The sequence below is a fragment of the Agrobacterium sp. LMR679 genome (assembly GCF_027157905.1).
In the GTDB taxonomy this organism is placed as follows: Bacteria; Pseudomonadota; Alphaproteobacteria; order Rhizobiales; family Rhizobiaceae; genus Agrobacterium; species Agrobacterium leguminum.
The window spans coordinates 1,666,545-1,724,215 of the sequence record NZ_JAPVOJ010000002.1; the positions used below are offsets into that span (position 1 = coordinate 1,666,545).

49 protein-coding genes, 1 tRNA gene and 2 pseudogenes (2 of these 52 cut by a window edge) are annotated in these 57,671 nt (G+C 60.6%); 35 read left to right on the forward strand and 17 right to left on the reverse strand.

From position 1 onward, the window contains the following. The 9 genes from flhA to O3W47_RS18810 form a co-directional block, all read left to right on the forward strand. On the forward strand, positions 1–857 hold the end of the coding sequence (gene flhA, locus O3W47_RS18770; protein ID WP_004432552.1) for a flagellar biosynthesis protein FlhA. Its footprint begins 1,231 nt before the window's first position; the window shows 857 of its 2,088 coding nt (coding positions 1,232–2,088); its start codon lies beyond the left edge, outside the window; it ends in the stop codon at positions 855–857. Then, positions 854–1,609 (forward strand): flagellar biosynthetic protein FliR, encoded by a 756-nt coding sequence (gene fliR, locus O3W47_RS18775; RefSeq protein ID WP_004432553.1) that lies wholly within the window; start codon positions 854–856, stop codon positions 1,607–1,609. Before flhA ends, fliR begins: the two co-directional genes overlap by 4 nt. A gap of 14 nt (positions 1,610–1,623) precedes the next feature. Further along, positions 1,624–2,043: a hypothetical protein gene (locus O3W47_RS18780; protein ID WP_137002902.1), complete on the forward strand. Its 420-nt coding sequence runs from the start codon at positions 1,624–1,626 to the stop codon at positions 2,041–2,043. Positions 2,044–2,158: 115 nt separating this feature from the next. Then, positions 2,159–2,716 (forward strand): rod-binding protein, encoded by a 558-nt coding sequence (locus O3W47_RS18785; RefSeq protein ID WP_065654443.1) that lies wholly within the window; start codon positions 2,159–2,161, stop codon positions 2,714–2,716. Positions 2,717–2,745: 29 nt separating this feature from the next. Beyond that, positions 2,746–3,114: a hypothetical protein gene (locus tag O3W47_RS18790; protein WP_080818818.1), complete on the forward strand. Its 369-nt coding sequence runs from the start codon at positions 2,746–2,748 to the stop codon at positions 3,112–3,114. Then, positions 3,114–3,647 (forward strand): flagellar basal body-associated FliL family protein, encoded by a 534-nt coding sequence (locus tag O3W47_RS18795; RefSeq protein WP_127756360.1) that lies wholly within the window; start codon positions 3,114–3,116, stop codon positions 3,645–3,647. The genes O3W47_RS18790 and O3W47_RS18795 overlap by 1 nt, the downstream gene beginning before the upstream one ends. A 202-nt stretch (positions 3,648–3,849) precedes the next feature. Then, positions 3,850–4,524: a WecB/TagA/CpsF family glycosyltransferase gene (locus O3W47_RS18800; RefSeq protein ID WP_269314362.1), complete on the forward strand. Its 675-nt coding sequence runs from the start codon at positions 3,850–3,852 to the stop codon at positions 4,522–4,524. 114 nt (positions 4,525–4,638) lie between these two features. Beyond that, positions 4,639–6,414 (forward strand): hypothetical protein, encoded by a 1,776-nt coding sequence (locus O3W47_RS18805; protein WP_269314363.1) that lies wholly within the window; start codon positions 4,639–4,641, stop codon positions 6,412–6,414. A 77-nt stretch (positions 6,415–6,491) separates the two neighbouring features. Next, entirely contained in the window at positions 6,492–7,391 is a 900-nt protein-coding gene (locus tag O3W47_RS18810; RefSeq protein WP_127756358.1) for a bifunctional methylenetetrahydrofolate dehydrogenase/methenyltetrahydrofolate cyclohydrolase, read from the forward strand. Positions 7,392–7,586: 195 nt separating this feature from the next. Here O3W47_RS18810 and O3W47_RS18815 read toward each other — a convergent pair whose 3' ends face one another. After that, positions 7,587–8,612 (reverse strand): LacI family DNA-binding transcriptional regulator, encoded by a 1,026-nt coding sequence (locus O3W47_RS18815; RefSeq protein ID WP_174035632.1) that lies wholly within the window; start codon positions 8,610–8,612, stop codon positions 7,587–7,589. Positions 8,613–8,885: 273 nt separating this feature from the next. On the opposite strand from O3W47_RS18815, the gene O3W47_RS18820 reads away from it, so the two are divergent. From O3W47_RS18820 to O3W47_RS18855, 8 genes are all read left to right on the forward strand, one after another. Then, the gene (locus tag O3W47_RS18820) at positions 8,886–10,247 is read left to right on the forward strand and encodes an ABC transporter substrate-binding protein (RefSeq protein ID WP_020812904.1); all 1,362 of its coding nucleotides are present in this window, start codon (positions 8,886–8,888) and stop codon (positions 10,245–10,247) included. A 105-nt stretch (positions 10,248–10,352) separates the two neighbouring features. Beyond that, positions 10,353–11,366 carry a carbohydrate ABC transporter permease gene (locus O3W47_RS18825; RefSeq protein ID WP_269314364.1) on the forward strand — a complete coding sequence of 338 codons (1,014 nt, stop codon included), beginning with the start codon at positions 10,353–10,355 and terminating at the stop codon, positions 11,364–11,366. Between the two features lies 1 nt (position 11,367). After that, positions 11,368–12,528, forward strand: a complete 1,161-nt coding sequence (locus O3W47_RS18830) for a carbohydrate ABC transporter permease (RefSeq protein WP_080817815.1) — start codon at positions 11,368–11,370, stop codon at positions 12,526–12,528. Positions 12,529–12,565: 37 nt separating this feature from the next. Next, positions 12,566–14,221, forward strand: coding sequence for a beta-galactosidase BglA (gene bglA, locus O3W47_RS18835; protein WP_262534806.1), 1,656 nt, complete (start codon positions 12,566–12,568; stop codon positions 14,219–14,221). A gap of 20 nt (positions 14,222–14,241) precedes the next feature. Continuing rightward, the gene (locus O3W47_RS18840) at positions 14,242–15,330 is read left to right on the forward strand and encodes an ABC transporter ATP-binding protein (RefSeq protein WP_174022684.1); all 1,089 of its coding nucleotides are present in this window, start codon (positions 14,242–14,244) and stop codon (positions 15,328–15,330) included. Between the two features lie 239 nt (positions 15,331–15,569). Beyond that, on the forward strand, positions 15,570–15,926 hold the full coding sequence (locus O3W47_RS18845; protein ID WP_035236048.1) for a hypothetical protein: 357 nt from the start codon (positions 15,570–15,572) through the stop codon (positions 15,924–15,926). A 127-nt stretch (positions 15,927–16,053) separates the two neighbouring features. Further along, positions 16,054–16,317: a type II toxin-antitoxin system ParD family antitoxin gene (locus O3W47_RS18850; RefSeq protein ID WP_137452361.1), complete on the forward strand. Its 264-nt coding sequence runs from the start codon at positions 16,054–16,056 to the stop codon at positions 16,315–16,317. Beyond that, on the forward strand, positions 16,314–16,613 hold the full coding sequence (locus tag O3W47_RS18855; RefSeq protein WP_137452360.1) for a type II toxin-antitoxin system RelE/ParE family toxin: 300 nt from the start codon (positions 16,314–16,316) through the stop codon (positions 16,611–16,613). Before O3W47_RS18850 ends, O3W47_RS18855 begins: the two co-directional genes overlap by 4 nt. An 88-nt stretch (positions 16,614–16,701) precedes the next feature. Here the strand turns inward: O3W47_RS18855 and O3W47_RS18860 are convergent, their stop codons facing one another. From O3W47_RS18860 to O3W47_RS18885, 6 genes are all read right to left on the reverse strand, one after another. Beyond that, entirely contained in the window at positions 16,702–18,066 is a 1,365-nt protein-coding gene (locus tag O3W47_RS18860) for a metallophosphoesterase (protein WP_269314365.1), read from the reverse strand. A 216-nt stretch (positions 18,067–18,282) separates the two neighbouring features. Further along, a complete protein-coding gene (gene edd / locus O3W47_RS18865; protein WP_269314366.1) occupies positions 18,283–20,103 on the reverse strand; it encodes a phosphogluconate dehydratase in 1,821 nt (606 codons plus the stop codon). 128 nt (positions 20,104–20,231) lie between these two features. Continuing rightward, positions 20,232–20,930: a 6-phosphogluconolactonase gene (gene pgl / locus O3W47_RS18870; protein WP_020812896.1), complete on the reverse strand. Its 699-nt coding sequence runs from the start codon at positions 20,928–20,930 to the stop codon at positions 20,232–20,234. Between the two features lie 10 nt (positions 20,931–20,940). Next, positions 20,941–22,416 (reverse strand): glucose-6-phosphate dehydrogenase, encoded by a 1,476-nt coding sequence (gene zwf / locus O3W47_RS18875; RefSeq protein ID WP_035260679.1) that lies wholly within the window; start codon positions 22,414–22,416, stop codon positions 20,941–20,943. Between the two features lie 136 nt (positions 22,417–22,552). Beyond that, positions 22,553–23,839, reverse strand: a complete 1,287-nt coding sequence (locus tag O3W47_RS18880; protein ID WP_080817811.1) for an NAD(P)/FAD-dependent oxidoreductase — start codon at positions 23,837–23,839, stop codon at positions 22,553–22,555. Between the two features lie 12 nt (positions 23,840–23,851). Continuing rightward, positions 23,852–25,288, reverse strand: a complete 1,437-nt coding sequence (locus O3W47_RS18885; RefSeq protein ID WP_269314367.1) for a glutamine synthetase family protein — start codon at positions 25,286–25,288, stop codon at positions 23,852–23,854. A gap of 123 nt (positions 25,289–25,411) precedes the next feature. Here O3W47_RS18885 and O3W47_RS18890 point away from each other — a divergent pair. After that, a pseudogene (locus tag O3W47_RS18890) lies at positions 25,412–26,595 on the forward strand (NAD(P)/FAD-dependent oxidoreductase). Positions 26,596–26,706: 111 nt separating this feature from the next. Here O3W47_RS18890 and O3W47_RS18895 read toward each other — a convergent pair. Next, a complete protein-coding gene (locus O3W47_RS18895) occupies positions 26,707–27,153 on the reverse strand; it encodes a hypothetical protein (protein WP_269314368.1) in 447 nt (148 codons plus the stop codon). Between O3W47_RS18895 and O3W47_RS18900 the strand changes: the two genes are divergently transcribed. Beyond that, positions 27,140–28,012, forward strand: a complete 873-nt coding sequence (locus O3W47_RS18900) for a LysR family transcriptional regulator (RefSeq protein WP_137452357.1) — start codon at positions 27,140–27,142, stop codon at positions 28,010–28,012. The two genes, O3W47_RS18895 and O3W47_RS18900, sit on opposite strands and share 14 nt — an antisense overlap. A gap of 111 nt (positions 28,013–28,123) precedes the next feature. Then, positions 28,124–28,477: a hypothetical protein gene (locus O3W47_RS18905; protein ID WP_269314369.1), complete on the forward strand. Its 354-nt coding sequence runs from the start codon at positions 28,124–28,126 to the stop codon at positions 28,475–28,477. 64 nt (positions 28,478–28,541) lie between these two features. Here the strand turns inward: O3W47_RS18905 and O3W47_RS18910 are convergent, their stop codons facing one another. Together O3W47_RS18910 and aceA are read right to left on the reverse strand one after the other, a co-directional pair. Continuing rightward, positions 28,542–28,799 carry an SMc00767 family acetate metabolism repressor gene (locus O3W47_RS18910; RefSeq protein ID WP_004432604.1) on the reverse strand — a complete coding sequence of 86 codons (258 nt, stop codon included), beginning with the start codon at positions 28,797–28,799 and terminating at the stop codon, positions 28,542–28,544. Between the two features lie 84 nt (positions 28,800–28,883). Beyond that, positions 28,884–30,173 carry an isocitrate lyase gene (gene aceA, locus O3W47_RS18915; RefSeq protein WP_137452356.1) on the reverse strand — a complete coding sequence of 430 codons (1,290 nt, stop codon included), beginning with the start codon at positions 30,171–30,173 and terminating at the stop codon, positions 28,884–28,886. 255 nt (positions 30,174–30,428) lie between these two features. Here aceA and O3W47_RS18920 point away from each other — a divergent pair, with 255 nt between their 5' ends. From O3W47_RS18920 to O3W47_RS18940, 5 genes are all read left to right on the forward strand, one after another. Beyond that, the gene (locus O3W47_RS18920; protein WP_269314370.1) at positions 30,429–31,844 is read left to right on the forward strand and encodes a helix-turn-helix domain-containing protein; all 1,416 of its coding nucleotides are present in this window, start codon (positions 30,429–30,431) and stop codon (positions 31,842–31,844) included. Between the two features lie 151 nt (positions 31,845–31,995). Next, positions 31,996–33,093, forward strand: a complete 1,098-nt coding sequence (locus O3W47_RS18925; protein ID WP_269314371.1) for a polyamine ABC transporter substrate-binding protein — start codon at positions 31,996–31,998, stop codon at positions 33,091–33,093. Between the two features lie 136 nt (positions 33,094–33,229). Beyond that, entirely contained in the window at positions 33,230–34,387 is a 1,158-nt protein-coding gene (locus O3W47_RS18930) for an ABC transporter ATP-binding protein (protein ID WP_269314372.1), read from the forward strand. 11 nt (positions 34,388–34,398) lie between these two features. Continuing rightward, complete coding sequence (locus O3W47_RS18935) at positions 34,399–35,307, forward strand: ABC transporter permease subunit (RefSeq protein WP_080817796.1); 909 nt, start codon at positions 34,399–34,401, stop codon at positions 35,305–35,307. 4 nt (positions 35,308–35,311) lie between these two features. After that, on the forward strand, positions 35,312–36,124 hold the full coding sequence (locus O3W47_RS18940) for an ABC transporter permease (protein WP_065654420.1): 813 nt from the start codon (positions 35,312–35,314) through the stop codon (positions 36,122–36,124). A 310-nt stretch (positions 36,125–36,434) separates the two neighbouring features. Here O3W47_RS18940 and O3W47_RS18945 read toward each other — a convergent pair whose 3' ends face one another. Both O3W47_RS18945 and O3W47_RS18950 read right to left on the reverse strand, forming a co-directional pair. Next, the gene (locus O3W47_RS18945; RefSeq protein ID WP_269314373.1) at positions 36,435–38,099 is read right to left on the reverse strand and encodes an ABC transporter permease; all 1,665 of its coding nucleotides are present in this window, start codon (positions 38,097–38,099) and stop codon (positions 36,435–36,437) included. A gap of 78 nt (positions 38,100–38,177) precedes the next feature. Continuing rightward, entirely contained in the window at positions 38,178–41,966 is a 3,789-nt protein-coding gene (locus O3W47_RS18950; RefSeq protein ID WP_269314374.1) for an ATP-binding protein, read from the reverse strand. A 316-nt stretch (positions 41,967–42,282) separates the two neighbouring features. On the opposite strand from O3W47_RS18950, the gene O3W47_RS18955 reads away from it, so the two are divergent. From O3W47_RS18955 to O3W47_RS18965, 3 genes and pseudogenes are all read left to right on the forward strand, one after another. Further along, positions 42,283–42,359: transfer RNA gene (locus O3W47_RS18955), tRNA-His, on the forward strand. A 234-nt stretch (positions 42,360–42,593) separates the two neighbouring features. Beyond that, positions 42,594–44,223 (forward strand): annotated as a pseudogene (locus O3W47_RS18960) (Ppx/GppA phosphatase family protein). Then, complete coding sequence (locus O3W47_RS18965) at positions 44,220–44,960, forward strand: RlmE family RNA methyltransferase (RefSeq protein ID WP_080817790.1); 741 nt, start codon at positions 44,220–44,222, stop codon at positions 44,958–44,960. The pseudogene O3W47_RS18960 and the gene O3W47_RS18965 overlap by 4 nt, the downstream one beginning before the upstream one ends. Here O3W47_RS18965 and O3W47_RS18970 read toward each other — a convergent pair whose 3' ends face one another. After that, entirely contained in the window at positions 44,961–46,358 is a 1,398-nt protein-coding gene (locus O3W47_RS18970; RefSeq protein WP_127756342.1) for an MDR family MFS transporter, read from the reverse strand. A 209-nt stretch (positions 46,359–46,567) separates the two neighbouring features. Here O3W47_RS18970 and O3W47_RS18975 point away from each other — a divergent pair, with 209 nt between their 5' ends. The 5 genes from O3W47_RS18975 (at position 46,568) to O3W47_RS18995 (ending at position 52,046) form a co-directional block, all read left to right on the forward strand. Beyond that, positions 46,568–47,569 carry an MBL fold metallo-hydrolase gene (locus O3W47_RS18975; RefSeq protein ID WP_035263186.1) on the forward strand — a complete coding sequence of 334 codons (1,002 nt, stop codon included), beginning with the start codon at positions 46,568–46,570 and terminating at the stop codon, positions 47,567–47,569. A gap of 284 nt (positions 47,570–47,853) precedes the next feature. Beyond that, positions 47,854–49,359 carry an IMP dehydrogenase gene (gene guaB / locus O3W47_RS18980; protein WP_065654415.1) on the forward strand — a complete coding sequence of 502 codons (1,506 nt, stop codon included), beginning with the start codon at positions 47,854–47,856 and terminating at the stop codon, positions 49,357–49,359. A 112-nt stretch (positions 49,360–49,471) separates the two neighbouring features. Next, positions 49,472–49,873, forward strand: a complete 402-nt coding sequence (locus O3W47_RS18985; RefSeq protein WP_035263190.1) for an MAPEG family protein — start codon at positions 49,472–49,474, stop codon at positions 49,871–49,873. Positions 49,874–50,023: 150 nt separating this feature from the next. After that, complete coding sequence (gene adhP / locus O3W47_RS18990; RefSeq protein ID WP_004440101.1) at positions 50,024–51,052, forward strand: alcohol dehydrogenase AdhP; 1,029 nt, start codon at positions 50,024–50,026, stop codon at positions 51,050–51,052. A gap of 118 nt (positions 51,053–51,170) precedes the next feature. Continuing rightward, a complete protein-coding gene (locus O3W47_RS18995) occupies positions 51,171–52,046 on the forward strand; it encodes a dienelactone hydrolase family protein (RefSeq protein WP_269314375.1) in 876 nt (291 codons plus the stop codon). 266 nt (positions 52,047–52,312) lie between these two features. On the opposite strand, the gene moaB is transcribed toward O3W47_RS18995, so the two are convergent. From moaB to O3W47_RS19015, 4 genes are all read right to left on the reverse strand, one after another. Further along, positions 52,313–52,858 carry a molybdenum cofactor biosynthesis protein B gene (gene moaB / locus O3W47_RS19000; RefSeq protein ID WP_059760674.1) on the reverse strand — a complete coding sequence of 182 codons (546 nt, stop codon included), beginning with the start codon at positions 52,856–52,858 and terminating at the stop codon, positions 52,313–52,315. Positions 52,859–52,884: 26 nt separating this feature from the next. Beyond that, positions 52,885–53,769 carry a 4-(cytidine 5'-diphospho)-2-C-methyl-D-erythritol kinase gene (locus tag O3W47_RS19005; RefSeq protein WP_137002923.1) on the reverse strand — a complete coding sequence of 295 codons (885 nt, stop codon included), beginning with the start codon at positions 53,767–53,769 and terminating at the stop codon, positions 52,885–52,887. Positions 53,770–53,775: 6 nt separating this feature from the next. Beyond that, positions 53,776–55,623: a tetratricopeptide repeat protein gene (locus O3W47_RS19010; protein ID WP_127756336.1), complete on the reverse strand. Its 1,848-nt coding sequence runs from the start codon at positions 55,621–55,623 to the stop codon at positions 53,776–53,778. A gap of 189 nt (positions 55,624–55,812) precedes the next feature. Then, positions 55,813–56,829: a polyprenyl synthetase family protein gene (locus O3W47_RS19015; protein ID WP_035261923.1), complete on the reverse strand. Its 1,017-nt coding sequence runs from the start codon at positions 56,827–56,829 to the stop codon at positions 55,813–55,815. Between the two features lie 111 nt (positions 56,830–56,940). On the opposite strand from O3W47_RS19015, the gene O3W47_RS19020 reads away from it, so the two are divergent. Both O3W47_RS19020 and O3W47_RS19025 read left to right on the forward strand, forming a co-directional pair. After that, positions 56,941–57,171, forward strand: a complete 231-nt coding sequence (locus tag O3W47_RS19020) for a putative signal transducing protein (protein ID WP_003503261.1) — start codon at positions 56,941–56,943, stop codon at positions 57,169–57,171. A gap of 6 nt (positions 57,172–57,177) precedes the next feature. Then, positions 57,178–57,671, forward strand: the 5' portion of a protein-coding gene (locus O3W47_RS19025; protein ID WP_137002925.1) for a tRNA1(Val) (adenine(37)-N6)-methyltransferase. The gene runs 307 nt beyond the window's last position; the window shows 494 of its 801 coding nt (coding positions 1–494); the start codon lies at positions 57,178–57,180; its stop codon lies off the right edge, out of view.

A 57,671-nucleotide genomic window follows, 5' to 3' on the forward strand; every position in this document is an offset into this window, starting at 1 on the left:
TGATCCCGGAAAAAGCCTATCAGATCCGCGTTCACGGCACGACCATCGCGTCCAGCAACCTGCGCGTCGGCGACGTTCTTGTCGTGACCGGGGCAGGGCGCAAGCCGAGCATTCCCGGCGACGAAATTCGCGAACCCGCTTTCGGCATGCCCGCCGTCTCGATTCTCGAAACCTTCACCGAGGATTTGAAGCGCGAAGGCTTCCATCCGATCGACAACGTCTCCGTGGTGCTGACGCATCTGAGCGAAGTCATCCGCAACAACCTGCCGCAGCTCCTGTCCTACAAGGACGTGAAAATCCTCATCGACAGGCTAGATCCCGAATATAAGAAGCTGGCCGACGAGATTTGCTCGTCGCACATGTCCTATTCCGGCTTGCAGGCGGTGTTGAAACTGTTGCTTGCCGAACGCGTATCGATCCGCAACCTGCATCTCATTCTCGAAGCCGTCGCCGAACTTGCGCCGCATGTGCGCAAGACGGAACAAATCGTCGAGCATGTCCGCGTTCGCATGTCGCAGCAGCTCTGCGGCGATCTGGCTGACAATGGCGTGTTGCGTGTCCTGCGTCTCGGCAACAAGTGGGACATGGTCTTCCATCAGGCGCTGAAGCGCGACCAGAAAGGCGAAATCGTCGAATTCGACATCGATCCGCGCCATCTCGAGGAGTTTTCCGAGCAGGCATCCAAAGTTATCCGTGAATTCATGGATCGCGGCCTGCCCTTTGTCCTTGTAACCTCGCCGGAAACGCGGTCCTATGTGCGCATGATTATCGAGCGACTCTTTGCGACCCTGCCGGTTCTTTCGCATGTGGAACTGGCCAAGGGTCTCGAGATCAAGATTCTGGGCGCCATTTCATGATAACCGACCCGCAGGGGACAATCATTGCATTGTTCCTTGCCATCTGCCGTATCGGCGCATGCTTCATGACCATGCCGGGCTTTTCAAGCTCGCGCATTTCGCCGCAGATTCGCATGCTTCTATGCGTCGCGGTGTCCATGGCGCTTCTGCCCGTGCTGTGGGACACGATTTATCCGAAAGTTTCCGGCGCAAGCCAGGGCACGGTCGTCGGCCTCATCTTCACCGAGGTCGTCATCGGTTCGATGTATGGCCTGATCGCGCGGTTCTACACCCTCGGTTTCCAGTTCACCGGCGCGCTCATCGGCGCTTCCATCGGTCTCAGTGCGCCGGGCGGTGCCGATGTCATCGAAGACGTGCAGGAAAACCAGATATCCAACTTCATCACCTTCGGCGGCCTGCTGGTGCTGTTCATATTCGATTTCCACCACATCGTCCTCAAGGCGCTGGTGGATTCCTACACCGCCACACCGGTCGGCGCGCTGATCAGCGGCCAGAAGATGCTGATTACGCTGACCGACACGCTCAGGGCCTCCTTTTCGATCATGCTTCGGCTTGCCAGCCCCTTCGTGATTTACGGCTTGATGTTCAACGTCGCGGTCGGCCTCATCAACAAGCTCGCGCCGCAGATTCCGGTCTTCTTTATCTCGACACCCTTCGTTCTCGCGGGTGGTCTTTTCATGCTCTATTTGTCGATTGCGGCCCTCATCCGCCAATTCGTGGATGGTTTCGGCCCGGTCTTCATCGGCTTTTGATCGGGGGAAATGCGATGGCTTCGGACAAGCGCTCGGCCAAACTCAAGCGTCTGGTAACAGTCCAGCGGCACATGGAAAAAATGGCCGAGGTGGAACTGGCCGATACCACCCGCACACGGGCGGAAGTGGCGCAATCCATGGAGAACGTGCTGGAAGCCATGAGTTCCATGGAACCGGTGCACCAGACATTCTCCCGACACTATTCGGACCGCTACGGCCGTCTCGTCGTCCAGGACCGCCAGCTTGAAGGCGTGCAGCAATTTCAGGAAAACAAGGTCCTGAAGGAAAAGACCAAGGCTGACCGGCTGGAGGACAGGATGCATCTTGCGCGCGATCTTGAGGACCGCGAGGCCGACGATAATGCAATCTATGATTTGTTAGAAATTACGAATGTTTCCCAGACACCAGCCTCCAGCAAGGTTGGCGATCCATAGTCTGTCCCATTGTTGCATCGCGGGCGTTTTTGAGGACGTCTCCGGCGATGTTTCTTGATTGAGCGGATGCGCCGGCTTTCTGTGCCGCCCATTCGTCAGCTCGGGAGATCTGGACGTGGCGATATCGGTGATAAGTGATCTGGTGATGGATGTGGTTCGCGCTGCGGACCCCCAGGAAGTTCAGGTCGCCCAGGAAAAACTCAAGGCGAACAAGGCGGCTTTTGCCGCAACCAGCCTTGCCGATGCCGGCAAGGGCTTTGGCGCCGCGGTCGACATGCTGGATGGCGCCTCCTCGAAGGCTGGTCTCGGCGACACCAATATTCGTGCGGCCCGCACCGAAATCCCGGAAACATACCGTAAATATGAAGCCTCGGTGCTCCAGACCTTCGTGGCCAACATGCTGCCGAAAGACAGCGAGGAAGTTTACGGCAAGGGCAATGCCGGCGAGATCTGGAAGAGCATGATGGCCGAACAGTTTGCCGACACGATTTCCAGAAATGGCGGCGTCGGCATCGCGGAACAGGCTTACAAGGATGCGCTTCGGAAAGCTGAAAGCAAAGGCATTACCGACGTATCGATGAATGAAAAAGACAATAATGCTGCAATTCGGATGGTGGCGGAGTTCGAGCGGCAGGTCCTCGGCGTTTCCAATGAGAAAACGGACGAGGCTTGAGAATGAAAAACCTTAACGAGGAGACAAGCATGGACCTTATGTCGAACGACCACCGTATCCAATCCGTTCTCGGCCGCCTTGAAGTCATCATCGACAATGAGAACGAGAATATCGGTAAGGACCCCAAGTTCGACTTCAAGGTCTCCAACGCCCATAAGAGCCGTTGCCTTTATGAGCTGACGATGCTGTTCCGCGATACCCCGCGCGAGGAAATCGCCGCCGGTTACATGGAGCAGGTCAAGGGCATCAAGTCCAAGCTCGCCACCAATGCCAGCCGCGTCGAGGCGCATCTGAATGCGGTTCGCGCTGTCGCGGACCTCTTGAAGAACGCCATCCAGGAAGCCGATACGGACGGCACCTATTCGCAGGAACAGTTCATGTACGGCGCAGCCTCCTGATGTTGAAGCTTCTTCTCACCGGCGTCTGGGTTTGCGCCGTCACGCTCGGCGCGGTGTATTTCTCCGTCCAGTTGGCGACGGCGCCCGCGCCGGATGAGGCGGGGGCGAAAAAGGCCAATCTGCAATTGGTCAAGGGCGAAAGCATCACTATCCCCGTCATCAATGACGGCGGGGTGAACGGCTATTTCCTCAGCCGTATTTCGCTGCGCGTCGACAAGACCAAGATGGCGAAGATCGAGCTGCCGGCAACGCAGTTGATGACCGACGAACTGTTCACGCTGCTTGCGGGTTCTTCCATGGTCAATATCGCCAATATTTCCACCTTCGATCCCGAAGCCTTCAAGCAGCGCATCCGCGAGGGGCTGAACAAGAGGCTAGATGACGAAGTGGTCGAGGATGTGCTGATCGAACAGCTCGATTACCTTTCGAAAGCCGACATCCGCGAGCAGAACGGCAATGGCACGCCCCGTTCGGTCAAGCTCGTCGAGGGCGAGAAGGCCGAAGTCGGGAAAGAAGCGGCGCCAAGCCACTGACGACCAGGAGGCGAGGGGCGTCGGCCGGCTGCGGGATGTGGCGCATCCTTCTGGTTAATTGTCTCTTGCCGCATCCCCAGGCATTCTAGAGATTGCTTTCAAGCTAAATTCAACCTGCACCTGTATAAGAGACCCATGAACCACCATCCCGCAGGCCATGTGTCGGATCGGTGGCGATGGGTTTGGCATTTGGGGGTTGGCAATGAGTTTCGCGTCAGGTTTCGCGCGGCCGGAATCGCAACGGAATATCCACGGACTGCGCGTCTGTGATCTCGACTGGAATGGGGCGCTGGAATTGGTCAGCGGCAGGGCGTCTGCCTGTGAAGGGCACACGATGCTGTCCTTTCTCACCATCGAGAAGGCGAAGCTTTCGCTTAAGGACAACGCCTACCGACAGATTCTGGAAAGCTGCCTGCTTCTGCCGCAGGGCAAGGCAATGAGGGCCGCCGCGCGCAACGAGAATGGTGAGCCTCTGCCTGCGCCCATCGATGGCGTCGCCTTCACCATGGCGCTTCTGACCTATATGGCCGTGCCGAAGCGTATCGGTGTGGCGGGAGATGATGCAGCACAGATCGGTGAGGTTCTCGCCAGGTTGCGGGCGCACGCGCCGTGGCACGATTTCGTAATGCTGAACCGGGATGCATCGGGCGTTAAGGTGGATGTTCTGCTGGCGGGAATGTTGAAGGAAAACCAGGAGACATGGCTGCACCGCACCGTCAGCCGGGAGAATGCGCGGGTCACCATCGCGGTTGGCCCGCTGTTCAAGGTCCTGTCGTCGGAAGTGGCCGGCATGCCGGAAATTTTCCGCAAGCTTCACATGAGCTGGCTCTACAGCCTCTGCGCCGAACCCTGGCACATCGCGCTCGGCAAGAGCTGAGGCCGTTCTCGCAGGCGTTGCGTTAACCATTTGTTTGCCACGATCCTTTAACCTCTCGTAAGGTTTTGACAGTCGCCCGTTGCGGGCGGCACCGAGGGCGGCAGACGGCTTCAGATGGTTGATGACAATCCGGACATGATGGCGATCCGCCCTGACGAGGATGATGTCGCTGCGCCCGTATCGCAATGGCGCAGATATTGCCGGCGGCTGCTGACGTCCGGCTGCATCGCCGCCGCCACCGTTGCCGGGGCTGCCCTTCCGCTTCTGCTCGTCGATTCGGGCTTTCGCGGTTATGTTTCGCAGGCCCGGATCGAGGTCTCCCAGACCGCTTACGACGCCCCCGATGCCGCCCGCTTTCTGGCGATGGCGCGTCGTACCCTGCTTTCACCCTCCGGGCTCGACCGGATAACCGCCGATCTCAAGCTGAAGTCCGCCGATATGGTTGGCGTTCGCAATCAGGGCGAGCTTGGCCTGCTTTTCGACCTTCTGACCGGTGCGGATGCGCGTCCGCTATCCGAGCGGGAGGCGCTGAACGGTGCGGTGGGCGAAGCGATCCGGCTGGAACTCACTCCGGATGAAAATACGCTGATCGTGACCGGCAAGGCCGCAACGCCGGAAACCGCCATGCGGCTGACCGATTATCTTTCGATGCGCGTCATCGCGGATGGCAAGGCCGGCACCATGACGCCCGCCATGCGCGAGACGGAGAGGGCGCGGACAAGGCTCGATGAAGCGGAAGCCGCGCTGAACGGTTTCCAGATGCGCCACGGTGACACCGTGATGGCCGAGGCGCAGCAACTCGAACAGCAGCTGCGCGACGTAAACGACAATCTGGCGCGAACCACCCGGCAGCAACTGTCCCTTCAGGCCGATCTGACGGCGGCTTCGGCGCTGAAGCCGAATGATGTCTTTGCGAAGCCTCTGCCGGCCGGCGTGGGTTTTTCGGCGCTTGAGGATATCAGGCAGAAGCATTCGACCGCCAGCATGGCGCTTGCCGCGGTTTCGGTCGATTACGGCCCGAAACACCCCCGCCGCATCGCCGCCCAGAATGCGGTGGATGCCGCACAGGCGCTTGCCGCCCCCGCATTGCGGCAATTGCTGGAAGGCCTGCGGGCGGATGAAAAGCGCATCTCTCAGGAGATCGTGACCGCCAATGGCGAACAAAAGAAATACCTCGACCGCCTGAACGAACTCGGCGTTGCCCCCGGCGAATTCTCCAGATTGCAGGGTGAACTGGAAACGGCGCGAAATGTCTATCTCGAGGCAAGCGGACGCCGCGACCTCTCCGCATCCGCCACGCCCGCGGTCGAAACCCGTTTGGCGAAGAAGGCCGCACCGGGCGAGTTGACCCGCGACCTGACGCAGGCCGCCCTGCTGGCGGGCGGCGGTGCATTGATCGGCCTGCTGGGCAGTCTTTATCTCCTGAGCTATCGTCGCCATGACGAGGAAGAGGAAGGTGCATTGCTCATCGAAGAGGGCGCGCAACCTCCATCTTCCGCCGAGCCGTCGGTTGAGTCTCTGCATATTTCCGAATTCGAACCGATCGAGCCGGCTGTGTTCGACGATCTGCAGGATCTTGCCGCAGAGGGCAACATCGAGCCGGAGGAAGACGGCTTTGCCGACTACTACGGCGAGGCCGTCAATGACGACGACGACATGCCGCTGGACGAGCGCGTGCGGCAGGTCCTGATGGGCAACCGCACGGTCAGGGCGGCTGATCCGGCCTCTTCCGGACTTCCGCCGCTTCTGGCCGAAGCCCTTGCCGGGAATTTCGACCATGCCCAGGCTGAAGCCGAGGAGCTGATGGAATTGCGACGCGAACTGGCGTTCCTGAGAGAGTGTCTTACCGATTACGCCGATCGCCGTGACGACTACCGCAAAACAGCCTGAAAACGCCGCATTTTCGCTTGCATTCCTGCGACGGGGGCACCATACGGAGCCTACGTAACCCAGCAGGAGCAGGACGCATGGCAGTTGTGATTGACGGGAAGGCGAAGGCGGCTTCGGTAACGGAGGCGGTCCGCAAATCGGCAGAAGCGCTTGAGGCGGAAAAGGGCGTAAAGCCCGGTCTCGCGGTCGTCATCGTCGGAAACGATCCGGCCAGCCACGCTTACGTGAACTCCAAGAGCAAGATGGCCAAGCAATGCGGTTTCAACTCCGTCCAGCACACGCTGCCGGAGGAAACCACGCAGGCCGCACTCCTCAAGCTGGTCGGCGAACTGAACGCCGACGCTTCCATTCATGGCATTCTGGTGCAGCTGCCGCTTCCGAAACACCTCAATTCCGATGAGATCATCCAGTCGATCCTGCCTGAAAAGGATGTGGATGGCTTGAGCGTGCTGAATGCCGGTAAGCTCGCGACCGGCGATCTCGCCACCGGTCTCATTTCCTGCACGCCCGCCGGCGCCATGCTTCTGGTGCGCGGCATTCACGGCGAAGACCTTTCCGGCCTCAACGCCGTGGTCATCGGCCGCTCGAACCTGTTCGGCAAGCCGATGGGCCAGCTTCTCCTGAATGCCAATGCTACGGTGACCATGGCGCATTCCCGCACCAAGGATCTGGCCGGCATCTGCAAGACGGCGGATATTCTGGTCGCGGCGGTCGGCCGCGCGGCGATGGTGAAGGGCGACTGGGTGAAATCCGGCGCGACCGTCATCGATGTCGGCATCAACCGTATCCCTGCGCCGGAAAAGGGCGAAGGCAAGTCGAAGCTGGTGGGCGATGTCGCCTATGACGAGGCGAGCGCCGTTGCCGCCGCCATCACGCCCGTTCCGGGCGGCGTCGGCCCGATGACGATCGCCATGCTGATGGCCAACACCGTCATCGCCGCCCATCGCGCGCTGGGTCTGACCGCGCCGAAGTTTTAAGCCTGTCGGGTTCAATCGAACTACACGGCACAGCAATTTTTGTGCGCTGCGCCCTCACTGCCGTCATTCCGGCCTTGAGCCGGAATCCAGCCGACGCGCGTCTGCGCGGCGAGACGACTCTTTTCAGCCCAAGGACTTGGGCTGGCTGGATACCGGCTCAAGGCCGGTATGACGGCCGGGGATGGAGGCCAGCCTCTACGTTTTCGGAGCCGGCCCCGTCGAAGCGCGCACCACCAGTTCCGCCTTCCAGAGCTCCTGATGCGGTTCTGTCTGGTTGAGCTTGATCCGGTTGATCAGGCGCTGGCCCACGCGTACCCCCGCCGCCCGGAGTGATGAGCGGGTGGTGGTGAGCGGCACGGAGAAATTATCCGGCTTCAAAAGTGGCAGCACGTCGTCATGGGCGATCAGCGAAATATCCTTGCCGGGTTTCAGGCCGCGCTGGTTGAGCGAACGGATCGCGCCGAGCGCAAGCGCGGTACTGGCGCAAAGGATGGCGGTCGGTTTTTCCGGGCGTGACAGCAACGCTTCCATGCCGAGATAACCTTCCTCATCGGTCATGCTGCTGTGTCTCTTGTTGTTCGCATGCAATGTCAGGCCATTTGCCGAAAGCGCGTTTTCGACCCCGAGACAGCGCCGGTAGGTGAAATCATAACCCTCCGGGCCGTTCAGAAGCCCGATCCGAGTATGGCCAAGCTGGAGGAGAAGCTGGGTCGCATCGCGGAATGCACCCTCGTTGTCCACGTCGAGATAGGGATAATCCTCCTCCACGCCAACGGAGCGGCCATGCACGAGGAAGGGCAGGGAGAGCGACTGCATCATGGCGATGCGCGGGTCGTTCTTCTTCATATAAGCGAGATAGATGCCATCGACGCTGCCGCTTGCGGCGAGCCCCCGCAGGGCTTCGCGCTCTTTTTCCGGCTCGGTCGGCATGATCACGAGATGAAAGCCGCTGCGTGATGCCTCCTCACCGAGACCGCTCAGGAATTCGCCGAAATGCACGTCGGAACGGTGATGCTCGCCAATCGGCATGACAAGCCCGATGGAGCCGACCTTGCCTGTTGCCAGCCGCTGTGCCGCGGCATTCGGGCGGTATCCCGTCTTTTCGGCAGCCTCCATGACGCGGCGGCGCGTTTCGGCGCTGACCTCCGGATAGCCGTTGAGCGCCCTGCTGATGGTCGTCTGCGAAATGCCCAGCAGTTGCGACAGCTGTTTCAGGTTCATGTCTGTCATTCCTCCATGCGCGCGCCTGGGAATACGGCAAAGCCTCTCCTCAATTCCCAAAGCGCTTTAGATTTTTACCAGTCTCCACCGTATTTCTCAATCGAAAAGGATAGCCGCCTTCCGAATTAAATATGACTATTCATAGGGCGCTACAACGTTTCCGCAGAAAGAGCCTCTTGACTCCGTCTTAATGACAATGAGATGAATAGGCAGCCAAAGCGCTTTGATTGGAGAGGACGCTTTGAGCCTTTTATGTGATGGGAGGTAAATCACATGCAGAAGACTCTTTTGGCGACGGCCGCCGTCATGGCTTTGCTGTCCGGTGCGGCCTTTGCCGCCGACCTGAAGTTTGCACCCGGCGGCGACGCCAAGTTCAACTGGAAAAGCTACGAGGACTTCAAAGCGGCCCATGCCGACCTGAAAGGCCAGACGCTGACGATTTTCGGCCCGTGGCGCGGTGAAGACGAGGCCCTGTTCCAGTCGGTACTTGCCTATTTCGCCGATGCGACCGGCGTGAACGTCCGTTATTCCTCGTCGGAAAATTACGAGCAGCAGATCGTCATCGATACGCAGGCGGGTTCGCCGCCCAATATCGCCATTCTGCCGCAGCCCGGCCTTCTGGCCGATCTGGCCGCCAAGGGCTTCCTCGTGCCGCTCGGCGACAAGACCGCCGACTGGGTCAAGGAAAATTACGGCGCGGGCCAGTCCTGGGTCGATCTCGGCAGCTACAAGGGCAAGGACGGCAACAAGGCCTATTTCGCCTTCCCTTTCAAGGCGGATGTGAAGTCGCTCGTCTGGTACGTGCCTGAGAACTTCGAGGAAGCGGGCTACAAGGTGCCCGAGAGCATGGAAGACCTGTTCAAGCTGACGGACCAGATCGTTGCCGATGGCGGCACGCCCTGGTGCATCGGTCTCGGTTCCGGCGGGGCAACCGGCTGGCCGGCAACGGACTGGGTGGAAGACCTTATGCTGCGCACCCAGCCGCTCGACGTCTACCAGAAATGGACGACCAACGAGGTCAAGTTCACCGATCCGGCCGTGGTCGAAGCGATCAACGAATTCGGCAAATTCGCCAAGAACGAAAAATATGTCAGCGGCGGCGTCGCGGCCGTGGCCTCCACCGATTTCCGCGACAGCCCCAAGGGCCTCTTCGACATTCCGCCGAAGTGCTACCTGCACCATCAGGCGTCGTTCATTCCGTCCTTCTTCCCGGAAGGCACTAAAGTGGGGACGGATGCGGATTTCTTCTACATGCCGACTTACGCGTCAAAGCCTGACCTCGGCAAGCCGGTTCTCGGCGCTGGCACGCTGGTCACCATCACCAAGGAAGCGCCTGCCGCCAAGGCTTTCGTCGAATTCCTGCAGACCCCGATCGCCCATGAGGTCTGGATGGCGCAGTCCAGCTTCCTCACGCCCTATAAGGGTGTGAATGTCGATGCCTATGCCAATGAGCAGATGAAGCGACAGGGTGAAATCCTGACGACCGCGACAAGCTTCGGCTTCGACGGTTCGGACCTCATGCCCGGCAAGATCGGTGCCGGCGCATTCTGGACCGGCATGATCGATTTCGTCGGCGGCAAGTCGGCCGATCAGGTCGCGAGCGATATCCAGAAGGCCTGGGACGGCCTGAAGTAAAGATATCGGATCGGGCCCGGCGGTTTACTGCCGGGCCCTTACCAACGGCGCTGCCCCGACGACCGCATAAATCAGCGCGGCGCGGAGAGGATCAAGGGAGGGAACATGGCTCAACAACTCGTTTCGGCCATCGGCGTGATGGTGGCGGGGGTCTTTGCCTGCGCTGCCTATTACTGGCTATCCGACAAGGTGCTTCAGGCGATCTTTCCGGTCCGCTCGGGAGACGTATTGCAGGCATCCCGCAACCTCAATCGCCGCGCGGCGGTCCGGCCCTGGCTGTTCATCGGTCCTGCTTTGATCCTCCTGCTGGTCTATCTGGTTTACCCTGTCATCGCGACGCTGATCCTGTCTTTCTATGACCGGACCGGCAGCGAATTCGTCGGTCTTGCCAATTATCGTTGGGCGTTTTTCGATGCCGGTTTCCGCCAGTCGATCCTCAACAATATCCTCTGGCTCGCCGTCGTGCCGGCCGCCTGCACCTTCTTCGGCCTCGTTATCGCCGTCATGACCGACCGCATCTGGTGGGGCAACATCGCCAAGTCCATCGTCTTCATGCCGATGGCGATTTCTTTCGTTGGCGCATCGGTCATCTGGAAGTTCATCTATGAGTATCGCGCCGAAGGTCAGGTGCAGATCGGCCTCTTGAACGCCATCGTCGAGTTTTTCGGCGGCAGCCCGGAGGTGTGGATTTCCATGCCCTTCTGGAACAATTTCTTCCTGATGGTCATCCTCATCTGGATCCAGACCGGTTTCGCCATGGTCATCCTGTCGGCAGCACTGCGCGGCATCCCGGAAGAAACCATCGAGGCGGCCGTCATCGATGGCGCCAATGGCTGGCAGATCTTCTGGAAGATCATGGTGCCGCAAATCTGGGGCACCATCGCCGTCGTCTGGACGACGATCACCATTCTCGTGCTCAAGGTCTTCGATATCGTGCTGACCATGACCAACGGCCAGTGGAACACCATGGTTCTCGCCAATCTCATGTTCGACTGGATGTTCCGCGGTGGCGGCGACAGCGGCCGAAGCGCTGTTATCGCGCTCATCATCATGGCGGCGGTCACCCCGATCATGGTCTGGAATATCCGCCAGGCAAACCGCGAGATGGAGGGCCGCTGAGATGAATATCGTCAAACGCCTGCGCCGCGTCGGCCTGCCGCGCCTCATCGTCCATGCCAGCGTCCTGGTGGTCGTGCTTCTCTGGCTCCTGCCGACGCTCGGCATTCTCGTCAGCTCGCTGCGCGACAAGGACCAGATTACCGTGTCTGGCTGGTGGACGGCCTTCTCCAGTTCCGAACAGACCTCGGCAGTGCGCCTCGCCGATGCTTCCGTGCAGAAGCAGGACGGCAGCCGCTATGTGATATCAGGCAATGTTTTTGAAAACGGCGCGGGCGGAAAAGTCTCCGCCTTCGGCGTGCGCGTTCAGGAGCCGAGAGCATTCAACGCCGGCGAACCGGCCGATATCGGCGATGGCGAAACCCTGCTCGTCAATACGGACGGCACCTACGAATATAGCAAGGCTTCGAGCTTCGAGGGCGCGCGCGGCAAGCGCGTCTATATTTCCGTCGCGACGCCACCCGTTTTCACGCTCGATAATTACCGCACGGTTCTGACCTCGGAAGGCATCGGCCAGTCCTTCGTCAACTCACTCACCGTGGCCGTGCCGGCAACCGTCATTCCCATCCTCATTGCCGCCTTTGCCGCCTATGCGCTGTCATGGATGAGCTTTTCCGGCCGCAATCTGCTGATTGCCATGGTGGTGGGCCTGATCGTCGTGCCGTTGCAGATGTCGCTGATCCCGCTGCTGCGGCTCTATAACGAAATCGGCACCATCTTCGGCGTGCCGTCCAAGACCTATGCCGGCATCTGGCTGGCGCACACCGCCTTCGGCCTGCCGCTCGCCATCTATCTGCTGCGCAACTATATTTCCGGCCTGCCGAAAGAGATCATCGAAAGCGCCCGCGTGGATGGTGCCAGCGATTTTGAAATCTTCGTCAAGATCATCCTGCCGCTCTCCTTCCCGGCACTCGCCTCCTTCGCCATCTTCCAGTTCCTGTGGACCTGGAACGACCTGCTCGTCGCCATGGTGTTCCTCGGCACGCAGAAGGACGAACTGGTGTTGACCGGTGCGCTCAACGCGTTGCTCGGCTCGCGCGGCGGCAACTGGGAAATCCTCACCGCTTCGGCCTTTGTCACCATCATCGTGCCGCTTTGCGTCTTCTTTGCTCTTCAACGTTATCTCGTGCGTGGCCTGCTTGCAGGCTCCGTCAAGGGAGGCTGATCATTCCATGAACGCCCATACCAGACAGGACACTTCCATGACCGCTTCGGTGACTTCCGCTTTGACGCCCAACAAGGACTGGTGGCGCGGCGCTGTTATCTATCAGATCTATCCGCGCTCCTATCAGGACTCCAATGGCGACGGCATCGGCGACCTCAAGGGCATCACCGACCGGCTGGCGCATATTGCCGGCCTCGGTGCAGATGCGATCTGGATTTCACCCTTCTTCACCTCGCCGATGAAGGATTTCGGTTACGACGTCTCGAACTATGTCGATGTCGATCCGATGTTCGGCACGCTTGCCGATTTCGACGGGCTGATCGCCGAAGCCCACCGGCTCGGCATCCGCGTCATGATCGATCTCGTCATGTCGCATACCTCGGACCAGCACCCATGGTTCGTGGAAAGCCGCGCCAGCCGCAACAATGCGAAATCGGACTGGTATGTCTGGTCGGATGGCAAGCCGGATGGCACGCCGCCCAACAACTGGCTGTCGATCTTCGGCGGTCCGGGCTGGCAGTGGGACCCGACGCGCATGCAATATTACATGCACAATTTCCTGACCTCGCAGCCGGACCTCAACCTGCATAACCCTGAAGTTCAGGAAGAGCTGCTAAACATCACCCGTTTCTGGCTGAAGCGCGGCGTCGACGGTTTCCGCCTCGACACCATCAATTTCTATTTCCACGACCTTGAGCTGCGCGATAACCCGGCGCTGGCGCCGGAGCGCCGCAATGCCTCCACGGCACCTGCGGTCAATCCGTATAACTTCCAGGAACATCTCTACGACAAGAACCGCCCGGAAAACATCGCCTTCCTGAAGCGTTTCCGCGCCGTGCTGGACGAGTTTCCAGACATCGCCGCCGTTGGCGAAGTGGGCGACAGTCAGCGCGGCCTCGAAATCGTCGGTGAATATACTTCCGGCGATGACAAGATGCAGATGTGTTACGCCTTCGAATTCCTCGCACCCGATGCGCTGACCCCTCAGCGCGTCGCCGATGTGCAGGCGGATTTTGCGAAAGCCGCACCGGAAGGCTGGGCCTGCTGGGCTTTCTCCAACCACGATGTCGTGCGCCATGTCAGCCGCTGGGGCGAGCATGTCGAGGATAAGGACGCTTTCGCCAAGGTTCTCTCGGCGCTGCTGATGACGCAGCGCGGTTCCGTCTGCATCTATGAAGGCGAGGAACTCGGCCTCACCGAAGCCGATATCGCCTTTGAGGATTTGCAGGATCCCTACGGCATCCAGTTCTGGCCGGAATTCAAGGGCCGCGACGGTTGCCGCACGCCGATGGTGTGGGATGCCGGCCACGCACAGGCCGGTTTCTCGACAGCCGACAAGACATGGCTGCCCATTCCGGCCGAGCACAAGCAGCGCGCCGTCAGCGCCCAGCAGGGCAATGAAGCTTCGGTGCTGGAACATTACCGCCGCTTCCTCGCTTTCCGCAGGCAGCACCCGGCCTTCGCAAAGGGCGGTATCGAATTCCACCCCGTGCAGGGTGAGGTGCTGAGCTATACCCGCAAGCTGGGCAACGAAACCGTGCTTTGCCTCTTCAACTTGTCCGCAACGCCGGCAAAAGCCGCGCTGCCAGAAGGGAACTGGGAGGTTCTCGAAGGCCACGGCTTTGCGAGCGGCCTTGAAGGCAGAAGCGTAGAGCTTCCGGCATGGGGCGCATTCTTCGCCCGTTACGCCTGACAGAATAGGGAGGACCACCCATGACAAGTCTCGTTCTCAAGGATATCCGCAAATCATACGGGCAGGTGAAGGTCCTGCACGGCATCGATCTTTCGATCGAGCAGGGCGAATTCATCGTTTTCGTCGGCCCGTCCGGCTGCGGAAAATCGACACTTCTGCGGATGATCGCTGGTCTGGAGGAGATCACCGGCGGCGAGATGTTCATTGATGGCCAGCTCGTCAATGAAATCCCGCCCTCGCGCCGGGGCATCGCCATGGTGTTCCAGTCCTATGCGCTTTATCCGCATATGACTGTCTATGACAACATGGCCTTCGGCATGAAAATCGCCAAGGAAAACAAGCAGGAAATCGACCGCCGCGTGCGTGCCGCTGCCGAAATCCTGCAGCTGACGCAATATCTGGAGCGTCTGCCCAAGGCGCTCTCCGGCGGCCAGCGCCAGCGTGTCGCCATTGGCCGCGCCATTTGCCGCAATCCGAAAGTCTTCCTGTTCGATGAGCCCTTGTCGAACCTCGATGCAGCGCTGCGTGTCGCCACCCGCATCGAGATTGCCAAGCTCAACGAGCAGATGGCCGATACCACGATGATCTACGTCACCCACGACCAGGTGGAGGCGATGACGCTGGCGGATCGTATCGTGGTTTTGAATGCCGGTCGTGTGGAACAGGTGGGTGCGCCGCTCGAACTTTACGAAAGGCCGGCCAATCTTTTCGTGGCACGCTTCATCGGCTCGCCCGCCATGAACATCATCGCTGCAAAAATTACGGGAACCGGTGAGAGGACCTCCATCGAACTTGCCGGCGGCAAGACGCTCGCCGTTTATGTTCCCACGCCCGCAACCGAAAAGGGCAAGGCGGCAAGCTTTGGCGTCCGGCCGGAAGATCTGAGCATCGTCACCGGGGACGATTATCTTTTCGAGGGAAAAGTCGCGATCGTCGAAGCGCTCGGCGAAGTGACGCTGCTTTATCTCGAAGCGCCCAAGGGGCAGGAGCCGATCATCGTCAAGGTGCCGGGCATCGTTTCCGTCGGCAAGGGCGAAACCCTGCGTTTTGCGGCACCGCAGGAAAAGCTTCATCTCTTCGACGCCGAGGGCAAGACCTATCGCAGCTAATTGCCGTCGATACCGAAACCATGCCCCGGAACCTCCCCGTTCCGGGGTTTTTCCTGAGCTTTTGTCGCTGTGGAAAAATGTCGGAAATGTCCCGCTTCCGGTCTGTTTAAGCCTGCGCTGATATGAATTGTTAAAGACTATGACCTAGTCTCAATCCATTGATCGAGCATGGGAGTCTGGGCGTGCAGAGCGGTACGGGTGTCATCAGGAACCATTACCTGAGCAAGGAAGAATCCTTCATGTATGACCGCGAAAGCCGGTTCCGCATGGAAGATACCATGAACGCCGCACGCATCGAATATACCGAAAAGGCCGTGATGCACATGGCGGCGCGCCGCTGCGATGTCATCCGCATCTCCCAGACTGAAGCGGTGCTGGCGCTGCTGACGAAATATAACCTGCCCAACCAGTTCTATCTCGATATTCCCGACGCCCGCATCACCAAGATCGGCTGCGTGATGTTGCGCGTCAACGCCAACAACACCATCCACGTCCGCTTCCTGCGCATGCTGACGCAGAAGGAACTGGACCGCATTTTCGTGTTCAGCACGCATCCGGCGCATAGGGACCGGAAGCTCGATATCCGGTCGTTCTGAAGTCCTCTCGACCATTGGCGAAAATGGTCTGACCGGTTGTTTTAACGGTTTGCGTTGTCGTGGCCGTATCCTGTCGTTGCTAACTATTATCATCGGATGGTATAGTGGAGGCAGAGAGGATATCGGCATGGCAAGCAGTGCAAATCTCGGCCGTCACCTTGAAGGCTATGTTTCCGATCTTGTGAAGTCGGGACGCTACAACTCGCGCAGTGAAGTACTGCGGGAGGGCGTTCGGCTGGTTGAAGAGCGTGAAAAAAGGCTGGAGGCTCTCGATTTAGCGATTGCGCGCGGTATCGCCGATGCAGATGCCGGACGGACTACACCAGTAGACGATGTTGCCTCTCAACTCAGGGCCAAATACCGGAAGATGGCGGAAGAACGTGGACTGTGATCGTTGTTCTCACCAACGAAGCCAAGGCAGACCTGGAGCGTATCGGCGATTTTATCGCGGCCGATAATCCGCGGCGGGCGGAAACATTCATCGCCGAACTGCTGGACCGCTGTCTAAGGCTGGCGGAAATGCCGCAAGCCTATCCTCTCGTACCCCGTTATGAGCAAAGGGGCATTCGCCGTCGTCCCTATGAAAACTATCTTGTTTTCTATCGCGTCACCCAAACGCGTGTGGAGATTTTGCACATTCTGAATGGTGCTCAGGATTACGAATCCATTCTCTTCCCGCAGTCCTAATTCGTGCCGCACCCCAACCACGCGCGGCAATGAATTAGTCTTGTGTTGTGAACAGTGAGGAGGACGACTGTCGTCGTCTGCGGCGGTCTTAAGAAAGCCCACCCAGAACCGTCTGCTTCAGCTTCACATCCGGCACCTCGGTGAACGCAAGGTCGCTGCGGCCGAAATAGGATTTCTGGTTGGTGGCCGACCAGTCGTTGCAGACCAGCTTGTAGCGCTCTTTGTTTTCCGGCTTTTCCGGCATGGCGTAAAGATAGTCGCCGGTGCGCGCGGTGAGCGGGATGTCGCCATCCTGATTGCAGCGCTTGAGGATTTGGGCGAGAACCTCGCCATCCACTTCCGCCACCATCAGCTTGCCGTCGAAACGCAGCGAGGCGTTGAAATCGTAGCGGCGAATATCGCCCTGCGGCAGGCCCGCGCCGAAGGAGGTGTGGCCGATGAAGCCGACATCCGCACCGGTTTTTGCGGCGATGAGCTGCGCCACGCGGCGGCCCGCCTCATCGACGGTCATCGCGTTGGCGGATTTGCCGACGATGGCCCGTTCTTCGGCCGTGAGGTGCTTTTCGAGCGTCTGCTCGATCAGGGTCCTGAGAGCCGGTGAGCTGGGACCGCTGCGATCGATTGTGACGGTCTCGATGGCAGCAGCCTTGCCGGGAGCCGTAATCGTCGCCACCGTCATGGAGGTGCACCACGAACCGGTATGGACATAGCGGGTAGCGCCCTGTTCATGCACGAAGTTCAGATGGTCATGGCCACCGACCAAGAGGGTGCCATCCGGCAGGAGCGGCAGTATATCGCGGTCGGCGACGACGCCGGCATGGCTGAGAACGATATTGATCGCATCCGGTTTGACGATCCCCGGTAAATTGGCCTTCGCCCATTCGACCGGCTGCGGAATATCGAGCATCTCGCGCGTGGCCTTGGGATAGGTGTTGATCGCATTGGTGGCGAGACCTGCCAGAACGACCTTCCGCCCGCCGACGCTTACTTCGGCGCTGGCGGCCGCATAGGGCTTGCCGCTGCGCTTGTCGATGATATTGGAAAGCACCGTGATGCCGAGCGCCTGCGCGCGACTGACGAAACTGGCGAGATCGTTATCGATATCAGGCTCATGATTGCCGATATTGACGACGGTGGGGGCGAGCTTTGCGAGCGCCGCCAGGAAGGTCCATTCAATCTCGCCGGCCGAACGTGCGGCCACCGCATTGCCGATTTCGAACAGGTCGCCGTTCAGCAAGATGATATGGGGCGCCCTGTCGGCGGCGATGCGCGTTTCGATGGCCGCGAGAAGCTGGCCGATGCGCTCATAGGCCGAATGCAGGTCGGAGATGACGATTGCACGCAGCGCCACGTCCTGCGCCATAGCCGGCGTTGCCGCCGCCATCAGCGGCAGCAGGGCGGTGCCGGCCATGAGCTTCAGCACATCGCGGCGTTTGCTTGAGAATATCGTCATGTCAGGCCCCATCATCCGAAACTGCGCCGCCGTCCCGCGGCCGGCTGAGAAGGCCCTAAAGGGCGATCATCACAGCCGCATGACAAGTCTGACGTTTAAGACATGGGAAATAAAGCGGTTTCTGCGCCAGCTCTCGGCTATGAGGGGTGCGCTCAGGCGACGCCGCAAAGTGGGGTTGAAAGGCGAAAGCCGAATCCGGCCTTCGCCTTTCAAAAATCAATGAAACAGGACGCTGGCGCCCTGATCGGCCGGACCGGCATTGCGGCGGAAGGGGGCGAACAATTCGCGGCCCATGCCCCATTCATTGCCGGAAAGATCGGCGCGCGCCGGTTCGCGTTTCGCCAGTTCGGCGGCGGAAACCAGCACTTCCAGCGTTCCCGAAATGGCGTCGAGACGGATGATGTCGCCATCGCGGATGAGCGAGATCGGGCCGCAGTCGGAGGCTTCCGGCGTGACATGGATGGCGGCAGGCACCTTGCCGGAAGCGCCGGACATGCGCCCGTCGGTCACCAGCGCCACCTTGAAACCGCGATCCTGCAGCACACCGAGCGGCGGTGTCAGGCGGTGCAGTTCCGGCATGCCATTGGCCTTCGGCCCCTGGAAGCGGACGACGGCGATAAAGTCACGGTTGAGCTTGCCGTCCTTGAACGCGTCCTGAAGCTCCTGCTGGTCGTTGAAGACGATCGCCGGTGCTTCGATGATGTGGCGTTCCGGCTTGACGGCGGAAATCTTGATAACCGATTTGCCGAGATTGCCGGTCAGCATCTTCAGGCCACCGGTCGGCTGGAAAGGGGTCTCGATGCTGGAAAGCACCTTCGGGTCGTGGCTCTGCTCGGGGGAGGGCTGGCGGACAACCGCGCCCTTCTCGTCAAGCTTGGCATCCACGGTGTAAGCCTCAAGACCCTGTCCGAAGACGGTGCGCACATCATCATGCACGAAGCCCTGTTTCAAAAGCTGTTTGATGAGGAAGCCCATGCCGCCGGCGGCGTGGAAATGGTTCACATCGGCAAGACCGTTGGGATAAACGCGGGCGAGCAGCGGCACGATGTCCGAGAGATCGGAAATATCCTGCCAGGTGAGGATGATGCCGGCGGCGCGCGCCATGGCGATCAGATGCATGGTGTGGTTGGTGGAACCGCCCGTCGCATGCAGGCCGACGACGCCGTTGACGACCGACCGTTCATCGATCATCTCGCCCGCCGGGGTGAACTCGTTGCCCTGCGCGGTAATCGCCAGCGCGCGCTTGGCAGCTTCACGCGTCAGCGCATCGCGCAGCGGCGTGCCGGGATTGATGAAGGAGGAACCGGGCATGTGGAAGCCCATGATCTCCATCAGCATCTGGTTGGAATTGGCGGTGCCGTAGAAGGTGCAGGTGCCGGGGCCGTGATAGGATTTCGATTCCGCCTCCAGAAGCTCGGCGCGGCCGACCTTGCCTTCGGCATAAAGCTGGCGGATGCGGGATTTCTCGTCATTCGGCAGGCCGGATGTCATCGGGCCGGCGGGAACGAAGACGGCGGGCAGATGGCCGAAGGCGAGGGCTGCGATGACGAGGCCGGGCACGATCTTATCGCAGACACCGAGATAGACGGCGGCGTCGAACATGTTGTGGGAAAGGCCGATGCCGGCCGCCATGGCGATGGCGTCGCGGGAAAACAGCGAAAGCTCCATGCCGGGCTGGCCTTGCGTCACGCCGTCGCACATGGCGGGAACCGCGCCCGCCACCTGCGCTATGCCGCCCGCTTCCTTGGCCGCATCGCGGATGATCGCCGGAAAGGTTTCATAGGGCTGGTGCGCCGAGAGCATGTCGTTATAGGCGGTGATGATGCCGAGATTGGGAACCCGGTCGCCGGCAAGGATGTCCTTGTCGGCGGGGGAACAGACGGCAAATCCATGCGCAAGATTGCCGCAGGAAAGCACGGAACGGTGAACGCCCTTCGAGACCTGCAGCCGCAGCCGCTCGAGATAGGTCTCGCGGTAGGGCTTGGAACGTTCGACGATGCGGGCGGTAATGGCCTGAATGCGGGAATCGGCGGACATGGGCGTTCATCCTGTTCGTTGGTCGGCAACCGGCGTTCCGGGAGGTGAACGGCCGGTTGTCGTGTTTCAGTCTTCATGTCTTCGGGGCGCTTTGTCGCCGGGCCGCAATCGCGGCGGTGGCGTTTGGCTTATGGCGCCCAGTATATATCCACGGGCGTTTCTGCCCGGTTCAGCACGGCGCGGATCGGCATTTCATCCTCATCCTCGCCCGACTGTGCCTTCTCCAGCGTCGCCTTCTTGGCCGCACCTTCGATATGCAGCACCAGAAACTCGGCATCGTGCAGGCTGGAGAAGTTGAAGGTCAACCGCTCCTCTCCGGCATTCTCCGCCGCCATGGTCAAAACGCCGCGCGGTTCATCGAGGTCCAGCGCTTCGTAGAGATTGTCTCCACCGGGGAAGAACGATGCCGTGTGGCCATCCGTTCCCATGCCGAGAATGACGACATCGAAGGGATCGCAGATCGCCTCGGTCTTGACGGTCGCAAGCGTCGCCGCATCCTCCGGCGAGGCCGCCGGCTGGAACAGCGGCACGAAATAAGCCGACTTCGCCTTGTCCTGCAAAAGGTTCTCGGCAACGAGGCGGTGGTTCGAACGGTCGCTTTCCGGCGGCACGAAACGCTCGTCCACCAGCGTCACGCTGATATTGGGCCAGTCGAGATCATGTTTCGAAAGCGCCTGAAAGAACAGCTTGGGCGTCGAACCGCCGGAGACGGCAATGCTTGCCGCACCGCGATCCTTCGTTGCCGCATCAAGGCGTTTGGCAACCTCCGCCGAAAGAGCGGTTGCCAGTTCGGCGGCGGTGTCGAAGACGTGGATCGTTTCGCTCATCGCCGGGCCCTCAATCGGCATCGTGCCAGGTGCGGCCATCGCGCTCGATCAGCGCGATGGAACCGCTCGGACCCCAGGTGCCGGCGGTATAACCCTGCACGCCCTGTCCCAGATCTTCCCAGCTCTTGAGAATGGGGTCGATCCAGTCCCATGCGGCCTCGACCTCGTCGCGGCGCATGAACAGCGTCTGGTTGGAGCGGATCGTATCCATCAACAGCCGTTCATAGGCATCGGGGCTGCGCACGTTGAAGGCTTCGGCAAAGCTCATGTCCAGCGAGACCTGACGCAGGCGCATGCCGCCCGGGCCGGGGTCCTTGATGAGCAGAGACTGCTTGACGCCTTCATCCGGCTGCAGGCGAATGACCAGCTTGTTGGCTTCGATCTTGCCGGCCGCATCGTCGAAGATCGAATGCGGGATCTGCTTGAAGGTGACAACGATTTCCGAAACGCGGGTCGCGAGGCGTTTTCCCGTGCGGATGTAGAAGGGAACGCCGGCCCAGCGCCAGTTGGCGATTTCAGCCTTGATGGCGACGAAGGTTTCGGTGTTGGAAACGCCGCCTTCCAGCTCTTCCAGATAGCCCTTGACCGGGCCACCGGCGGAAGCGCCGGCGCGATACTGGCCGCGAACCGTCTGCTTTTCGACATTGCTGGTGTCGATCGGCTTCAGCGAGCGCAGAACCTTGAGCTTTTCGTCACGCACGGCCTCGGCATTCATGGATGCCGGCGGCTCCATGGCAACAAGGCAAAGCAGCTGAAGAATATGGTTCTGAACCATGTCGCGCAGCGCACCGGCCTTGTCATAATAACCCGCGCGGCCTTCAAGGCCGACCGCTTCGGCAACGGTGATCTGCACATGGTCGATATGGGCGGAATTCCACAGCGGCTCATAAAGCGCGTTGGCGAAACGCAGCGCCATCAGGTTCTGCACCGTCTCCTTGCCGAGATAGTGGTCGATGCGGAAGATCTGCTCTTCCTTGAAGACGTGGCCGATGGTGTCGTTCAGTTCCTGCGCGGAAGCCAGATCGCGGCCAATCGGCTTTTCAACGACGATGCGGGTCGAGCGGGTGATGAGCTTGTGCTCGCGGATCTTGTCGGCGATATCGCCGAAAATGCCGGGCGCGACGGCCAGATAGAAGGCGCGGACGCGCTCCTTGCCCTCGTCCAGCAGCTTCTTCAGCACATCCCAGCCATTATTGCCCTTGGCATCGACTGGCACGTAGAAAAGCCTGTTCAGGAAGATGGCGACCTGCGCGTCGTCATATTCGCCGGCCTTCAGGTGCTCCTTCAGCGCGTCCTGCGCGAATTTGCGATATTCCTCGTGGGTCATGACCGAGCGCGACGCACCGATGATGCGGGTCGGCTCCGTGAACTGGCCTTCGACCTGCCGGTGATAAAGGGCCGGCAGAAGCTTGCGCTCGGCAAGATCGCCCGTGCCGCCGAAAACGACACAATCAAAAGGTTCAACAGGAATGATCTGACTGCTCATATCGATTCTCTCGATCTTCAAAGGTTGGGGCATCAATAATCTAATCGATTTAAAAATGCCAGACTCAGTTATGTGAAATTATGAATTTTGCTTCCGGCAACTCGTCCGCCGCCGGCAACGGTCTGTAAACATTGGCCTAAAACCTGTCTCGCAACGCGTACCAGGAGAGCGCGAGGAAAAGCAGCGGCGCGCGCAGCGACGCCCCGCCGGGGAAAGAGGGCACCTTCAGCTGGGCGAAGGGCGCCAGCATGTCCTTTTTGCCGAGAACGAGATCGGCATAGAGCTTGCCGCAATAATTTGACAGCATCACCCCATGGCCGGAATAACCGCCGATGGAGGTGACACCGGGCATGACCTCGCGCACGAAGACTTTGCGCGGCAGGGTAATGCCGACGGAGCCGCCCCAGGAATGGGTAATCTCTATATCTTTCAGCGCAGGATAGATTTCCGCGATCTGCCGGCGGATGTGGCTGGAAATATCGCGCGGCGCATCGGCCGTATAGGCTTCGCGCCCTCCGAACAGCAGCCGGTTATCGGCCGTCTTGCGGAAATAGCGCACCACGAACCGCGAATCCGCCACGGCCTCTCGGTCGGGAATGATGTCGGGAAACGCATCCAGCGGCACGGTTGCGCCGATGAAGGAACGGATCGGCATGATATGGGCGGCCGTCACCGGTTCCAGATTGCCGATATAGGCATTGGTCGCGATCAGCACCCGCGGCGCGGTGATCGTACCGAAAGGCGTTTCGATGATGGTCTTGCCGCCCACTTGCCGGATGGATTTCGCAGGCGTCATTTCATAAATGCCGGCGCCCGCCGCTTTCGCCGCCTTCGCCAGCCCGACCAGCAGCTTCAGCGGGTGGATATGGCCGGTGCCGGTATCGCGCGTGCCGCCGAAATAGTGGGTGGAGCCGACGCGTTTGCGTGCTTCTGCGCGTTCCATGTACGAAATATGCGGATAGCCATAACGGTTGTTCATCGCATCGACACTGCGGCGATAATCGTCCTCGTAAGCGGCTTTATGCGCCACATAGAGCTGCCCGGGAAGATATTCCATGTCGATGCCGCGGCTGACGGCGAAGCCGCGCAGGTAGTTTTTGGCGTCCTCGGCAATGTCGAACAGCAGCTTCGATTGCTCGAAACCGATCTCTTCTTCCATCTCGTCGGGGAAGGAGCGCTGGCCGGTGCCGAATTGCCCGCCATTGCGGCCGGAAGCGCCATCGCCGAAGCGATGCGCTTCGATGAGGGCGACGGAGACGCCGTTTTCGGCGAGGTTACAGGCGGCCTGAAGGCCGGTATAACCGCCGCCGATAATCGCGACGTCCACCTCTTTCGAGCCGTCGAGAGCGGGATAGTCCGGCCGCTCGCCAACGGTTGCCTGATACCAGGAAATTCCGGGCGCAATCGGGCTTTGCCATGTCATGCTCGGGGTTCCTCACACGTTGAGAAGCAGGAATTCCCGCTCCCAGGGGCTGATGACCTGCATGAAGGTCTCGAACTCCCCGCGTTTCAGACCGGCATAGAGGCCCACGAATTCATGGCCGAACACCCGGTCGAACTGCTCTTCGCCTTCCAGCAGCGCCACGGCTTCCAGAAGACCCCGCGGCAATTCGATGGAGCCTTCATTGGCCGTATCGGCGGTGGGTTCGGTCGGCTCGATATTGTTGACGATGCCGAGCCAGCCGCAGCCGAGCGAGGCGGCAAGCGCGAGATAGGGATTGGCGTCCGAACTCGGCAGGCGGTTTTCGACGCGCCGCGCCTGCGGGCCGGAAATCGGCACGCGGAAGGCGGTCGTGCGGTTGTCGTAACCCCAGGCATTGTTGACCGGGCAAGCCATGTCGGGCGTCAGGCGGCGATAGGAATTCACATAGGGCGCCAGCATGACGAGAGCGTTCGGAACATAACGCTGCATGCCGCCCACGAAGGAGAAGAATTCCTTCGAAGGGCTGCCATCGGCATTGGAGAAGATATTGCGGCCGCTGTCGATCTCCACCACCGACTGGTGGATGTGCATGGCCGAACCCGGCTGGCCCTGCATGGGCTTGGCCATGAAGGTGGCGTAGATGCCGTGCTTCAGCGCCGCTTCGCGGATGGTGCGCTTGAACAGGAACACCTGGTCGGCAAGCTCGATCGGATCGCCATGGCGCAGGTTGATTTCCAGCTGCGCCGGGCCTTCCTCGTGGATCAGCGTATCGATCTCGAGACCCTGTTTTTCCGAGAAGTGATAGATGTCGTCGATCAGTTCGTCGAACTCGTTAATGCCGGCAATCGAATAGCTCTGCCCGCCCACGATGGAGCGGCCGGAGCGCCCCTTCGGCGGATGCAGCGGATAATCCGGGTCATCATTCATGGCGACGAGGTAGAATTCGATCTCAGGTGCGACGACCGGCTTCCAGCCCTTTTCGGTATAGAGCGAAAGTACATTCTTCAGCACGTTGCGCGGCGTGTAGGGCACGAAATTGCCTTCCGCATCCACCACGTCGCAGATCACCTGCGCGGTCGGGTCCGTTTCCCACGGCACGACGGAGAGGGTGGAAAGATCGGGCACCAGCTTCAGGTCGCTGTCGCGCGGCTCGTAACGGAAATTGGCGGTCTCGTCAGGATATTCGCCGGAGATCGTATGGCGGTAGAGCGCGGATGGCAGGGCAAGCGAGGTGTCGCCCGTGAACTTCGCCGTCGGCATCATCTTGCCGCGCGGAACCCCGGCAAGGTCGGGCGTGATGCATTCTATGTCTTCGATCCCGCGCGCCCTCAGCCATTGGGCGGCTTCGCGCCAGGAGGAAACGCCACGGGTGGACGAAAGGTCGAGGGGAGGCTTCTTTGCCATGGTTGCCTGTTTCTTCGGGCGGAGCATGGTTTTCTTGGCGGGCATGTATCACCGGGTCTGTGTTTCGACTGGCGCCATCATAACCGTAGTTTGGCAATTGGCGAGGGGGAAAGCGCCATTGACAAGCGCCGGCACTTCGAAAAGAGGAGAGGAAACGGATCGGATGGAATGATGACAGAGAAATGTGACGTGCTGATTTTGGGGGCGGGCGCCGCCGGCATGATGTGCGCCATCCGCGCCGGCCAGCGCGGCCGCTCCGTCGTCATTCTCGACCATGCGAAAGCGCCGGGCGAGAAAATCCGCATCTCCGGCGGCGGCCGCTGCAACTTCACCAATATCCACGCCGGGCCGAAGAATTATCTCTCCGCCAATCCGCATTTCGCCAAATCCGCGCTCGCCCGTTATACGCCGCGCGATTTCATCGCCCTTGTCGAAAAACACCGCATCGCCTGGCACGAAAAGACGCTCGGCCAGCTCTTTTGCGATGACAGCGCCAAGGACATCATCCGCATGCTGCTTGGCGAAATGCAGGCGGTGAATGCGAAGCTGCGGCTGGAAACGTCCGTCTCGGCCGTCACCCATGATGGCGCCCGTTTCCGCGTCACGACATCCGGCGGCGTCATCGAGGCGGAAAGCCTCATCGTGGCGACGGGCGGCAAGTCTATCCCGAAAATGGGCGCGACCGGTTTCGCCTACCAGATCGCCGAACAATTCGGCCTCAAGCTTATCGAGACTCGTCCGGGCCTCGTGCCGCTGACGCTCGATCCCGCCTTGCTGGAAAAGCTGAGCCCGCTTGCCGGCGTCGCGGTTCCGGCCGAGGTTTTCCATGGCAAGGCCTCGTTTGAGGAAGCGCTGCTCTTCACGCATCGAGGTTTAAGCGGCCCTTCCATCCTGCAAATCTCATCCTACTGGCGCGAGGGGGACGTGGTTCGCCTGAAGCTCGAGCCGCATCGCGATATAGCCGCGTTGCTGAAGCAGGCGAAGCAGAAGAACGGCCGCCAGTCGCCCCAGACGGCTCTGTCGGAAATCCTGCCAAAACGGCTGGCCCAGCACGTCGTCGAACAATCCGGCCTCACCGGCCATCTGGCGGATATGTCCGACAAGGCGCTGGCGAAGCTGGCGGGGAGGTGCAGGACTGGCAGATCAAGCCCGCCGGGTCCGAAGGCTATCGCACGGCGGAAGTCACGCTCGGCGGCGTGGACACGACCGGTCTCGATTCCCGCAGCATGGCGGCGAAATCCGTACCCGGCCTCTATTTCATCGGTGAATGTGTTGATGTGACCGGTTGGCTCGGCGGTTATAATTTCCAGTGGGCATGGGCCTCCGGGCAAGCGGCGGGTGAATTCGCGTGAGACCACGCCCGTTAATGCCTTGTTAATGGGCGTGGAGTCATCCTGACCAAATGCCAGCAAAGCCGGATCGCTCAATGATCCCGCTGCACATGATGTCCTGCTGGAGGCCCCTCAACAGGGCATGGGTCGGTTGAGTTTTTCGTCAGGAACCCGCGCATGAACAGATCCGCACATCGCCGCCCTCGCGCCATTGCCATCGCCCGCACTGACAACGAGAGCCGTCATCTGGCCTTTCGCCTGAGCCTCATCGCAGCCGGTGCTCTGGCAGCCCTGATCGCTCTCTTTCACTGATCTGCGGCTCTTCCCCCTCATCCGGCTCATAAGCGCGCTGAAAAGCCGCCACGGCCGAGATGCCTCGGCCATATCGGCATAAAATTTCTCTTCCTGCAGAATGGCTTCGCGCCGTGCGCGCGGCTGCTGGTTTTCGATGATAATGCGGGCTGCAAAAATCGCGTGCATGTCGCTCTCCTTCCAATGCGGAGGGCCATGATGCACGCCGTTTTTTGATTTATCTGCGCAAGAAAATGCGCTACATTTTTCATCCATGAAAAACGTCACCTGGGATTCCTATCAGCTTTTCCTCGATGTGTCACGCAGCGGTGGCCTGACGGGTGCTGCCGCATTGACGGGTTTGAGCCCGGCCACCATCGGGCGGCGCATGGTCGAGCTGGAGGAGCGTATCGGCAAGGCGCTGTTCCAGCGCAGCCAGACGGGATACACCCTGACCGCAGACGGCCGTACGCTGTTCGACCGGCTTCAGGCGATGGAGAATGCGGCAAGGGACATCGAGGGATGGCAGAAGGCGTCGTCGGCCTCGTCTGTCGTGCGCATTGCCGTCGGCACCTGGAACGCCTGGCTGCTGACCGGGAATTTCTCCGCCATCTGCACCGACCGCGACGATTTCCGCATCGACCTTTTCATTGCCGAACAGAGGGCGTCTCTGGCCCATCGCGAAAACGATATCGGCATCCGCGCTTTCGAGCCGCAGGAAAAGAACCTGGCCGCCATCAAGACAGGGGAGGTGGCCTATGCGCCCTACAGGCTGCGCAACGCCGCTACTTCCGTTGCTGATCGGTGGCTGGCGGTGGCGGAGGAAAACGCCATTTCAACCTATCTACGCTGGCCGCACGAAAATCGTAACAACGGGATCGTGGTAACGGTGAACCGGCCGACGGCGCTTCTCGATCTGGTGCTGGCCGGGGCGGGGGTGGCGGTGCTTCCCTGTTTCGTGGGCGATGCGGATGCGCGGCTCACTCGGGAAGGCGAAGAACTGGAGAGTCTTCGCCACAATCAATGGATCGTCATGAACAATGACGATCGCCACCGCCGCGATATCAGGACGGTGGCGGATCGGATGACCCGTCTGATCAAGAGCCATTCCGATCTATATGCCGGGCGCAAAAGCCGCCCCTCATAGCTTCAATTACCTTTGATTGCATAATTTTTGTTGAATAATTTATAGTTGCATATGCACCTGAATAGCCATAGGTTGCTTTTGTAAATTTAACTCCTTTAGGTTGAGGCCGCCATGATAATTTCAGCGTCATATGTAAATGCGATGTCAGCAGCAGGAACACCGGAAGAGGCTGTAAAAATCTTCTATGCGGGCGTAAGCAAGGCACTTGCCTTGGTTGTGGCTGAACAGCTCTCCAAAGCCGTGGGAGCCTATGTGCCAACGGCTTCCGATACAAAAATCGCCGGTTGGGATAAGCTCATCGGAGGCGTAGCGATGCAATTGGCTTGGGAATCTCCAACTATTCTAAATCCCATTCCCTTGACGCAAATTGCCTCCTTCGCTCCGTATGCGCCTGAATTGCAGGGCAATGCAGAGGCAATGGGCGTTAATGTAAGCATCGGCGTTTCCGTATCGGCGAGCTTCTGAGGCCGCCACTCCGGATTTTTGCATTGAAGACCGGAGCATCGTTATGATGTTCCGGTCTTTCGTTTCAGGCGGCGTCACGCCCCTGCGCGACGATGACCGGGATAAGCAGATCCCCCCAGTTGCCGCCGCCGCCATGGTGGCGGGCCGAGCGGACCAGCTCGACGGAAACACCGGCCTCGACGGCTTTCATGACGGCCTGGTTGAGGCGGTGCAGATCGTTGGCCAGCATGCGGATGGCGGCCTGCTGATCCTGCGTCATGGCGGAGGACTGCTCCTCGGCGCGTTCCTTGACGTGAGTCTTGATGGGGTTATGGGCATTCATGGCATTTCTCCTCTCATTATTGGTTGGGGTTCTTGATCCGGTTTGCAAGCCCTTCCCGTCACCGGGAAGGGCAGTTTTTCGATTTTATTCGGCCGCCGGGCGGAACTGGTCGTGCTCGGTGGATTCCTTCATGGCTGTCGTGGACGATGTGCCGCCCGAGATCGCCAGAGACACGGCGTCGAAATAGCCGGTGCCGACTTCGCGCTGGTGCTTGGTGGCGGTGTAACCATTGGCCTCGGCCGCGAATTCCGCTTCCTGAAGCTCGGAATAGGCCGCCATCTGCCGGTCCTTGTAACCGCGTGCCAGTTCGAACATGCCGAAATTCAGCTGGTGGAAACCGGCGAGCGTAATGAACTGGAACTTGTAGCCCATCGCGCCGAGTTCCCGCTGGAACTTGGCAATCGTTGCGTCGTCGAGGTTCTTTTTCCAGTTGAACGACGGCGAGCAATTGTAAGCGAGCTTCTTGCCCGGATGCACCTTGTGCACGCCTTCCGCAAACCTGCGCGCCTGTTCGAGATCCGGCTTGGATGTTTCGCACCAGATCAGGTCGCAATAGGGCGCATAGGCAACGGCGCGGGCGATGCAGGGCTCAAGGCCGTTCTTGACCTGATAGAAGCCTTCGACGGTGCGGCCGGCATCGTAATCCACGAAGGGACGGTCGCGCTCGTCGATGTCGGAGGTCAGAAGCTTGGCGGCTTCCGCATCCGTGCGGGCGATAACCAGCGTCGGTACACCCATGACGTCGGCTGCAAGTCTTGCTGCCGTCAGGTTGCGGATATGCGCCGCCGTCGGGATCAGAACCTTGCCGCCGAGATGGCCGCATTTCTTTTCCGATGCCAGCTGGTCCTCATAGTGAACACCCGCAGCACCTGCCTCGATAAAGGCCTTCATGATTTCGAAGGCGTTGAGCGGCCCGCCGAAACCGGCCTCCGCATCAGCGACGATCGGCGCGAACCAGGTGTCGACCGAAAGGCCCTTGCCTTCCGCCGTCTCGATCTGGTCGGCGCGCTGCAGGGTGCGGTTGATGCGCTTTGCGAGTTCCGGTGCGGCATTGGCCGGATAAAGCGACTGGTCCGGATACATGGCCGACGCCGTGTTGGCATCCGCCGCAACCTGCCAGCCGGACAGATAGATCGCCTTCAGCCCGGCGCGAACCATCTGCATGGCCTGGTTACCGGAGAGCGCGCCGAGCGCATTGACGAAATTCTCCTCGTTGATCAGCTTCCACAGCCGGTTCGCGCCCATTTCGGCCAGCGAATGGCGGATTTCGACGGAGCCGCGCAGCCGCTCCACGTCGGCAGCGGTGTAGGTGCGCTCGATGCCATCGAAACGTCCCTGCGCAGCACCCGGAACAAGTTTGTAAAAATCCGTCATACTTCTCTCTCCCATGATAAATGCGGTTTCCGTAACGGGCCGTCTTCAACATCATATGGCGCCGTTTGATGTGACTACATTTACATTTTTCGAGATTTGAGCGCCAGAACAAACATAAAAACAGTGACTTGAAAGAGGTTATCCTGTAGGGTGCATGACAGGGTGGGGCTGTAAAATTGTAAATTTTGTAAAAGTCTTTTGCCTGCAAAGTTTGTAACAGGTTTGTATGATTCGCAGGCACGGGGAGGTGAGGCGGTGTCGGAAAACAAGATTTTTGCAGGCCCGCGCGTGCGCCGCATTCGCAACGGTCTTGGGTTGACGCAGACGGCCATGGCCGAGGCGCTAGCGATTTCGCCGTCCTATCTCAATCTCATCGAGCGCAACCAGCGACCGCTGACGGTGCAGCTGCTTTTGAAGCTTGCCTCCGTCTACAAGGTCGATCTGGACGACCTGCAGGGCGAAAGCGCCGGTTCCGCCGGGCAGCTGCGCGAGGTCTTCGCCGATCCGCTGCTTGCCGGTGAAGTGCCGTCGCCGCAGGAGCTGATCGAGGTTGCCGATGCCGCGCCCAATGCGGCAAGCGGTGTCCTCAAGCTTTACCGGGCCTACAGGGAGCAGGCGCAGCGCCTTTCCGATCTTTCCGATCTTCTGGCGCGGGAAGGGCACGAGACGGCGCTCTCCTCCACGCGCCTGCCGATTGACGAGGTGCGCCACGTCTTTGAAGACCGGCCGGCCTATTTCCATGCCATCGACGCGGCGGCGGAAGAACTTCACAAACACCTGTCGGCGGGCGACGATCTCGCCTCCGGCCTTCGTGCATGGCTTCAGAAAAACCACGGCATCGTGGTTCGCACCCTGCCGGTTCATGCCATGCCGAACCTCAGGCGGCGTTATGACCGCCATTCGATGCGGCTGTTTTTATCCGAACGCCTGTCGCAGCCGGACCAATTGCGGGAAATGGCGATGGAGACCTGTCTTCTGGCGCTTCGCGAAGAAATCGGCACGGAGCTTGAAGGGCTCGGCCTGAAAGGGGAGGAGGCAAGGCGCATCGCCCGCTTCGAACTGGCGCGTTACGCCGCCCATGCGTTGATGATGCCCTATGGCGCATTCCTGAGCGCCGCCCAGCGGGCGAAATACGATCTCGAGGTTTTGCGGTCGCGCTTCAACGTTTCTTTCGAACAGGCAGCCAACCGCCTCGTCAGCCTGCAACGGCCGTCAGCCGCGGCGATCCCGTTTTTCCTGATGGAAATCGACAATGCCGGCAACCGTTTCCGCCTTGCGGGGGCCGGCGGTTTTCCAAGGGCGCGTTTTGGCGGCCTCTGTCCGCGTCTCAACATCCATGCCGCTTTCGCCCAGCCGGGACAGGTGCTGGTCGAAGCGGTGGAGATGCCGGATGGCGACGCTTTCCTCACAGTGTCGCGCACGCTGGAAGGTCCGCAGGCGGGTTTCGGGGAAAGAGTGAGGCGCACGGCGGTGCTTCTCGGCTGCGATTTCGCCCAGGCCGGAGAGACCGTCTATGGCCCCGCCGCTTCGGGTGCTGCGCCCGTCGCCGTCGGCCCTTCGTGCCGGCTGTGCGAAAGGCAGGGCTGTCTGTCGCGGGCGGAAGCGCCGCTGACGCGGCCGCTCGGGCTCGATGAAATGGTCACCGGCCTCAGTGTTTTCGACTTCCAGTAGGTGTTTCCATTCGCTTTTTCCCGGCCGGAACACATTTGGTTGAAAATGCTGTGCTGCACATTTCCCGCTTGCTCCCTTCTGTTTTCCTTTCTAGTCTCTCCCAAAAAGGGGATCACGCTCCCGTCGTGAGGATGCGTTAACAGGAGACATCATGAAAAACCGTTCTCTCCGCCTGACCTTGGCTCTCACCACCGCGCTCGTTGCAGCAGGCTCGGCAATGGCCCAGGAGAAGGTCGTCCACGTCTATAACTGGTCGGATTATATCGACAGATCGATCCTTGCCGATTTCACCAAGGAAACCGGCATCAAGGTCGTCTATGACGTTTTCGACAGCAACGAGCTTGTGGAAACCAAGCTTCTGGCTGGCAGCTCCGGTTATGATGTCGTGGTGCCGACCGGGCCCTTCCTCGCCCGCCAGATCAATGCCGGCGTGTTCCAGAAACTCGACAAGTCCAAGTTGCCGAATCTGAAGAACATGTGGCCCGAGGTTTCCGAGCGTCTGGCGAAATACGATCCCGGCAACGAATATGCCGTGAACTACATGTGGGGCACCACCGGCATCGGTTACAACGTCGCCAAGGTGAAGGCTGCTCTCGGCGATGTGCCGGTCGATAGCTGGGATATTCTCTTCAAGCCGGAAAATGCCGAAAAGCTGAAATCCTGCGGCATCAATATTCTCGATGCGTCGGACGAGACCTTCGCCATCGCCATGAACTATCTCGGCAAGAATCCGGATAGCAAGGAAACCGCCGATCTCGAGGCGGGCGGCGACGTCTACATGAAGATCCGCCCCTATGTGAAGACCTTCAACTCCTCCGCCTATATCGATGAACTGGCGAATGGCGATAGCTGCATCACCATCGGCTGGTCGGGCGATATCCTGCAGGCGAAGAGCCGCGCCGAGGAAGCCAAGAACGGTGTCGAGGTGAACTACGTCATCCCGAAGGAAGGCACCTATATGTGGTTCGACAACCTTGCCATCCCGGCGGATGCCAAGAATGTCGAGGAAGCCCACGCCTTCATCAACTATCTGATGCGGCCGGAAGTCATCGCCAAGGCCTCCAACTATGTTCAGTATGCGAATGGCAACCTCGCTTCGCAGGCGCTGATGGATGAGGCCGTCGCCAAGAACCCGGCGGTCTATCCCGATGCCGAGACGCTGAAGAAGCTCTTCACCATCTCGCCCTACGGACCGAAGGAACAGCGCGTCCTGAACCGCGTCTGGACGCAGATAAAGACCGGCAGCTGACACTTCCGCCCGCTGGTTGAGGAACGGCCGGCGGGCCTGTTCCTCTGATCCTTTGCCGGCAGGTCCCGTTACCTGCCGGTGTCGCCCGCCCCGAAGCATCGGATCGAAAGACCAACGGGATTTGAGGGTAGGGTGAATGGCGAAAACTCTGGGGCCGGTCAAACGCAAATTCAGCCCGTGGGACAACCCCGATGCGGTTCCCTTCATCCGCTTTGAAAACGTCACCAAACGTTTTGGCGATTTCGTCGCCGTCAACAATCTGACGCTCGATATCTATGAACGCGAATTCTTCTCGCTGCTCGGTCCCTCCGGCTGCGGCAAGACCACGCTGATGCGCATGCTGGCCGGTTTCGAGGAACCGACCGAGGGCCGCATCCTGCTGCAGGGCAAGGATATTTCCGGCGTGCCGCCCTATAAGCGCCCCACCAACATGATGTTCCAGTCCTATGCGCTTTTCCCGCATATGTCGGTGGAAAAGAACATCGCCTTCGGGCTCGAACAGGACGGCCTGCCAAAAGCGGAAATCGCCTCGCGCGTCGAGGAAATGCTGCGGCTCGTCAAGCTCAGTGAATTCGCCAAACGCAAGCCCAGCCAGCTTTCCGGCGGCCAGCGGCAGCGCGTGGCGCTCGCCCGCTCGCTTGCCAAGCGGCCCAAGGTGCTTCTGCTGGATGAACCGCTCGGCGCGCTCGACAAGAAGCTGCGCGAGGAAACGCAATTCGAACTGATGGACATCCAGACCAATCTCGGTCTCACCTTCCTCATCGTCACCCACGATCAGGAAGAAGCGATGACGGTCTCGGACCGCATCGCTGTCATGGACAAGGGCAATGTCGTGCAGGTGGCGACGCCGGCCGAGATCTATGAAGCGCCGAACAGCCGCTACGTGGCGGACTTCATCGGCGATATCAATATTTTCGACGCCACTGTCGTCGCCAATGCTTCCGATATCGGCAAGCCCGGTCTGGTGACGCTGGATTGCGAAGGGCTGAAGGTGGCGGTGGAGCAGGAATGCGCCGCTGCGACCGGCAGTCAGGTGGCTTTCGCCATCCGCCCGGAAAAGGTCCGCATCTCGCTCGACCAGCCCGCCGACAGCAGCGTCAATTCCGCCTATGGCGAAGTCTGGGATATAGGTTATCTCGGCGACTTCTCGGTCTTCATCGTCAAGCTTGCCGACGGCCGCGTCATTCGCGCCGCGCAGGCGAATGTTTCGCGTCTCGTCGATCGCCCGATCACCTTCGGCGATATGGTGTGGCTGAACTGGAAGCCGGATTCCGGCCTCGTCCTGACGCGCTGAGGGAGGCTTCGATGGCGATCACCACTCCCGAAAACCGGCAAAGCCCCTGGCGCTGGCTGGTCGTCGCGGTTCCCTATTTCTGGCTGCTGCTGTTCTTCGCAGCACCGTTTTTCATCATCTTCAAAATCTCGCTGTCGGATACGGCGATCTCCATGCCGCCCTATACGCCGGTCTTCGAGGGATTTTCGAAGCTCGGCGCGTTCTTCTCCGAACTGGATTTCGAGAACTACCTCTTCCTGACGGAAGACCCGCTCTACATCGATGCCTATCTGTCATCGCTGCGCATCGCCTTCATCTCCACCTTCCTGCTGCTCCTGATCGGTTATCCCATGGCGCTGGCCATGGCGCGCGCGCCGTCTTCCATTCGCCCGACGCTGGTGATGCTGGTGATCCTGCCGTTCTGGACCTCGTTTCTGATCCGCGTTTATGCCTGGATCGGCATTCTGAAGCCGGAAGGCCTGCTGACGGTGCTGTTCCAATGGCTCGGACTTCTCGGGCCGGACCAGCAGGTCAATATCTTCCGCACCGAGACGGCGATCTTCATCGGCATCGTTTATTCCTATCTGCCCTTCATGGTGCTTCCGCTCTATTCGGCGCTGGAAAAGCTCGACAATACGCTGCTGGAAGCGGCGGCCGATCTCGGCTGCCCGCCATGGAAGGCCTTCTGGAAGATCACCTTCCCGCTGTCGCTGCCGGGCGTGGTGGCCGGCTCGATGATCTGCTTCATTCCGATAACAGGGGAATTCGTCATCCCCGATCTCTTGGGCGGCGCCCAGACGCTGATGATCGGCAAGACGCTGTGGACGGAATTCTTCGGCAACCGCGACTGGCCCCTGGCGTCCGCCGTCGCCGTGCTGCTGCTGCTGTTGCTGGTGGTGCCCATCGCCATCTTCCAGAACCAGCAGAAGAAGGTGGGGTGAGGCCATGAAGCGCGGAAAATTCGACATCACCGTCCTCACCCTCGGTTTTGCCTTTCTTTATATCCCGATCATCATCCTGATCGTTTATTCCTTCAACGCCTCGAAGCTCGTTACCGTCTGGGGCGGCTTTTCGCTGCAATGGTACCGTTCCATGTGGTCGAATGAGGGGCTGATGGATGCAGCCTGGGTGACGCTGCGTGTCGGCATCCTCAGCGCCACCATCGGCACCATTCTCGGAACGCTGGCGGCGCTGTCGCTGACGCGGTTCGCGCGGTTTCCGGGCCGGGTGCTGTTTTCCGGCATGATCTACGCGCCGCTCGTCATGCCGGAGGTCATCACCGGCCTGTCGCTGCTGCTGCTCTTCGTGGCCGTCGGGGTGGATCGCGGTTTCTGGACGGTGGTTATCGCCCATACGACTTTCACCATGTGTTACGTGGCGATCGTCGTGCAGTCGCGGCTCCTCACCTTCGATCGCAGTCTCGAGGAAGCCGCGCTCGATCTCGGCTGCCCGCCGGTCAAGACCTTCTTCCGCATCACCCTGCCGCTCATCTTCCCCGCGGTCATTGCCGGCTGGATGCTGGCCTTCACCCTGTCGCTGGACGATCTGGTGATCGCCAGCTTCGCCACCGGCCCCGGCGCAACCACGCTGCCGATCAAGATTTATTCGCAGGTTCGTCTCGGCGTGACGCCGGAAATCAACGCGATCTGCACGATCCTGATCGGGCTTGTCACCATCGGCGTGATTGTTGCCTCCATCGCTTCCAAACGCACCGAATTGCAGCGGATGCGGGACGAACATGCGGCGGCGCGGAACTGATCGAATATCCTGCGTCGATTTTTACGCGTTACTGTTGAAATCGCGAGAAAAGTAGAAACTGTTAATTTAGTTTCGGCGCTTTACGGTCTCAGAATAGGAATTTTCGTCGGTAATTGATCGATTTTGGTTTTAACCGCTTGTTAATAGGAGTTGGCGGAAAGTAAACCCAACGCAGGGCCGTCAAATTTTTGATAGCCGGGACTGATAATTTCCATCTGGCGAGATTGTCCCCCTTTCTCTCGTTGAAAAGCACAACTCATCCAGGCGGCCGCAAGGCCGCCTTTCTTTTTGCCGCAAAGGCCCTTGCCATTCAGCGGTTTTCCGGATGATCCATCGATTTCGAGACGAGAAGCACGGGAATAAGCCCGGCAATGATGATGATGATCGCCGGCACGGCCGCATCCTGCACCCTTGAGCGCGACGCATCCTCATAAACCAGCGTGGCCAGCGTGTTGAAACCGAAAGGCCGGAGCAGGATGGTGGCCGGCAGTTCCTTCATGGATTCGATCAGGACGAGCAGAAAAGCCGTCAGCGCCGCGGGCCGCATGTTCGGCAACAGCACCTTGAACAGCGTCTGCGCCCGGTTGCGCCCAAGCGTCCGCGAGGCCATGTCGATATGCGGCGAAAGCTTCTGGAAACCGGCATCGAGCGTGCCTTCCGCCATGGTCATGAAGCGCACGGCATGGGCGTAAATGATGGCGAAGGCGGTGCCGGAGAGCAGCAGCCCGGTGGAAAAACCGAAATGTGCGCGGATGAAGCCATCGACGCCATTGTCGAGGCTGGCCAGCGGAATGAGCACCCCGATGGCGAGCACGGTTCCCGGCACGCCATAGCCCATGGAACCGAAGCGGGCGGCCACCTTCGAGCTGCGCGAGCGCTCGGTGCGGATGGCATAGGAAAACACGAAAGCGGCTATCAGCGTCACGAAGGCGGCGGAAAGCGAGACTTCGAGACTGTGCCCGAGTGCTTTGAGAAGCTTCGGCGCAAACAGCGCATCGAGCCTCCTGGCGGCGTAACCGCCCAGCACGATGACGGGAATGAAAAAACCGCTCGCCACGGGAACGAAGCAGAAAAGGCTCGCACCCCAGCGCCGCCAGCCATTGAGCGCCTTCAGCCGGTGGCGCTGCGCCATGCTTGTCGCCTTCGGCGCGCCGAAGCGCTGTTTTTCCCGCGCATTGCGTTCGATGACGATCAGCGCACCGACGATGACGAGGATGACGGCTGCGATCTGCGTCGCATTGGCGAGATTGCCGCGATTGAGCCAGGTTTCGTAAATGGTGAAGGTCAGCGTCTGGACGCCGAGATATTCAACCGCGCCGATATCGTTCAGCGTTTCCATCAGGACCAGAGAAAGCCCGATGGCGATGGCAGGCCGGGCCATCGGCAATTGCACGGAGAAGAACACATTCAGCGGTTTTGCGCCAAGCGTGCGGGCCGCTTCGGCCGCAAACCGCCCCTGCATGGAAAAGGCGGCACGGGCCGAGAGATAAACGTAAGGATAGAGGACCGAACTTAGAACCACCACCGCACCGCCGAGCGAGCGTATGTCCGGAAACCAGTAATCGCGGATGCTGTGATAACCGAAAGCGGCGCGCAACGCGCTCTGTACCGGGCCGGTGAAATCGAGGAACTCACCGAAGGCATAGGCGGCGAGATAGGAGGGGATGGCGAGCGGCAGGACGAGTGCCGCGGACAATAACCGCCGCAGCGGAAATTCGAATGTGGTGACAAGCCAGGCGCAGACGATGCCGAAGAATGCCGTCGTCGCGGCCGTCATCCCCAAGAGCAGGAAGGTGCGAAACCCGGCGCGCGGCAGGACATTGGCGAGAAGATGCTGCCATCCTTCCGTGCTGCCGGTGAGCGCCAGCCAGAAAATTGCCAGAATGGGCATGGCGGCAATGGCCGCGACGATGACCGCCGTGATGGGCAACACCGAGAAGCGTCTTGTTGCCGGAAGGGAAACCGTCATGGACATGCCAGTCTACTGTCGTGCAAAGGCCTCAACCGGCGACCATCGTGCCGGCGGCTTCCGCATTGCTACGCCCGCATGGCCTCAGTTGGCAAGAACCCGCTGCGACGGAAAGGTGATTTCCACCAGCGTGCCTTCATTCGGCGTGGAGGTGATGGAGAAATTCGCCCGGTTGGCGTCCACCATCGCCTTGGTCAGCGGCAGGCCGAGCCCGGTGCCGTCGCCACGCACACGTTTGCCGGAGGAGGCCACCTGCCGGAACGGCTTCATGGCCTGTTCCAGTTCCGCCCGGGTCATGCCGATGCCGGTGTCGCGAATGCGCAGCGTTACGCTGCCATTGGCCTCATAGGCGGTGGACACCACGATCTGGCCGCCCGAGGGGGTGAAGCGGATGGCGTTCGACAGGATGTTCAGCACGATCTGCTTGATCGAGCGCAGGTCGGCGACGATCTGCGGCACGGATTGCGCAAGAGCGGTGCGGATGATGACGCGCTGGTTGTTGGCCTGCGGCTGCACCAGTGAGACCGCCTCGGCCACCGTTTCGTTGAGCGGCACGGCGACGAAATCCACATCCATCTGCCCGGCCTCGATCTTGGAAATATCGAGCAGATCATTGACGATGTCGAGCACATGCCGGCCGGAGCGGCCGATATCATTGGCATATTCCACATAACGCGGATGGCCTATCGGCCCGAAACGTTCGGTCGCCATCATGTCGGCAAAGCCGATGATGGCATTGAGCGGCGTGCGGATTTCATGGCTGACGCGCGCAAGGAAGTCGGTCTTGTGGGCATTGGCGGTTTCCGCCGCCCGCTTGGCGTTGCGCAGTTCTTCTTCCGTGCGCTTCCACTGGGTGATGTCGCGGATCACCGCGCAATAGCCATGCGAGGATTTCAGCCGGCCGATGGTCATGAACAGCGGCAGGAAGCCGCCGGACGCTTCGCGGCCGATCACTTCGCGGCCGTCGTTCAGCACGCTGGCGACACCGTTATTGGCAAGGCCGGAAAGATAATCCAGCACGGCGCGCTGGCTCTCATGGGCAAAGAGGGTGACGAAAGGCTTGCCGGCGATTTCACCATTGTCATAGTTGAACAGCGCGCTGGCGGAACGGTTGAGCGAGCGGATTTCGCCTTCGTCTCCCAGAAGCACCACGCCGTCGGTGGCCGTTTCCAGAATGGAATGCAGCTCCTCCACTTCGCCCTGCAGCAGGGAGAGGCTGCCTGCTTCCGCATTTTCGGCATCGCCGGCAGCAATATTTTCGTTGGCGGCCGCAACAGGCGTCTGCTTTTCCTCAAGCGGCACCAGCGACAGCATCAGCGCCTTGGTTTCTTCCCAGCGAATGGACTGCAACCGCGCCTTGACGGGAATGATGTCGTTTTCGGCGCTGACGACCACCATGCCGCCTTCGTTGTCCGGCATCTCCTCCAGCTCCTGCCGCTGCAGCAGCGCTTCCAGACCGCCCACCTCTTCGAGTTCGGCGAGAGAGCCATAGCCCGTCAATCGCAGGAAATCCGGATTGGCGTGGATCAGCCTGTCGCCGGCATGCACCAGAAGCGCCACGGGCATCTGGTCCAGCGTCTCGGCCGTCAAGGCATTCGCGGGACGAACGGACGGGCTGACCATGGCAGCGGCTATATCGGCAGCCGGCCGCTCGTCAGCCGCAGGCTCCTGCTTTTCGTCGGAACCGCTTTCATCCGCCGGCGCGCGAATGGCCGCAGGCTGCTCGCCACGAACATAATCGGCGAAAAGATCGTCTTCCTCCGCCGGTTCGGTTTTCTGGTCGTCATTTTCCGTATCGGAGGGCGCGCTCTCCGAAACATCCGCATCGATATCCTGCTGAATATCCTGCATGATCGGCTCAGCGGAAATGGCCTCCGCCTCCGTTTCCCGGTCTTCTTCGGAAGCAGCATCCGCCGGCGCCAGGGCCCGGCCGATTTCGCGGAAGGCAGCCTGCTCGCCTGCGGTCAGCCCCTCGCGGGAGCGCGAGCGGCGCTCCTCCAGATGGACGACCTTGTCGGAATAGGCCGGCTCCAGCGCGGGCGTTGCAACCGGCGCTTCGAATTCCGGCGGAGTATAATCATGGTGTTGTTCTTCGGCCGAAACCACGTCCGATGCATCATCCGCCGCATCGGCCTCCGTTACCGGGACCGCATCTTCAGCGATGGAATCGGAATCTTCGCCTGCCTCGTCATCTTCATCGATAAAGGCCAGCAATTCGTGGCTTTCATCCTCGATGGCGGGCTGCGGCAGGGCTTCCGCCGGATCGGCCTCTTCGCCGTTGAGGAAGGTCAGGCCGGTGGCATGCGGATCTTCGGCGGCATCGGCAAGCCGCACGATGCCGAAACCGCGGAAACCGTCGAATTCGCGCGAGCGCGTATAGGTGGGCAGGGCGGCGAGATCGATCGGCACCATCAGCGATGTGCCTTCCACCGGCCAGTAGATCGTCTTGCCCGACCATGTGTCGCGACGGCCGAGAAGCTCGCGGATTTTGCCGTCGGGATCGAGATTGAACAGGGCCGCGACATCGGCAAAGCCCATGCCTTCCACGGCAGCCGCCTTGGCGCCCACAGCCTCTGCAAATTCATGCGAGATCGAACTGAAGCGCCCTTCCGCATCGATTTTCCAGACGAAACGGGAAGCGCGCGCACCGGCATTGAAAACAAAAGGCTGCGCTTCTGCGCCAGCGCCGATGTCCGTTTCCTCGGTCTCCGCCTCCGCCGTTATCTCCTCATCCGCCGCAGGAGCAGCGTCTGAGGGCGCGGTTTCAACGATTTCATCGTCAGCGACTGCGTTTTCTTCGGCCCGGGTCTCTTCGGCGGGGGCATCGGCGACTGCGCGCTCGGTTAGAATAGCCTCCGCTTCATCCTCATCGAGTTCGAAAAGATCGGCGATGTCGTCGGTCATCGCCACATGTGCCGCGGCGTCGGCGTCCTGCACGGAAAGCGCCGCCGGGGTCTCCGCTGCGTTTTCCGACAATGAGAGAAGGCTGTTCTCATCCTGCTGCGCTGCCACTTCCTCTTCGGGATCGGCCGGCAGTTCCTGAACCTCTTCCAAATCCTCGATTCCCGCGACGGCATCGAGCACGGAATCGAAGGAGGTTGCAGCGGCAACCGGCGCGACCTCCGCAACCGGCAGGGCGGGCTCGGCGGCGGCTGGCGTTTCCTGCGGCCTGTCTTCTGCGAAACCATTGACGGGATCGAGTGTGCCCAGCGCGGTTTCGACCACGAACATCAGGTTCAGTTCGGGCGATGCCGCAATCTGGCCGGTGGCGGCGGGCAGGTAACCCTTGCCGGTCGGCACCGGCCGCTTGACGAGATGGCCGGACTGCCCGGCTGCCATTTTCACCAGTGTCCGTGCGGTATGCGGCGTGATGCCGAGCGACGAAAAGCCGGGTGAGGCGGCGACAATCTCGTTCTCGCCGTTCAGGACCGCCATATGGATATCGGGGTCATCGAAACCTTCGATCATGCGCCGGGCGCATTCCGCCGTGTCGGGTGCGGCCTGATCGGTAAGGGCGGAAAACAGGATGGCGGGCTGGCCGGGTTCGGCCTCGATGATTTCCGCGCGCGCCGTAACGGCAAGGCTGCGGAAGCCGGACGTGATGCGAATGGTAAACGGCAGGCTGTCGCCCGCTTTGGAAAGCCGCGCCGCCGTGGCCGCCAGTTGCCGGAAGGTCACGTCCTGCGGTTTCGGGCCCTGTTCCAGAAAATCGTAGACCATCGGCGTGCCGAACAGCGCCGCACCCCGGCCATTGGCCCAAAGGGCGTTTTTAAGGTCGAGCGAGAACAACGCCATGGCCGCGCCGCGCCCGAAACCTTCACGCACCCGTTCATGCACTGCGATATCGATAAAGGGATACTGGACGGCGGGCATGTCGAAACCTATTCTGGCACTACCGGACCTTGCGGGCTTTTCAGCTTCCTCATGAAGCTCTAAACGTAAACCCGCCGAGGCATCACGTTAACAGAATTTTAAATAACTTCACAGCGCGGTCCGGTCCACCATCCGCCGGATGAATCGCCAAATAGAGTTAACATCAACAGGCCGCTGCGGCCTCTTTATGTCAGCCCGGCCCATTGAAAAGCACTTGCCTTTCTCAGCCTTTTTTCGCAAAATTCGAAGAGGCACTTGCAAATGGGGAAAACACCTTTTATGTCACCCCCCGTGACGCCGCTTCGGCGTTTCATGTGCGGTTGTAGCTCAGTTGGTTAGAGCGCAGGTTTGTGGCACCTGAGGTCGGTGGTTCGACCCCACTCAACCGTACCATTCCCCTCTCCCGGTAAGTTATGCGTCACAAGGACTTTCCGGGAGAGGGGAATATTTTATCCAGCCCGATCCGCGCAGGCCGCTGCCGATTTCCGAAAATCCTCAAAATTATCGTCATGTCCATGGTGGTCCCCACGCAACCTTGGTGACGTGTGAGCCTTTGCCACACGCCGTCCGGCAAAAACCATTTGGCTAAAATCGCTTGCGCTGGTATTGTCCGCCCAACGAAACCTTATGAAAGCCAGCAGCATAGCGTCTACGCTTGTGCGCGGCGAAATGGACAAGACAGTGATCGACCCCGGAAACGGCCCAAAGCCGTCGGAACAAGGGGCGTCGGTGGCGAACAAAGGGAAAGCGAAGCGATCCCGTCGTGGCAAGAAACACAAGCGTGACGGTCAGCCCCGTGACGCTGTTGTGCTGTCGCATGATGTTGCCGCGGATGTTCCGGCCGGTTCCTCCTATGTATCGGCTCTTGAGCCGGATGCCGAGCCGCGCAAGAGAAAGCGCCGCAGGCGCTCTCGCGGCAAAGGCGCGTCTCAGCAGGTTGCAGCAGCTTCAGGCGCGCAGGCGCAGGCTCCAGCCGCAACAGATGCTGCCAATCCATCCTCCGTGCCACCGGGCGCAGGGCGAAAGTCGCGCCACCGCAAGCGTGGTCACCGCGATCCGCGCGGCCGCGATCCACAGGGCCGTCCGCTGGTTCCCACCCATGCGCCGAAACATGTCGGCAAGCAGAATGGCCGCGCCAATGGGGCCGGGCAGGAACCGCACCGGCAATCCGAACTACCCCGCCCGTCACGCAGGCCGCCAGCATGAGCATGGCCAGGAGCCGCCGGCGGATATGTATGCCGCGCTCGATCTCGGCACCAATAATTGCCGGCTTCTGATCGCGCAGCCGACGCGGCCCGGCCAGTTCCGGGTCGTTGATGCCTTTTCGCGCATCGTCCGGCTGGGCGAGGGGCTGGTGTCGAGCGGCCGGCTCTCCGACGACGCCATGGATCGAGCGGTCGAGGCGTTGAAAGTCTGCTCCGCGAAACTCTCCGGTCGCCCGATCAGGCGCATGCGGCTCATCGCCACCGAGGCCTGCCGGGCTGCGTCGAATGGCGAGGAATTTCTGGCGCGTGTGACGCGGGAAACGGGCCTGAAGCTCGAAATCATCAGCCGCGAGACGGAAGCCCGCCTTGCGGTGTCCGGCTGCGCCTCCCTCGTCGGGCGTGAGGCGCGTTCGGTCGTGCTGTTCGATATCGGCGGCGGATCGTCGGAAATCGCCGTCATCAAGGTCGGGGAAAACCGCTCGAACCGGCTCGCCAACCACATCACCCACTGGACCTCGTTGCCGGTTGGTGTCGTCACGCTCTCGGAACGCCATGGCGGCCGCGATGTGACGCCGGACGTCTTCGCCGCCATGGTGCGGGAAGTCGAAGGGCTGCTCGATGCCTTCCATTGCCCGCCTCTCGCGCCGCAAACCCATCACGAGGATTTTCATCTGATCGGAACCTCGGGCACGGTGACGACGCTTGCCGGCGTCCATCTCGATCTGCCACGATACGATCGCCGCAAGGTGGATGGCCTGTGGCTGTCGGACGCCGAGGTGACGGCGATGCAGGACAAGCTTCTGGCCTGGGATTTCGCGGGCCGCGCCGCCAATGCCTGCATCGGGCCTGACAGGGCCGATCTGGTTCTGGCCGGCTGCGCCATCCTCGAGGCCATTCGCCGCCGCTGGCCGGCACGCCGCATGCGCGTGGCGGATCGCGGTCTGCGCGAAGGCCTTTTGACGGATATGATGGCGGATGACGGCGCATGGCGGCGCAACCGCATTCGGCGCATGCAGATGACACGGCAGGACAGGACGGAAGGTTTGACATGAGCAAGGCGCCGACAAGCAACAACCGCACCGGCCGCAAGATCGGCCAGAAGGTCAAGAAGACCAAGCTCAAGGCCTCGTCGCGCCGCTGGCTGGAACGTCATATCAACGACCCCTATGTGCAGCGCGCCAGACTTGAGGGCTATCGCGCCCGCGCCGCCTTCAAGCTCCTGGAAATCAACGACAAGCACCAGATTCTGAAGGGCGCGCGCCGCATCATCGACCTTGGCGCCGCACCCGGCAGCTGGTCGCAGATCGCCTCCAAGGTGACGGATTCGACCGAGGACGATATCCGCGTCGCGGCCATCGATTTCCTTGAGATCGATCCCATTCCCGGTGTGAAAATCCTGCAGCTCGACTTCCTCGACCCGAGCGCGCCGGAAAAGCTGATGGAAGCCGTTGGCGGCACGCCCGATCTGGTGCTGTCGGACATGGCCGCGCCGACCACCGGCCACCAGAAGACTGACCACATCCGCACCATGCATCTGTGCGAAGTCGCGGCCGATTTTGCCGTTCAGGTGCTGGCGGAAGGCGGCCATTTCCTTGCCAAGACCTTCCAGGGCGGCACGGAAAAGGCATTGCTCGACATGCTGAAGAAGAACTTCAAGCAGGTTCTGCACATCAAGCCGGCGTCCTCCCGCTCGGAATCGGTGGAAATGTTCCTGCTTGCCAAGCACTTCAAGGGTCGCAGGAGCGAGCCGGCCGACGCGTCCGAAGCCGAAGAGGCTTCCGAAGACTGATCACTCCGCCGGTTGCGAGACCTTGCCGCGGTGGCCGGAGACGGCCGCCCCCGCATTGCCGTCCATGCGGATGATCGGCACGATGGCGAACAGCGATACCAGCGCTACGATGGTGAAGGCGATGTGGAAATCGGCGAGCTGCAGATGGGTGCCCGACATCATGCTGCTGACTTCCAGAATGGAAGCGGCGAAAGCCACGCCCAGCGCCAGGCTGATCTGCTGCAGCACCGACGCCATCGAGGTCGCCTGGCTGGCCTGACTGTCCTCGATATCGGAATAGCTGAGCGCATTCGATCCGGTGAAGAAGAAGGACCGGGCAAATCCCGCTGTCACAAGGAAGATCATGATCAGCGGATAGGGCGTTTCCGGGGTGAAGAAGCTGTTGGCGAGCGTCGTGAAGGCGCCGACGATGCCGGCCCCGATCAGTGTCGAGCGGAATCCGGTTGCCGCAAACACGCGCTTGGCCATGAACTTGGTGGTGATCGCGCCGATTGCGCCGGCAAAGGTGATCATGCCCGACTGGAACGGGTTTAGCCCGAAACCGATCTGCAGCATCAGTGGCATCAGGAAGGGTATGGCGCCCGTGGAAATGCGGAAAACGGTGCCGCCGACGGACGCCGCCCGGAAGGTCGCGTTCTGGAAAATGCGGAAATCCAGAATGGGGGCGGGGTGGCGCGCGGCGTGGCGCAGATAAAGAAAACCGCAGATAAAACCGATGATCGTCGAGGCAATGCCGATGGCGGGCGGCAGCGCGGGCAGGCTGACGACGGAGAGGCCGAACACCACGCCGGAGGCGGCGATGCCTGACAGCACGAAGCCTTTACCGTCCATCGGCGGCGGGTTGGTGGTTTCGATTTCCGGCAGGAAGATCGTCGAGAGCCAGATGCCGATGACGCCGATGGGCACATTGATCAGGAAAATCCAGTGCCATGAAAAATAGGTGGTGATGAAGCCGCCGATGGGCGGGCCGGTCAGCGGCCCCACCAGCCCCGGAATTGTCAGCAGCGCCATGGCGGAGACGAGTTCGCTGCGCTTGGTCGTGCGCAAAAGCACGAGGCGGCCGACGGGCGTCATCATCGCCCCGCCCATGCCCTGCAGGAAACGCGAGAGCACGAATTCGAACACCGAGGACGACACCGCGCAGCAGATCGACCCCACCACGAAGACGCCGATGGCGAACCGGAAGATTTTCTTCGCGCCGTATTTGTCAGCCATCCAGCCGCTGATGGGAATGAAGATCGCCAGCGCCACCATATAGGCCGTCAATGCGAGCTTGAGCGTGATCGGCCCGACATGAAGGTCGGCGGCAATTGCCGGAAGCGAAGTGGCGATGACGGTGGAGTCCATCTGCTCCATGAAGAGAGCGACTGCCAGGATGAGGGGAATGATGCGGTTCATGAGGCTGCCTGCGGCTTTCCGCTGCGACAAAGGATATCGCCGTTCCTCCTACGCCTGATAAGCGGGCTTGCCAACACGTTAATTATCAATTTCTCAAGTTCCGATCAAACCTGCGTGAGGCCGGTTTTCTTGCAACTTTCTCGCTCTATTGTCCGTTGGCACGGTTCAGTTGGCGATCACGGCCAGTTGGCGATATCGGGAGAAAGATAATGACCCAATCCTTGAGCATGAGCAGACGCGGCCTCATCGGTGCAGCGGGCGCAAGCGTTCTCGGTGCGCCGCTGTTGATGGCGCGCACGGCAACGGCCCAGACCAACCAGCCGCAAACCTCCATGGAGATAGAACACGCGATGCCGCCTGAAACCAATCGCTTCAAGCTCGGCAATTTCGAAGTGCTGGTGGTGAAGGATGGCGCACGCGCGGCCCCCAATCCCGGCGAGACCTTCGGCACCGACCAGTCGGCCGAGACGGTCGGAAAATTGCTGGAAGACAATTTTCTGCCGAAGGAGCAATTCGTCAATTCCTTCTCGCCGGTCCTCGTCAATACCGGCACGGATCTCGTGCTGTTCGATACCGGTTTCGGTGAGGCCGGGCGCGGTGCGGGCAATGGCCGGTTGATCGAAGGCATGGCGGCCGCCGGTTATACGCCGGAAGATGTGACCGTGGTGGTGCTGACCCATATGCATGGCGACCACATTGGCGGCCTGATGGAAAAGGGCGCTCCGGCTTTTTCCAAGGCGCGTTATGTGTTCGGCCAGGCGGAATATGATTTCTGGACGGATGAGAAACGCGTCGGCACGCCTGCCGAAGGCGGCCACAAGGGCGTTCTCACGAACGTCAAGCCGCTGGCGGAAAAGGCGACCTTCATTGGCGACGGCGCCAGTGTCGTATCCGGGATCACCGGCGTGGCGGCCTTCGGTCATTCACCAGGGCACATGATCTTCCGTGTCGAATCGGAAGGCAAACAACTCATCCTGACGGCGGATACGGCCAACCATTTCGTCCTTTCCCTGCAGAAACCAGACTGGGAGGTGAAATTCGACATGGACAAGGCGGCCGCCGCCGCGACCCGTAAGAAGGTCTATGACATGATCGCCACGGACCGTTTGCCTTTCCTTGGGTATCACATGCCTTTCCCGGCGGTCGGTTACGCGGAAAAGCTGGATACCGGCTATCGTTTCGTGCCGAAATCCTATCAGTTCGACATCTAATGCATGTCGCGCAAAAGTGTTCAGCGGTTTTGCGGTAACGACATGCATAAAAACAAGCAGTTATAGCGCGTCGTGTGGGGCAAGGACCCACACGACGCGCTATAACGTCTGCTGCAATGCAGCAACAAAGAAAGCCCGGAAGGCAATTCCGGGTTTTTTCTATTCCCTTCCTGTCATGAACGTGTTACCAGCCCTCGCCAACTTCCAAGCAATCCTTGCAGGGCGCCGGGGTGAACTTTTCGTTCCGGAACGGCCACGCATTTTCAGTATGAAGGAATTTGGTCATGGCACGCATCATTCAAACACCCACTGGTTTGGACGCTCTCACATTTGACGATGTGTTGCTGCAACCCGGACATTCCGAAGTCATGCCGGGACAGACGAATATCGCCACCCGCATCGCCCGCGATATCGATCTGAACCTGCCGATTCTGTCTTCCGCCATGGATACGGTTACCGAAGGCCGCCTCGCCATTGCCATGGCCCAGGCCGGCGGCATCGGTGTCATCCACCGCAACCTGACCCCCATCGAACAGGCCGAAGAAGTGCGGCAGGTGAAGAAGTTCGAAAGCGGCATGGTCGTCAACCCGGTCACCATCGGCCCGGATGCGACGCTTGCTGAAGCACAGGCGCTGATGAAGGCCCATGGCATTTCCGGCATTCCGGTCGTTGAAAACGGCGGTTCCGGCGGCCACAAGAACGGCCGTCTGGTCGGCATTCTGACCAACCGCGACGTCCGCTTCGCCTCCGATCCGCAGCAGAAGATCTACGAACTGATGACCCGCGAAAACCTGGTCACGGTCAAGGAAAGCAGCGTCGATCAGCAGGAAGCGCGCCGCCTGCTGCACAAGCACCGCATCGAAAAGCTGCTGGTTGTGGATGCCAAGGGCAATTGCGTCGGCCTCATCACCGTCAAGGATATCGAGAAGTCGCAGCTGAACCCCAACGCCACCAAGGATGCGCAGGGTCGCCTTCGCGCCGCTGCCGCCATCAGCGTCGGTGCTGACGCCATCGAGCGCGCCGAGCGCCTCATCGATGCCGGCGTCGACCTTCTGGTCGTCGATACCGCGCACGGCCATTCGCAGCGCGTGCTGGATGCCGTCTCGCAGGTCAAGAAGATGTCGAACTCTGTTCGCATCATCGCCGGCAATGTCGCCACCGCCGACGGCACCAAGGCGTTGATCGATGCCGGCGCCGATGGCGTCAAGGTCGGTATCGGCCCCGGCTCCATCTGCACCACCCGCATCGTTGCTGGCGTCGGCGTTCCGCAGCTCGCGGCCATCATGTCGTCGGTTGAAGTCGCCAATGCGGCTGACATCCCCGTTATCGCCGATGGCGGCATCAAGTTCTCGGGCGATCTGGCCAAGGCGATCGCCGCCGGCGCTTCCGCTGTCATGATCGGCTCGCTGCTGGCCGGCACGGATGAAAGCCCGGGCGAAGTGTTCCTTTATCAGGGCCGATCCTTCAAGGCCTATCGCGGCATGGGCTCCGTTGGCGCCATGGCGCGCGGTTCGGCAGACCGTTATTTCCAGGCGGAAGTCCGCGACACGCTGAAGCTCGTTCCGGAAGGCATCGAAGGTCAGGTTCCCTACAAGGGCCCGGTTTCCGGCGTCCTGCACCAGCTGGCCGGTGGCCTGAAAGCCGCCATGGGTTATGTCGGCGGCAGCAACATCAAGGAATTCCAGGAACGCGCCACCTTCGTTCGCATCTCCAGCGCGGGCCTGCGCGAAAGCCACGCCCATGACGTGACGATTACCCGCGAAAGCCCGAACTACCCCGGCGCGGTTTGATCTTTCGAGGCGAATCCGTAAAAGGATACTGAGTATTTGGCGCTCCCCGATTCATGCCGGATCGGGGAGCGTTTTCATGATTGGAGAAGAAAGCATGTCACCCACGACCGCAATGTTCTGGCCGATGATCGCCCATGTCTTTCTGGTCTTCTGGCTTTACGGGCTTCTGATCGTCCGGCGCAACAAATACACCTTCAAGGATCGCGAATCGGCGATCAAGCTGCGCGACCGGGGCGAGGAGGCGCGCGAAAGCCATCTGGTGAACCGAAACATCGCCAACCAGTTCGAACTGCCGGTGCTGTTTCACATCGCCTGCCTGCTGCTCTACATCACGGATGCGGACAATATCGTCACTGTCGTTCTGGCATGGCTGTTCGTGCTCTCGCGTTATGCCCATTCCTATGTCCACGTCACCAGCAACCGCCTGCGTCAGCGTGGTGCATTGTTCGGCATCGGCTTTGCGCTGGTCGTCTGCCTGTGGGCATGGCTCGCCATATGGTTGGCGCTGGAGTAAATCGGCACCGTGAGGTTGCCTCATAAGTGAGACAATCCCGCCTTGCAAAATGCTCCGATTTGCGATGGGTCAATTCCATGACGCCCCATCCCCGCTAATCTCTGCCTCGCCGTCAAGGATTTCAGGCGAGCAGAGATTAGGGAGTATGTCATGGCTAAGACAATGAAGGCAGCCGTCGTCCGCGCGTTTGGAAAACCGCTGACCATCGAGGAAGTGGCGATACCGGATCCCGGCCCCGGTGAAATTCTCATCAACTACAAGGCGACGGGCATTTGCCACACCGACCTGCACGCCGCAACCGGCGACTGGCCGGTCAAACCCAATCCGCCCTTCATCCCCGGCCACGAAGGCGTCGGTTACGTTGCCAAGATCGGCGCTGGCGTCACCGGCATCAAGGAAGGCGACCGCGCCGGCACGCCCTGGCTCTACACCGCCTGCGGATGCTGCATTCCCTGCCGCACGGGCTGGGAAACGCTTTGCCCGAGCCAGAAGAATTCCGGCTATTCCGTCAATGGCAGCTTTGCCGAATACGGCCTCGCCGACCCGAAATTCGTCGGCCGCCTGCCGGATAATCTCGATTTCGGCCCGGCCGCACCGGTGCTCTGCGCCGGCGTCACCGTCTATAAAGGTTTGAAAGAAACCGAAGTCAGGCCCGGTGAGTGGGTGGTCATTTCAGGCATTGGCGGGCTTGGCCACATGGCCGTGCAATATGCAAAGGCCATGGGCATGCATGTCGTTGCCGCCGATATTTTCGACGACAAGCTGGCGCTTGCGAAAAAACTCGGAGCCGATGTCGTCGTCAATGGTCGCGCGCCTGACGCGGTGGAGCAGGTGCAGAAAGCGACGGGCGGTGTCCATGGCGCGCTGGTGACGGCGGTGTCGCCCAAGGCCATGGAGCAGGCTTACGGCTTCCTGCGCTCCAAGGGCACCATGGCGCTTGTCGGCCTGCCGCCGGGCTTCATCTCCATTCCGGTGTTCGACACGGTGCTGAAGCGCATCACGGTACGCGGCTCCATCGTCGGCACGCGGCAGGATCTGGAGGAAGCGCTGACCTTCGCCGGCGAAGGCAAGGTGGCGGCCCATTTCTCCTGGGACAAGCTCGAAAACATCAACGATATCTTCCACCGCATGGAAGAGGGCAAGATCGACGGCCGTATCGTCGTGGACCTCGCCGCCTGATGTGAAGAACCGGTGGCGGCGCTCACGCAAATGTGTGACGCCGCTTGCCCCCGCCTCGTTCCCCGCGGGGCGATCTGCGCTATCCTTCCGCATCCGTGCGTTCAAGGAGGATAGAGCGATGGACGAGCCCAGGATCACGCAGGCCATGATCGACGCTTACGATGAATATACCCATCTCAGCCTCGATCGCCGCAAATTCATGGAAAAGCTCACCGTACTGGCCGGGTCTGGTGCAGCGGCGGCGGCCATCGCCCCGCTTCTTTCGGCCAACAGCGCCCGTGCGGCTGTCATCGCGGCCGATGACGACAGGATCGTCGCCGAGGAGGTGACCTATCCCGCCCCCGGCGGTGAGATGAAGGGTTACCTCGTTACACCGAAATCCGTTTCCGGTCCCATAGGCTCGGTCATCGTCATCCACGAGAACCGTGGTCTGAACGACCATATCCGCGATGTGGCAAGGCGTGTGGCACTCGCCGGTTTCAGGGCGCTTGCGGTCGATTTCCTATCACCGCAGGGCGGCACGCCCGCCGATGAGGAGAAGGCGCGGCAGATGTTCAGCGGTCTCGACATGGATGCGACCGTCGCCAATGCCGAAGCGGGCCGGGTATGGCTTGCGGCCCGGCAGGGGGCGAATGGCAAGGTCGGTGCTGTCGGTTTCTGCTGGGGCGGCGGGCTGGTCAACCGTTTCGCCACCAAGTCAGAAGGTTTGAATGCCGGTGTCGCCTATTACGGCCAGCAGGCCCCGGCGGCCGATGTACCGGCCATCAAGGCGCCGCTGCTTTTGCACTATGCGGGTCTCGACGAGCGCATCAATGCCGGCATCGACGCCTATAAGAAGGCGCTGGAGGAAAACGGCAAGACCTTTGAAATCTTCGTCTATGACGGCGTCAACCACGCCTTCAACAATGACACATCCTCAGCGCGCTACGACAAGGCGGCTGCCGATCTTGCCTGGGGCAGAACGACGGAGTTCTTCAAGAAATATCTGGCGTGATGGGGGCTTTGGGCGGGTATTGTCTGCGAACCGGAGGTGCGTGGGGCTTCACCCCCCTCTGCCCTGCCGGGCATCTCCCCCTCAAGGGGGAGATCGATCTGCGGCGATGTCTCGTCCATCTTGAAGCTTGAGAGTGAAGCGACAAGAGGGCCTCTTGCCGATCTCCCCCTTGAGGGGGAGATGCCCGGCAGGGCAGAGGGGGTGAAGCCGCGCGCACCTTCGGTTCGCCGTGAATGGCCACCCTAAAATACCTCTGTCATCTTTCTTTAAACGCCCCCAGCCCCACGCTTCAAATGCTCGTCGAGCCTCGGCATGATCTCCACGAAATTGCAGGGCAGGTGGCGATAATCGAGCTGGGCCTTCAGAATCCCGTCCCACGCATCCTTGCACGCACCCGGCGAGCCCGGCAGCACGAAAATGAAGGTCGCGTTCGCCACGCCGCCGGTTGCCCGCGACTGGATGGTGGCGGTGCCGATCTTGTCATAGGAGATGCGGTGGAAGAGGGCGGAAAATCCGTCCATGCGCTTTTCGAACAGCGGCTCCAGCGCTTCGGGCGTCACATCGCGGCCGGTAAAGCCGGTGCCGCCGGTGGTGATCACCACATCCACGCCTTCAGAGAGCGTCCAGTCGCGCACGGTGCCGGCAATCGCTGCCTTGTCATCAGGCACGATGGCGCGAGCCGCGAGCCTGTGGCCCGCTTCCTCCAGCCTTGCGACGAGCGTATCGCCGGATTTGTCGTTCTCCAGCGTGCGGCTGTCCGAAACGGTCAAAACCGCAATGCCAAGGGGAATGAAGGGTCTCTCGCCTGCCATGGCCTTATCCTCGAAGTATCTGGTCTTCAAATGGTCCGCGTCGCCTGAAAATACCAGCCGGGGCGTTTCTTCAGAAGCGAAGTTTCCGCTTTCCTGGCCGCTTCAAGGGAATGAAAAATCCCGAAACAGGTTGCCCCCGAACCGGACATGCGCACAAGCGCGGCACCTTCCTGCGACAGCCACCCAATGATTTCCCCGATCTCCGGCAGAAGCGCCTGGGCCGGCGGTTGCAGATCGTTACGGCTTTGGGCGAGAAAATCCATCCAGCCGATTGTCGCAGAGGCGGGCAGGGGCGGATTGGTCTTGTTCTGCAATCGCCGGAAAATCTCCGGCGTCGAGACCGCCTTTAGCGGATTGGCCAGAACCATCGACAGCTCCGGCAGATCGGTCACCGGTTCGATGTCCTCGCCGATGCCGCGCGCGATCAGGGATCGGCTCTCAAGGCACATCGGCACATCCGCCCCGAGCGTCAACGCCATGGATGCAAGCGTATCCGGTGCGATCCCGGCACGCCAGTGCCGCAAAAGCCCCCGCAGCGTCGCTGCCGCATCCGCCGAGCCGCCGCCGATACCGGAAGCCACCGGCAGGTTCTTTTCAAGATGAATGGCTACCGGGGGTGCCGGTTGACCCGTCGATGCAAGCGCATCGCGCAACAGGTCTCTGGCGCGGGTGACGAGGTTATCGCCGCCATCGCCCGCGCGCAAAAGATCGCCGAAAGGGCCTGAGATGGAGAAACTGTCGGCATCGGCGTCGCGAATACGGATCGTGTCGCCGGCTTCAGTAAAGGTCACCAGCGTTTCGAGCAGGTGATACCCATCCGCTCGCTGGCCGGTCACATGCAGCGCCAGATTGATCTTGGCCGGGGCCGCCTCGATGGTCTCGGTGGCCCCGGAAACCTCATGTCCGCGCATGCGGCGTCAGGATTTCTTGTCCGGAGTGGCAGCGGGTGCCGGTGCCGGAGGAGCCGGCGGCACCGGCGCGACGTCCTTCTTGGCGGTATTTTCGGCATCTTTTTCCACCGGCGGCAGGCCGTTGGCGATCTTTTCCTTCACCTTGGCCTTGTCCACGTCGTCGCTGTCGCCGATCAATGCGCGGTTCCACTGATAGACCGCCTCGATCTTGCGGCCGACCCGCCAGTAGGCATCGCCCAGATGGTCGTTGATGGTCGGATCACCGGCTTTCAGTTCGATCGCCCGCTCCAGCTCGGTCACGGCTTCATCGAAAGCGCCGAGGCGATAATGCGCCCAGCCGAGCGAATCGACGATATAGCCGTCATTCGGTCGAAGCTCGACGGCGCGGCTGATCATCTTCATGCCTTCATCGAGATTGATGCCCTTGTCCACCCAGGAATAACCCAGATAGTTCAGAACCTGCGGCTGTTCCGGGTTCAGCTCCAGCGCGCGCTTGAAATTCGGTTCGGCCTTGTCCCATTCCTTCAGCCGCTCATAGGCGATGCCGCGCTGGAAGAAGACCGACCAGTCGGATTTCTGCGGCACGGAGCCGATGACCTCGATGGCCTTGTCGTAGTTCTCGGCCATCGCCTTATAGTCCTTGGCGTCCGAAAGCACGCTTCCATAGGCGAGATAGGAACGGATATCCTTCGGATCGGATTCGAGCAGGGATTTGAGATGCTTGCGCGCTTCCTCCACCTTGCCGGTCTGTGCGAGCGTCAGTCCGAGCTGCAGCTCGGAGATGCGATACATCGGCGAATCCTTCGGCACCTCGCGGTAGAAAGCAATGGCGCGGTCAGGCTGTTTCAGCGCTTCGGAAAGGCCGCCGAGAAGGATGAGCGTATCCGGGCTCTTCGGATCGAGCGCGCGCGACGTCTGCAGATAAAGCGTCACGATCTCTTCGGCGCCTTCGCGGTTCAGCGCGCCGGCGATGGAGAACATGACGCTGGCGGCGCCCTCCACCGCATTGGTGATCTGCTGTTCCGGCTTTTCACCGTTTTCGATGGACTGGCGAAGCGCCTTCAGCGGCGCGTAATTCGGCGCGAAAGTATCTCCGACCGCAATCGCATCCAGCGCCTTCTGCTTGTTGCCGGCGGAAGCCTCCAGCCGGGCAAGTGCCATCACCGCGCGCATATAGGTATCGGAGGCGGTTGCCCCGCCTTCGCGGTCCGTCACCGCTTCGTTCAGGCTCTTGCGGGCGGCTTCATTGTTGCCGGAAACAAGGGCGATGGCCGCCGCATTGTATTTCTGGAAGATCGAAATCCAGCCCGGGCCCTTCATATTGTTGACCAGCGCCAGCGCTTCCTTCGGCTTGCCGGAACCGGCGCGCGCCCAGGCGGTCAAAAGCGTGTTGACCATGCGGTCGAGATCGTTCGGGCCGGTATATTTCAGGATCTTCTCGGCCTTGGCGAATTCCTTGTCCTTGATGGCGTCGAGGCCGCGTACGATGGTCGTCACGCGCTCCACCGAGGTATCGTCCTTCATCGAATCGGCGATCTTGGCGCCGGCCTCGAAATTGCCGCTCAGAAGTTCGGCGATCATCAGCCGCTGGCGGATTTCCGTATTGGCCGGATCGAATTCCAGCGCCTTCTTGTAAAGCGAAATCGCGGTGGGATAATCCTGATCGACATCGGCATTGCGCCCGGCGAGGAAGGCGCCGGAGAAGGTGTTCACCTTGCCGGGATCGAACGTAACGGCCTTGTCTTCCGGTGTCGCCTTCGTCTCCGCAAAGCCGGGGCTTGCACCCGCGCCGATTGCGAGAGCAGCGGCAAGAGCCGCGCTGCAGAGAAGACGGAGTGCTGGTTTACGCCGCATGAGGGAACCCTTGCCTTTGTGCAGAAGCACGGAAAAATCAGTTTCCATTGTTGGTCACGATAGAATGGCTTTTTTGAAGCAGCCCCGCAAGAAATTATGGCCCCGGCCACAATCACGCCTTGCGGAGAAGCTGGCCCGGAACATTGGGCGGATGGTCTTTTCCATCCGCCTTTCGCCCGGCCTGCGGCGTCAGTTCAGACGCTCGATGCAGAAGTCGATCACTTCCAGAAGCGCATCTTTCCAGGGGCTCTGCGGCAGCGGTGCGAGCGCATCGCGGGCGATGGTGCCGTAGTGCGTGGCGCGGCCGATCGTATCGCCAAGACCGTTGTACTTGGTGATCAGGCCCAGCGCCTTTTCGAGGTTCTCATCGCTGCTTTCACCCTTTTCGATGGCGTTGCGCCAGAAAGCGCGCTCATCCTGCGTGCCGCGACGATAGGAGAGGATGACCGGCAGCGTGATCTTGCCTTCGCGGAAATCGTCGCCGGTGTTCTTGCCGAGATCGGCGGACTTGCCGCCGTAGTCCAGCACGTCGTCGACGAGCTGGAAGGCGAGGCCGAGATTCATGCCGTAGGATTTCAGCGCGCTGCGGGTCGCCTTGTCGGTCTTGGCGACGATGGGGCCGACTTCCGCCGCCGCCGCAAAAAGGGCGGCCGTCTTGGCGCGAATCACCTGAAGATAATCGTCTTCCGTCGTTTCCATGTTCTTGGCGACCGAAAGCTGCAGCACCTCGCCCTCGGCGATTACCGAGGCGGCGGTGGACAGCACGTCGAGCGCATCGAGAGAGCCGACATCCACCATCATGCGGAAGGCCTGGCCGAGCAGGAAGTCGCCGACGAGAACGCTCGCCTGGTTGCCCCAGATGGTGCGGGCGGTGGATTTGCCGCGGCGCAGATCGCTTTCATCCACCACATCATCATGCAGAAGCGTTGCCGTGTGCATGAATTCCACACTGGTGGCGAGCTTGATGTGGTTGTCGCCCTCGTAACCGAACATCGAGGCGGAGGCGAGCGTCAGCATCGGCCGCAGGCGCTTGCCGCCGGAAGAGATGAGGTGGTTGGCCACCTCGGGTATCATCTGGACATCGGAACCGGCCTTGGAAAGGATAAGCTGGTTCACCCGTTCCATATCGGGGCGGGTCAGGTCGACAAGCGGCTTGACGGATGCGAGTTTGTTTTTGCTTTCTTCAAGCGGTATGACGACGCCCAAGGGACAGGACTCCAGTTCGAATTTGAATTCGACAATAAAAACTGACGCCTTGCGCGGCAAGGGGCGAATTGCCGCTAGCCATTCAAAAAGATGGGAATTTAAGGTCTATCCATGCGTGAACTGATCCGTACCAACGATGCCGTGCTGCTCTCCTTCGCCGAAAGCCTGATGAAGGATGCCGGCATCCATTGCCTCATCGCCGACCAGGCGATGAGCATTCTGGAAGGATCGCTCGGTCTTTTGCCGCGAAGGTTTCTGGTGGAGGAAGATCGGGCCGATCAGGCCCGCCGCATTCTCATCGATGCCGGGCTCGGTGACGAGTTGCGCAACGAAGAGGCTTGAGCGGCGGTGGGCGACGGCATTTCCGAAACGATCGACGCCTTTCACCGGGGCCGGTTTCACATCATCCAGCCAAAGGGCAGGGGGCATCGGGCCGGCATGGACGCCATGCTTCTGGCATCATTGGTGGCGGATGAGCGTGCCTGCCGGATCGCCGATCTCGGCGCGGGCGCGGGTGCCGCCGGCATGGCGGTTGCGGCGCGGCTCGAAAAGGCTGAGGTGACGCTGTACGAACGCTCGCCGGAAATGGCGCAATTTGCCCGCCGCAGCCTCGAACTACCTGAGAATGCTGCTTTTTCCGCTCGCGTGAATGTACGCGAAGCCGATGTGACGCTGCGGGCGAAAGCACGCGCCGAAGCGGGCTTGCCCGACGATCATTTCCATCACGTCATCATGAACCCGCCCTATAACGATGCGGGCGACCGCCGCACGCCGGATGCCCTGAAGGCCGAGGCCCACGCCATGACGGAGGGCCTGTTCGAAGACTGGATCAGGACCGCGGG

Coding starts and splice junctions, on each gene's coding strand:
- fliR (WP_004432553.1), top strand. CDS start 854: ATGATAACCGACCCGCAGGGGACAATCATTGCATTGTTCCTTGCCATC.
- O3W47_RS18780 (WP_137002902.1), top strand. CDS start 1,624: ATGGCTTCGGACAAGCGCTCGGCCAAACTCAAGCGTCTGGTAACAGTC.
- O3W47_RS18790 (WP_080818818.1), top strand. CDS start 2,746: ATGGACCTTATGTCGAACGACCACCGTATCCAATCCGTTCTCGGCCGC.
- O3W47_RS18795 (WP_127756360.1), top strand. CDS start 3,114: ATGTTGAAGCTTCTTCTCACCGGCGTCTGGGTTTGCGCCGTCACGCTC.
- O3W47_RS18800 (WP_269314362.1), top strand. CDS start 3,850: ATGAGTTTCGCGTCAGGTTTCGCGCGGCCGGAATCGCAACGGAATATC.
- O3W47_RS18805 (WP_269314363.1), top strand. CDS start 4,639: ATGGTTGATGACAATCCGGACATGATGGCGATCCGCCCTGACGAGGAT.
- O3W47_RS18810 (WP_127756358.1), top strand. CDS start 6,492: ATGGCAGTTGTGATTGACGGGAAGGCGAAGGCGGCTTCGGTAACGGAG.
- O3W47_RS18815 (WP_174035632.1), bottom strand. CDS start 8,612: ATGAACCTGAAACAGCTGTCGCAACTGCTGGGCATTTCGCAGACGACC.
- O3W47_RS18820 (WP_020812904.1), top strand. CDS start 8,886: ATGCAGAAGACTCTTTTGGCGACGGCCGCCGTCATGGCTTTGCTGTCC.
- O3W47_RS18825 (WP_269314364.1), top strand. CDS start 10,353: ATGGCTCAACAACTCGTTTCGGCCATCGGCGTGATGGTGGCGGGGGTC.
- O3W47_RS18830 (WP_080817815.1), top strand. CDS start 11,368: ATGAATATCGTCAAACGCCTGCGCCGCGTCGGCCTGCCGCGCCTCATC.
- bglA (WP_262534806.1), top strand. CDS start 12,566: ATGACCGCTTCGGTGACTTCCGCTTTGACGCCCAACAAGGACTGGTGG.
- O3W47_RS18840 (WP_174022684.1), top strand. CDS start 14,242: ATGACAAGTCTCGTTCTCAAGGATATCCGCAAATCATACGGGCAGGTG.
- O3W47_RS18845 (WP_035236048.1), top strand. CDS start 15,570: ATGTATGACCGCGAAAGCCGGTTCCGCATGGAAGATACCATGAACGCC.
- O3W47_RS18850 (WP_137452361.1), top strand. CDS start 16,054: ATGGCAAGCAGTGCAAATCTCGGCCGTCACCTTGAAGGCTATGTTTCC.
- O3W47_RS18860 (WP_269314365.1), bottom strand. CDS start 18,066: ATGACGATATTCTCAAGCAAACGCCGCGATGTGCTGAAGCTCATGGCC.
- edd (WP_269314366.1), bottom strand. CDS start 20,103: ATGTCCGCCGATTCCCGCATTCAGGCCATTACCGCCCGCATCGTCGAA.
- pgl (WP_020812896.1), bottom strand. CDS start 20,930: ATGAGCGAAACGATCCACGTCTTCGACACCGCCGCCGAACTGGCAACC.
- zwf (WP_035260679.1), bottom strand. CDS start 22,416: ATGAGCAGTCAGATCATTCCTGTTGAACCTTTTGATTGTGTCGTTTTC.
- O3W47_RS18880 (WP_080817811.1), bottom strand. CDS start 23,839: ATGACATGGCAAAGCCCGATTGCGCCCGGAATTTCCTGGTATCAGGCA.
- O3W47_RS18885 (WP_269314367.1), bottom strand. CDS start 25,288: ATGCCCGCCAAGAAAACCATGCTCCGCCCGAAGAAACAGGCAACCATG.
- O3W47_RS18900 (WP_137452357.1), top strand. CDS start 27,140: ATGAAAAACGTCACCTGGGATTCCTATCAGCTTTTCCTCGATGTGTCA.
- O3W47_RS18905 (WP_269314369.1), top strand. CDS start 28,124: ATGATAATTTCAGCGTCATATGTAAATGCGATGTCAGCAGCAGGAACA.
- O3W47_RS18910 (WP_004432604.1), bottom strand. CDS start 28,799: ATGAATGCCCATAACCCCATCAAGACTCACGTCAAGGAACGCGCCGAG.
- aceA (WP_137452356.1), bottom strand. CDS start 30,173: ATGACGGATTTTTACAAACTTGTTCCGGGTGCTGCGCAGGGACGTTTC.
- O3W47_RS18925 (WP_269314371.1), top strand. CDS start 31,996: ATGAAAAACCGTTCTCTCCGCCTGACCTTGGCTCTCACCACCGCGCTC.
- O3W47_RS18930 (WP_269314372.1), top strand. CDS start 33,230: ATGGCGAAAACTCTGGGGCCGGTCAAACGCAAATTCAGCCCGTGGGAC.
- O3W47_RS18935 (WP_080817796.1), top strand. CDS start 34,399: ATGGCGATCACCACTCCCGAAAACCGGCAAAGCCCCTGGCGCTGGCTG.
- O3W47_RS18940 (WP_065654420.1), top strand. CDS start 35,312: ATGAAGCGCGGAAAATTCGACATCACCGTCCTCACCCTCGGTTTTGCC.
- O3W47_RS18945 (WP_269314373.1), bottom strand. CDS start 38,099: ATGTCCATGACGGTTTCCCTTCCGGCAACAAGACGCTTCTCGGTGTTG.
- O3W47_RS18950 (WP_269314374.1), bottom strand. CDS start 41,966: ATGCCCGCCGTCCAGTATCCCTTTATCGATATCGCAGTGCATGAACGG.
- O3W47_RS18965 (WP_080817790.1), top strand. CDS start 44,220: ATGAGCAAGGCGCCGACAAGCAACAACCGCACCGGCCGCAAGATCGGC.
- O3W47_RS18970 (WP_127756342.1), bottom strand. CDS start 46,358: ATGAACCGCATCATTCCCCTCATCCTGGCAGTCGCTCTCTTCATGGAG.
- O3W47_RS18975 (WP_035263186.1), top strand. CDS start 46,568: ATGACCCAATCCTTGAGCATGAGCAGACGCGGCCTCATCGGTGCAGCG.
- guaB (WP_065654415.1), top strand. CDS start 47,854: ATGGCACGCATCATTCAAACACCCACTGGTTTGGACGCTCTCACATTT.
- O3W47_RS18985 (WP_035263190.1), top strand. CDS start 49,472: ATGTTCTGGCCGATGATCGCCCATGTCTTTCTGGTCTTCTGGCTTTAC.
- adhP (WP_004440101.1), top strand. CDS start 50,024: ATGGCTAAGACAATGAAGGCAGCCGTCGTCCGCGCGTTTGGAAAACCG.
- O3W47_RS18995 (WP_269314375.1), top strand. CDS start 51,171: ATGGACGAGCCCAGGATCACGCAGGCCATGATCGACGCTTACGATGAA.
- moaB (WP_059760674.1), bottom strand. CDS start 52,858: ATGGCAGGCGAGAGACCCTTCATTCCCCTTGGCATTGCGGTTTTGACC.
- O3W47_RS19005 (WP_137002923.1), bottom strand. CDS start 53,769: ATGCGCGGACATGAGGTTTCCGGGGCCACCGAGACCATCGAGGCGGCC.
- O3W47_RS19010 (WP_127756336.1), bottom strand. CDS start 55,623: ATGCGGCGTAAACCAGCACTCCGTCTTCTCTGCAGCGCGGCTCTTGCC.
- O3W47_RS19020 (WP_003503261.1), top strand. CDS start 56,941: ATGCGTGAACTGATCCGTACCAACGATGCCGTGCTGCTCTCCTTCGCC.